The sequence below is a fragment of the Bacillus infantis genome (assembly GCF_020171945.1).
Taxonomy (GTDB): Bacteria; Bacillota; Bacilli; order Bacillales; family Cytobacillaceae; genus Bacillus_AB; species Bacillus_AB infantis_A.
Genome location: NZ_JAIVAP010000017.1, coordinates 1 through 57,671 on the forward strand (window position 1 = coordinate 1; position 57,671 = coordinate 57,671).

42 protein-coding genes and 2 pseudogenes (1 of these 44 running past the window's edge) are annotated in these 57,671 nt (G+C 40.6%); 4 read left to right on the forward strand and 40 right to left on the reverse strand.

All coding sequences use genetic code 11. The annotated features are described in order from the left end of the window. Positions 1–265: 265 nt before the first annotated feature. The gene (locus LCM00_RS18935; RefSeq protein WP_224905012.1) at positions 266–1,078 is read left to right on the forward strand and encodes a hypothetical protein; all 813 of its coding nucleotides are present in this window, start codon (positions 266–268) and stop codon (positions 1,076–1,078) included. A 370-nt stretch (positions 1,079–1,448) separates the two neighbouring features. On the opposite strand, the gene LCM00_RS18940 is transcribed toward LCM00_RS18935, so the two are convergent. From LCM00_RS18940 to LCM00_RS19080, 29 genes and pseudogenes are all read right to left on the reverse strand, one after another. Beyond that, positions 1,449–2,681 (reverse strand): multidrug effflux MFS transporter, encoded by a 1,233-nt coding sequence (locus LCM00_RS18940; RefSeq protein WP_224905125.1) that lies wholly within the window; start codon positions 2,679–2,681, stop codon positions 1,449–1,451. A 222-nt stretch (positions 2,682–2,903) separates the two neighbouring features. Next, entirely contained in the window at positions 2,904–3,737 is an 834-nt protein-coding gene (locus LCM00_RS18945; protein WP_224905014.1) for an NERD domain-containing protein, read from the reverse strand. A gap of 350 nt (positions 3,738–4,087) precedes the next feature. Beyond that, positions 4,088–5,083 carry a YifB family Mg chelatase-like AAA ATPase gene (locus tag LCM00_RS18950; RefSeq protein WP_318247630.1) on the reverse strand — a complete coding sequence of 332 codons (996 nt, stop codon included), beginning with the start codon at positions 5,081–5,083 and terminating at the stop codon, positions 4,088–4,090. Between the two features lie 85 nt (positions 5,084–5,168). Then, positions 5,169–5,936, reverse strand: a complete 768-nt coding sequence (gene istB / locus LCM00_RS18955; RefSeq protein ID WP_224905016.1) for an IS21-like element helper ATPase IstB — start codon at positions 5,934–5,936, stop codon at positions 5,169–5,171. Beyond that, a pseudogene (gene istA / locus LCM00_RS18960) lies at positions 5,936–7,489 on the reverse strand (IS21 family transposase). The gene istB and the pseudogene istA overlap by 1 nt, the downstream one beginning before the upstream one ends. Positions 7,490–7,674: 185 nt before the next feature. Further along, positions 7,675–8,799 carry a transposase gene (locus LCM00_RS24775; RefSeq protein WP_224905127.1) on the reverse strand — a complete coding sequence of 375 codons (1,125 nt, stop codon included), beginning with the start codon at positions 8,797–8,799 and terminating at the stop codon, positions 7,675–7,677. Continuing rightward, complete coding sequence (locus LCM00_RS18970; protein ID WP_318247631.1) at positions 8,765–9,235, reverse strand: transposase family protein; 471 nt, start codon at positions 9,233–9,235, stop codon at positions 8,765–8,767. Before LCM00_RS18970 ends, LCM00_RS24775 begins: the two co-directional genes overlap by 35 nt. Before the next feature lie 90 nt (positions 9,236–9,325). Continuing rightward, positions 9,326–9,823: a magnesium chelatase domain-containing protein gene (locus LCM00_RS18975; protein WP_224905018.1), complete on the reverse strand. Its 498-nt coding sequence runs from the start codon at positions 9,821–9,823 to the stop codon at positions 9,326–9,328. Then, on the reverse strand, positions 9,793–10,380 hold the full coding sequence (locus tag LCM00_RS18980) for a transposase (protein WP_224905020.1): 588 nt from the start codon (positions 10,378–10,380) through the stop codon (positions 9,793–9,795). Before LCM00_RS18980 ends, LCM00_RS18975 begins: the two co-directional genes overlap by 31 nt. A 574-nt stretch (positions 10,381–10,954) precedes the next feature. After that, positions 10,955–11,941: a UDP-glucose 4-epimerase GalE gene (gene galE / locus LCM00_RS18985; RefSeq protein WP_224905022.1), complete on the reverse strand. Its 987-nt coding sequence runs from the start codon at positions 11,939–11,941 to the stop codon at positions 10,955–10,957. A gap of 40 nt (positions 11,942–11,981) precedes the next feature. Further along, complete coding sequence (rfbB, locus tag LCM00_RS18990) at positions 11,982–13,001, reverse strand: dTDP-glucose 4,6-dehydratase (protein WP_224905024.1); 1,020 nt, start codon at positions 12,999–13,001, stop codon at positions 11,982–11,984. Beyond that, positions 13,002–13,856 (reverse strand): dTDP-4-dehydrorhamnose reductase, encoded by an 855-nt coding sequence (gene rfbD, locus LCM00_RS18995; RefSeq protein WP_224905026.1) that lies wholly within the window; start codon positions 13,854–13,856, stop codon positions 13,002–13,004. It abuts the gene before it with no gap. Next, the gene (gene rfbC / locus LCM00_RS19000) at positions 13,853–14,422 is read right to left on the reverse strand and encodes a dTDP-4-dehydrorhamnose 3,5-epimerase (protein WP_224905028.1); all 570 of its coding nucleotides are present in this window, start codon (positions 14,420–14,422) and stop codon (positions 13,853–13,855) included. Before rfbC ends, rfbD begins: the two co-directional genes overlap by 4 nt. Positions 14,423–14,437: 15 nt before the next feature. After that, the gene (gene rfbA / locus LCM00_RS19005) at positions 14,438–15,316 is read right to left on the reverse strand and encodes a glucose-1-phosphate thymidylyltransferase RfbA (protein WP_224905030.1); all 879 of its coding nucleotides are present in this window, start codon (positions 15,314–15,316) and stop codon (positions 14,438–14,440) included. Positions 15,317–15,387: 71 nt separating this feature from the next. Continuing rightward, positions 15,388–16,575, reverse strand: a complete 1,188-nt coding sequence (locus tag LCM00_RS19010) for an O-antigen ligase family protein (protein WP_224905032.1) — start codon at positions 16,573–16,575, stop codon at positions 15,388–15,390. Between the two features lie 12 nt (positions 16,576–16,587). Next, positions 16,588–18,114 (reverse strand): lipopolysaccharide biosynthesis protein, encoded by a 1,527-nt coding sequence (locus LCM00_RS19015; RefSeq protein WP_224905034.1) that lies wholly within the window; start codon positions 18,112–18,114, stop codon positions 16,588–16,590. Positions 18,115–18,150: 36 nt separating this feature from the next. Then, positions 18,151–19,137, reverse strand: a complete 987-nt coding sequence (locus tag LCM00_RS19020) for a glycosyltransferase family 2 protein (protein WP_224905036.1) — start codon at positions 19,135–19,137, stop codon at positions 18,151–18,153. A 102-nt stretch (positions 19,138–19,239) separates the two neighbouring features. After that, entirely contained in the window at positions 19,240–20,103 is an 864-nt protein-coding gene (locus LCM00_RS19025; protein ID WP_224905038.1) for a glycosyltransferase family 2 protein, read from the reverse strand. Between the two features lie 43 nt (positions 20,104–20,146). Beyond that, positions 20,147–21,271 (reverse strand): glycosyltransferase, encoded by a 1,125-nt coding sequence (locus LCM00_RS19030; protein ID WP_224905040.1) that lies wholly within the window; start codon positions 21,269–21,271, stop codon positions 20,147–20,149. Positions 21,272–21,390: 119 nt separating this feature from the next. After that, the gene (locus LCM00_RS19035; protein ID WP_224905042.1) at positions 21,391–22,746 is read right to left on the reverse strand and encodes a nucleotide sugar dehydrogenase; all 1,356 of its coding nucleotides are present in this window, start codon (positions 22,744–22,746) and stop codon (positions 21,391–21,393) included. An 89-nt stretch (positions 22,747–22,835) separates the two neighbouring features. After that, positions 22,836–23,987 (reverse strand): glycosyltransferase family 4 protein, encoded by a 1,152-nt coding sequence (locus LCM00_RS19040; protein ID WP_224905045.1) that lies wholly within the window; start codon positions 23,985–23,987, stop codon positions 22,836–22,838. Positions 23,988–24,012: 25 nt separating this feature from the next. Further along, positions 24,013–24,765 (reverse strand): sugar transferase, encoded by a 753-nt coding sequence (locus tag LCM00_RS19045; RefSeq protein WP_224905047.1) that lies wholly within the window; start codon positions 24,763–24,765, stop codon positions 24,013–24,015. 2 nt (positions 24,766–24,767) lie between these two features. Beyond that, positions 24,768–26,015: a DegT/DnrJ/EryC1/StrS family aminotransferase gene (locus tag LCM00_RS19050; RefSeq protein ID WP_224905048.1), complete on the reverse strand. Its 1,248-nt coding sequence runs from the start codon at positions 26,013–26,015 to the stop codon at positions 24,768–24,770. Between the two features lie 473 nt (positions 26,016–26,488). Further along, on the reverse strand, positions 26,489–26,764 hold the full coding sequence (locus LCM00_RS19055) for a type II secretion system protein (RefSeq protein WP_224905050.1): 276 nt from the start codon (positions 26,762–26,764) through the stop codon (positions 26,489–26,491). 189 nt (positions 26,765–26,953) lie between these two features. Next, complete coding sequence (galU, locus tag LCM00_RS19060; protein ID WP_224905052.1) at positions 26,954–27,847, reverse strand: UTP--glucose-1-phosphate uridylyltransferase GalU; 894 nt, start codon at positions 27,845–27,847, stop codon at positions 26,954–26,956. 11 nt (positions 27,848–27,858) lie between these two features. After that, positions 27,859–29,679, reverse strand: a complete 1,821-nt coding sequence (locus LCM00_RS19065; RefSeq protein WP_224905054.1) for a polysaccharide biosynthesis protein — start codon at positions 29,677–29,679, stop codon at positions 27,859–27,861. A 279-nt stretch (positions 29,680–29,958) separates the two neighbouring features. After that, on the reverse strand, positions 29,959–30,726 hold the full coding sequence (locus LCM00_RS19070; RefSeq protein ID WP_224905056.1) for a tyrosine-protein phosphatase: 768 nt from the start codon (positions 30,724–30,726) through the stop codon (positions 29,959–29,961). A gap of 96 nt (positions 30,727–30,822) precedes the next feature. Next, on the reverse strand, positions 30,823–31,527 hold the full coding sequence (locus tag LCM00_RS19075) for a CpsD/CapB family tyrosine-protein kinase (RefSeq protein ID WP_224905058.1): 705 nt from the start codon (positions 31,525–31,527) through the stop codon (positions 30,823–30,825). Then, complete coding sequence (locus LCM00_RS19080; protein ID WP_224905060.1) at positions 31,517–32,257, reverse strand: YveK family protein; 741 nt, start codon at positions 32,255–32,257, stop codon at positions 31,517–31,519. Before LCM00_RS19080 ends, LCM00_RS19075 begins: the two co-directional genes overlap by 11 nt. 208 nt (positions 32,258–32,465) lie before the next feature. Between LCM00_RS19080 and LCM00_RS19085 the strand changes: the two genes are divergently transcribed. After that, complete coding sequence (locus LCM00_RS19085) at positions 32,466–33,251, forward strand: SGNH/GDSL hydrolase family protein (RefSeq protein WP_224905062.1); 786 nt, start codon at positions 32,466–32,468, stop codon at positions 33,249–33,251. A 37-nt stretch (positions 33,252–33,288) separates the two neighbouring features. Here LCM00_RS19085 and LCM00_RS19090 read toward each other — a convergent pair whose 3' ends face one another. The 3 genes from LCM00_RS19090 to LCM00_RS19100 all read right to left on the reverse strand — a co-directional run bounded on the left by LCM00_RS19090 (position 33,289) and on the right by LCM00_RS19100 (position 40,973). Further along, a complete protein-coding gene (locus LCM00_RS19090; RefSeq protein WP_224905064.1) occupies positions 33,289–37,221 on the reverse strand; it encodes an S-layer homology domain-containing protein in 3,933 nt (1,310 codons plus the stop codon). Between the two features lie 156 nt (positions 37,222–37,377). Next, positions 37,378–37,941, reverse strand: a complete 564-nt coding sequence (locus LCM00_RS19095) for a hypothetical protein (protein ID WP_224905066.1) — start codon at positions 37,939–37,941, stop codon at positions 37,378–37,380. 395 nt (positions 37,942–38,336) lie between these two features. Continuing rightward, complete coding sequence (locus LCM00_RS19100; RefSeq protein ID WP_224905069.1) at positions 38,337–40,973, reverse strand: S-layer homology domain-containing protein; 2,637 nt, start codon at positions 40,971–40,973, stop codon at positions 38,337–38,339. 515 nt (positions 40,974–41,488) lie between these two features. Between LCM00_RS19100 and LCM00_RS19105 the strand changes: the two genes are divergently transcribed. After that, positions 41,489–42,505: a C40 family peptidase gene (locus LCM00_RS19105; RefSeq protein WP_224905071.1), complete on the forward strand. Its 1,017-nt coding sequence runs from the start codon at positions 41,489–41,491 to the stop codon at positions 42,503–42,505. Positions 42,506–42,547: 42 nt separating this feature from the next. On the opposite strand, the gene LCM00_RS19110 is transcribed toward LCM00_RS19105, so the two are convergent. The 3 genes from LCM00_RS19110 to LCM00_RS19120 form a co-directional block, all read right to left on the reverse strand. After that, positions 42,548–44,209 carry a S8 family peptidase gene (locus LCM00_RS19110; RefSeq protein WP_224905073.1) on the reverse strand — a complete coding sequence of 554 codons (1,662 nt, stop codon included), beginning with the start codon at positions 44,207–44,209 and terminating at the stop codon, positions 42,548–42,550. Between the two features lie 161 nt (positions 44,210–44,370). After that, entirely contained in the window at positions 44,371–45,768 is a 1,398-nt protein-coding gene (locus LCM00_RS19115; RefSeq protein ID WP_224905075.1) for an N-acetylmuramoyl-L-alanine amidase, read from the reverse strand. An 813-nt stretch (positions 45,769–46,581) separates the two neighbouring features. Beyond that, positions 46,582–49,989 (reverse strand): S8 family serine peptidase, encoded by a 3,408-nt coding sequence (locus LCM00_RS19120; protein WP_224905078.1) that lies wholly within the window; start codon positions 49,987–49,989, stop codon positions 46,582–46,584. Between the two features lie 234 nt (positions 49,990–50,223). On the opposite strand from LCM00_RS19120, the gene LCM00_RS19125 reads away from it, so the two are divergent. Then, the gene (locus LCM00_RS19125; protein ID WP_224905080.1) at positions 50,224–51,264 is read left to right on the forward strand and encodes an LCP family protein; all 1,041 of its coding nucleotides are present in this window, start codon (positions 50,224–50,226) and stop codon (positions 51,262–51,264) included. A gap of 168 nt (positions 51,265–51,432) precedes the next feature. Here LCM00_RS19125 and csaB read toward each other — a convergent pair whose 3' ends face one another. The 5 genes and pseudogenes from csaB to LCM00_RS19150 all read right to left on the reverse strand — a co-directional run. Next, complete coding sequence (gene csaB / locus LCM00_RS19130) at positions 51,433–52,506, reverse strand: polysaccharide pyruvyl transferase CsaB (protein ID WP_224905082.1); 1,074 nt, start codon at positions 52,504–52,506, stop codon at positions 51,433–51,435. Then, positions 52,503–54,377 carry a DUF5693 family protein gene (locus LCM00_RS19135; RefSeq protein WP_318247632.1) on the reverse strand — a complete coding sequence of 625 codons (1,875 nt, stop codon included), beginning with the start codon at positions 54,375–54,377 and terminating at the stop codon, positions 52,503–52,505. Before LCM00_RS19135 ends, csaB begins: the two co-directional genes overlap by 4 nt. A 69-nt stretch (positions 54,378–54,446) precedes the next feature. Beyond that, positions 54,447–55,997: pseudogene (locus LCM00_RS19140) on the reverse strand (putative polysaccharide biosynthesis protein); the annotation flags it as partial. A gap of 1 nt (position 55,998) precedes the next feature. Next, positions 55,999–56,730, reverse strand: a complete 732-nt coding sequence (locus LCM00_RS19145; RefSeq protein ID WP_224905084.1) for a WecB/TagA/CpsF family glycosyltransferase — start codon at positions 56,728–56,730, stop codon at positions 55,999–56,001. 122 nt (positions 56,731–56,852) lie between these two features. Beyond that, on the reverse strand, positions 56,853–57,671 hold the final stretch of the coding sequence (locus tag LCM00_RS19150) for an S-layer homology domain-containing protein (RefSeq protein ID WP_224905087.1). 1,098 nt of this gene lie beyond the right edge of the window; the window shows 819 of its 1,917 coding nt (coding positions 1,099–1,917); its start codon lies beyond the right edge, outside the window — the gene reads right to left on this strand; it ends in the stop codon at positions 56,853–56,855.

Sequence of the window (57,671 nt, forward strand, 5' to 3'; positions counted from 1 at the left end):
GAAGCTTTAAGCGTTTTCGAGCCAAAATCTTATTAACTCATAAGTATAAAAAGTTGGGTGTGCATATTGGATAAGGGTGAAGCCCTTTGGACCTCACCCCAACATTTGACGTAGAACCTTTAAAATATATATGGATAAGCCGATAATATATCGAAAAGATACTTACTTAGTTGCCTATATAGGTAGGTATTTTTTGAAAAAAATAGCTTATTATATAGTTTATTTAGGAAACTTTAAAGAAATATATTAAGGAGTGTAAAGTAAGATGGGGGCTATTGACAGATTATTAAGAAAACCCATGATTCAAAAAGCGTTTTGCGTTTTATATAAAAACAATTATAAAAAAAGTATTGTAGATAAGTTTTTAATTAAAGCAGAGGGAGAATGTTGGATTGAGGGCACAAGGAATTTTTCTATTAATATTTCAACCCATGCATTTGAGCGTTGGAATGAGAGGGTAGGTCCCATTTATACTAATTTCGAGGAATTAGAATATATAATAAAAACTTTATTTAATCTACCTCTTAGAATAACGTGGCTATCTCCATCTCTTGGAGCTATTGATTCAGATATATTATTTATATATGAGATAATAGATGAACAAGTGATTATCAAGACATTTTATGGTAGAAAATCCTTGCAACCAGCTCTTAATCACTTCAAAGATCTAAGGAGATATAACTACTCCGAAGATACGGTGAACTTATCACATACACAAGATTTATTAAAAACTCAACAACCTCCACTTATTCCATTTGAGATTGTTTTATTCAGTGGTAGAACTCAGAGTTATTACATTGAGAAGTATTCGTTGGAGGGAGAAAAATCTTCTATCTATTTAAAAACAATAATAAATAAAAAAATTGTAGAAGTTATTGAGATTGATTTGTCCAAACCTCAGCAACCAATATTTAACAGAAGCGTTTTATATATTCTTCATAAATTAGGACATAATAAATTCGTGTTAGATCATCTTCTTTTTCATAAACCAGAAGCAGTTCATGAATCTTTTGAAAAATTCGAGTTAAGAAAAAGAAATTACTTAGAAACACAATTAGTTTCAATTGTCACCAAATAGTTGACCTGGTCGCTCATTTAAAAGCTGACTTCCCTCTTGTAATTTCGAGCACATCTATTTGAGAAGATGTTACTCACCATTCACAAAGATGTTACCAGCCTTGTATGTCACTCATTCAAAAAGGGAGCGGCTCATGGCACCGTATACTAACCGGTATGATAAGAATAAAAAGCGTTGCGAGACTGTTAAAGTAAGTAATTCTGCAGGATAATTTGCTATTGATAAATTTAATGGTACAGCCTCGTCATACTCCTATAAATAAACAAAGTGTAAATGCTCATACTATATAAAGCATTTTTATGCCCTATAGAAAAACACCTTCCCCCTCGATCCGTTACCGAGCAGAAAGGTGTTTTTTTAATTTTATATATTACAAACTGTTATGAACAGAAGCACCTGATTCTTTCTGACGCAAAGACCCTTTCCTCACCAACAAGAAGTAAGACAAAAAAGCCAACAAGCTCGCTGCCAAAATAATAATCCCCATTGGAAGAGCAGAATACTCACCCGCTACTCCAACAAGTGGAGCTGTTAAGGAGCCAAGCAGGAACGGCAGCACCCCTAATAAAGCAGATGCACTTCCGGCCACATGCCCTTTCGTTTCCATCGCCAGGGAAAATGATGCTGTTCCGATAATACTGATGGACATGACTAAAAAGAAAATAGGAAGCGCAACTAATAGAAGCGGTGCCTTTAGTAAAAGGGCTGTCAGCAAAAGAATAGCAGCTGTATTGGAAAGCCCTAATCCAATTTTCAAGAATGTTTTTTCCGGTATATAATCTGCTAATCGGCCAACCAGTTGAGTCCCTATGATTAAGCCGACTCCATTTACGCCAAATAAGAAGCTGAATACTTGAGGGGAAACTCCATAAATGTTTTGGTAGACAAAAGAAATACCTGACACATAAGCAAAGATTCCGGCTGTGATAAATCCTTGAGTAAAGGCATATCCCGCAAATTCACGGTCCTTTAATAACATTCCAAAATTCTTAATGACCTGCTTGAAGTTTCCCGCCACCCGTTTTTCAGTTGGCAGCGTTTCTTCAAGTTTCAAGGTAACAATGAATGTAAAAATCATGCCTATACCAGCCAGGACAATAAAAACTCCTTTCCAGCTCGTAAACGTCAGAATTGCACCGCCTATAATTGGCGCAATAATGGGACCAAGATTTCCAACCAACATTAAAGAAGCAAAAAACTTCGTTAGTTCTCGCCCGCTAAACAAATCCCGAACAACGGCTCTTGAGATAACCAATCCCCCTGCAGCTGCAAAGCCTTGAATAAAACGGGAAACGATCAATGTATAAATATTGGGTGCGATAGCACAAGTGACAGAGGATAAAAAATACAAAGTAAGGAAGATGAGCAATGGTTTACGGCGGCCATGCACATCACTCATAGGTCCTATAACTAATTGACCTAATCCGAGCCCTAATAAACAAGTGGTCAAACTGATTTGGACCAGCGAAGCATTCGTATGAAAATCATTAACTATAGTAGGAAATGAAGGCAAATACGTGTCAATCGTAAATGGTCCTAAAATGGCAAGTGACCCCAACAGAAAAGCTAGCTGTACTCTTTTTTTCTTTGATAAGTTCAATATTCTATCGCCTTTCTAATGAAGTAGATTAATTGTTTGATTATACCTTTGTCATTGTATAACTTTATGCAGGGTTTTTCACTTAATATGCAATGTTATAATTTTACTTTTTTGGTGAACCTTTTTTATTTACTGGGCTCTCTTGGAGTGGCAAATAGAGAGCTAAGGGGATAGGTACCCTGGCTCATTTTAGACTGAGCCAAGATCCCTGTCCCTGTCTCTCTTTCATGAAACTTTCTTTGTATATCTACATGTCGGAAAGTTGCTACACCCGTAAAAGGTCCCGTACTTCCCTCTCTTAAAAGATAATCTGTTACCACATTTAGGGCATGCATTTTGACTTACTACTTTTTCCTTGTGTACTTTTTCTTTCCGGTTACTTTTTATATCTGCTACATGTTTTTTCTTGATCCTTCTCTTCTTGTTCTTATCTGAAATGATTAAATCATCAAGTGCACGATTGATCTGCTTTAAATCTGAATCATTAATCCTTTGAACGTTATACTCCCTGATCACTTTTGTTAATTGCGGAATTTGGATAACCCTTGCTGATTTAAAATTATCATTAAACTTTAAAGTAGAGTTTTGAGAAAAAGCAATAATAGAGCAGAAGGATTCTAATTCTTCTTTGCCTATGTAACTTTTTAAAGCTTTTATATGACCATAATTTTGCCAAATTGGATTGAATAATTTTTCTTTTCGTTTGTAGATCGTCTGCGTCCAATATCTCTGATTCTCTTGTCCAAATATCCACCCTTGATAATGTTTCGTTTCAATTACAAATATCCCATAAGGTGATGTAACTATATGATCGACTTGTGCCGTGCCACCTTCCCCATTTGGTACATAAAGATCATGGTATATATTATAATACGTGCCAAGTTTACTTAATGCTTTATTCACATACCACTCACCTACGGCACCTTTCATAACTGGATACCGCAGTTTTAACATAATAATTCCAGCTAAAAGTAAGAAACCAAATACAGCAGGGGCAAAGAAAAATAGTATAGGCAATAGAACGATGATTGCGAGTATGATAACCAGCTCTTTTTTCATGCTAAACATTTCTCCTAATTTAAAATATTCACTTCATAATTTTACCATTAAATTTTGTGGATTTTTTACTTAAGTAATGAATCCTGTAGAAAAGTTTTTAAAAAAAGAGCCCCTTCCATCAAGGAAGTGAGCATTAGGAACTTAAACGAATGTTTGGCAATTGCACTATTAATCAAACGTTTGATTATTTGCTCGTTTATTCAAAGCGGAACAGTGATGCAAAGTTCAGTTCTGCCTGCCACTCAAAATGAAAAGGCTCCTTGAAACCTGCTGTAAAACAAAAAAGTGACAGGCACCTTGATCCCCACTCCTTATTAGTACCCGTCTCTGCTTTTTATACAGTATCCAAATCACCCTTTAATCATCAAAGAACCATCCCGCTTCCTCCTAACCTCCGGAGAACAGTTCAGCTCAATAGCCTCCCAGATGCTCTGGTCTGATATATCCTTGTTCCCCTGCAAATCCGATACTGTTCGGGCCAAACGGATGATTTTAATATGAGTTCGGTTGCTCCAGCTTTTCTTGATGCTAATCTGCTGCAGGTTTCTTTGCTGCTCAGGTGTTAAGGGGCTGCTATTTAACAATTCGGCATAAGATACTTTGCCGTTTCCTGTTTCCTTTCCATACCGCTCATATTGCCTGCTTCTCGCCTCTTCCACTCTGCTTCTTATCATAGAGGAAGAATCTGGGTTTCCTTCAGAAATGGATCTCAAACGGACCGGGTGCAAGGATAGATTGATATCAAAGCGATCGCGCAGGGGGCCGGAAAGCTTATTTTGATAGGCTGTTATTTGTTTGGGGGTGCAGGTGCAATAACGGGAGCTGGAATTGGCATATCCGCATGGGCAGGGATTCATGGCGCCGATCAGGATAAAAGAAGCCGGATATGTGACGGAGGCGTGGGTTCTGCTTATGCTGACCCTGCCGCTTTCCAATGGCTGCCGCATCATATCGAGGGTTTTCCTCGTGAATTCGGCCATTTCGTCAAGAAACAGCACACCGCGATGAGCAAGCGAAACCTCTCCGGGCCTGGGATATTTACCTACTCCGATGATGGACACGGAAGAAGCTGAATGGTGAGGGTGGCGAAAAGGAGGGACTTCTGCCTGATTCCATGAGCTGCCGCTTAATTGATATAAGCTGATCATTTCAAGCTGTGCTTCTTTTGAAAGAGGGGGCATGATGGAGGGGAAAGTTTCTGCCAATAGGCTTTTCCCGCAGCCTGGTGGGCCTGTCATAAATAAATGATGCTCCCCCGCCGCAGCTACTTCCAGCGCATATTTCGCAAAGGAATGCCCTGCAATTTTATTAAAATCGTTATATATGACCGGGCTCTCCTTTTTCATCACTTCCGGAAGCAGCTGTATCAGCTCTTGTCCGTTGAGGTGCTTGATCTGTAACCGTCAAGTAGTTTTGAACAGTTTCTGCTCATTAAGTTTGAACACTTTTTGCTTCAAAAATTGTTCTCCGATTTTTAATTCGATAACTTTCTCCGTTTAAATGAATTACTTCAACTCTATGAAGCAACCGGTCTAATATGGCTGTTGTTATTCCTTTGTCTCCCATCAACTCTCCCCATTGTTCAGGTCCTTTGTTTGATGTAAGAATGATTGAACTTCGTTCATACAAGTCGTTGATAAGATGAAAGAATAGATTAGCTTCCCGTTGATCCATAGCCATATACATTAAGTCATCTACAATGATAAGATCTGCTTCTTTTATAGCTTTAAGTTGAAGCTGGGATTTACGGAGATAATCCTGGGTCTTAAGGATATTTATTAGTTCTCCCATTGTGTAAAAGGATACTTTATATCCGTTTTGAATGGCTTCCAGTCCTAGGCCAATCGCAATATGGGTTTTTCCCACACCAGGCGGCCCCAAAAGAATCATATTGTATTGCTGTTCAAGCCACGTCAGTTCTTTTAGTTGCTCTAATTGACGGGTGCTGAGAGATTGCTGTTCGGAAATCTTAAACTCATCAAGTGTTTTATAATATGGAAACTTAGCCTTTTTCAGTCTCTTTTCCCTGTTCTTCTCCTCGCGGCGCTTTAGTTCAAAGGATAGTGTTTCCTCTAAAAATTCCAGATAAGTCCACGAGTGCTTTTCTGCATTTCGAAGCAATATGGGCAATTCATTTGCTGTTTCCGCCATCCGAAGATGGCGGAAGTATTCTTGAAGCTGCTGTACCGATCGTGTCATTATTTAGGTCCTCCCATAATCTCTACATACGTTGCCAGTTCCCTTGTTTGTGCAGTGGCTTTTATTGCGGTGGTGTTCTTCTTCATTTCCTTGAATGTAGGGGGAGGAAAGGATTCGTTTTCTGTCAATCGGTGAAGGTGCTGAGCGACATCACGAAGATCATTCGCACTCCAAAGATGTTTTTTAACGCATTGGATAAGGGCGTCATCAATGACATGCCGATACTGGTTAATCGTATGTTGAATGATTTGGAGATGGTCCCTCATGTACCTTGGATATCGGTAACCAACCTCTTGGATGAATTGTTTTGCTTGATTAGGATTTGATAATTGACGTATAACAGTTTCTTTATAAGCTTCAATTCCTTTGGAACGATCTCTTCCGTGGTTCCGGTTTTTAATCAATTCTCCTTTTCCCAGGCATAATCGATGACGGGCAAGGATGTCTCCTTGCGGAGTGGCCGTAATGATCAACTCATTTTCTTTTACTTCAATATAAACGGTATTGTCACCCTTTGGCCGGTAGGTTCCGAGCGGCAGGGAATATCGGTTTGACTTGTATTTAATGACATTGTCCTTATGGACAGTCCTTGTTATACTGTTATTTAGATTGCTCTCAATAGAGAGCAGGGATGAGACTGGTCTTAAGTGTTACTTTTCCAGGGCGTGCACTTCAGCCGGTCTCTTTTTTGTTGTGTTATGTACGTTTTGGTTGCCTGTTCTTTCAAGCCAGGCAAGGCACTTTTCATTCCAGCTCTCCAGGTTGAAGAAGGTTCGGCTTTTGGCAAAGTTCCCTTTGATGAACTTGACCACATTTTCTATCTTTCCTTTGCTTTGAGGATCTGCTTTCCTGCATAGATAAATTCTGAAATCACGTTCCTGCTTATACGCTTGAAAGTCTCCTGTAAGAATGAGATCTCCGGCATTTTCATTTACTGTAATCAAGTGGTCTTGGTCGTAAACCATTTCTTCCGGCATTCCTCCAAAGTACTGAAAAGCACTTTCATGACAACGGATAGTATCTCTTGTGGTAAACGGTCTGTCTTGCCACTCCACATATTTGTATCTGGAATGCGATAGAACAAATGATATAAAGTATAGTTTCACTTCTTTATTATCCGTATTTTTAACTTTCATTTCTCCCCAGTCTACCTGTGCCTGCAAACCCATAGGAAGTTCTTCTATTGCTTCATGATCACGTGTGCGAATTACTTTTGGGATATGGTAAGTATCTCTCAAGTCACTTACATAACTTCTTAGGGTGCTGCTTCCAATTGTGATGGATGGGTTCTTTTCCTTCAGCCAGTCTTCAATTTGAGCTGAGGAAAGATCGGGATGTTCTTTTAGCCACGTAAGGATGAGATCCCGATAGGGATCCAACTTCTTGCTTCTTGTCTTAAGTGTAGAAACCCAATCTGTTGCTTCATCGAATGACATCTCCAAGTATTTATAGACGGTGTTCCTTGATATTCCTAATTTCTTAGAAATAGCTGCGACTTTAAAGCCTCTTCCTCTTAGTTGATTTACTTTGATATACAAAACTAGTTTTTCCACCTTTCGATTCCTCCAGCTAGCACGATGTTTAAAAATATCATCATAGCCTAACTGAGGTGATTATGGGTGAAAAAGTGTTCATTTTTATCGAGCAAAAACTGTTCACTTTAGGGTTCTTACGAACAAGTGGTGAAAGTTGAGTTCTATTCCTCACACACTTTATGGGAATTTTATTAAAATAACATTTAAAGTCGATATGTCATCCTCTTTTTCAATATGAGAATGCTCGCTCGTCCGTACATCATTCTCTTGATGAATTTCAACCGGTTGACCTGTCCTTCGAGTAAACCATTACTAAACTGGAGTAAAAAGGAATTCTTGATAGCCTCAAGATCAGATCTTAACCGTAAGGCATATGAATGGAAAGGTTTTTTTCGGCCTTCAAGCTGGCCATTAAGCCACAATAGAAATAAGGGATAGTCCCTTTTTTCGATGGCAAGGCGGCAGCATTCTATGGAATCATGAAGTTCCTCTAAGAAAGGAAAGAGTGCAATACATGCCTGATATCTTTCAAATTCTATCGGATTCAGTCTTTTTTCACCCATCCAAAGGTATTTAACTAACGTCTTGCGTGCTAGCCGGTACTCTTTCGAATATTCGCCTGTTGCCTTCAGTTCTTTTCTTAGCTGCTCCACTGCCATTCGAATCGAGGAATACGTACCTTTATAACCGAGGGAAACTATAAATTCGAAAAGCCCTTTTACTGTAGTCCCACCCCTTACCCTTTCTTCTATGATCTCTGCAAACTGCTCAAGCTGGCCTTTTCTTTTCCCCCTTTTTGTTTCTGGTGGTTCCTGCGTTTCCAGGTATTTGTGGATGGTTCTCCTATCAAGCGAGTATTGCCGGGAAAGCTGGGAAATGTTCTTACCGGATTGACGGGCAGCCTGTACTTCTTTAATGAGTTCCCATTTCTGTTGTTTCCTTCCTTCCATTCTTTCTTCTTGTTTGGTCATGGGAATGGAGGGGTTATGAGACTCGCGCTTCCAGACAATCTGAGAGGGGATCTTTGACAATAAGTGATTGTCGAGATGCTTATATAGATTCTGGACATAGTGAAAACGGTCATAGACCTGGCGTATGGAAGGATCGGCTTCCCTGATGGCCCGCCTGAAAGCCTGATAGCCATCCCGGCTCACCACCTGGACATGCGGATGCCTTTGAAGCCAGCCTGTCAGAGTTTCCTGCAGGCGATCCGGAAGGATGTCGAGCGCCGTGTTGGTTTCCAGGTCACAAATAAGTGTCCCGTAGGTATGTCCTTTCAATAATGCAAAATCATCAATGCCAACGAAAGGGTGACACCTCCTGTGAATCGGGAGTGTGGCGGATGAGGTTCAGCAGGGTATCATGGCTCACTGGCAGGTGAAGGTGCTTCGTTAGCTTTTCAGCATTGAGGCAGCTGGTGGAAAACGCTAATTTTCGAAGTAACTCCTCGGCACGGAGTGTCCTTCTTTTCTTGGGCAGGATCCAATCATATCTTTCCGTAAACACTTCCGTGTTACAGGACGGAGAATCACAAAACCATTTCCGGGCCAGAAGTAGTAGTTCGACTTGTTTATTGTTCATCGGCAAATCCTGGATAGCCCTTGAATAACGACTGTGCCTTCTGGTTGTGACAGTTTGGCAGGCAGGGCACATGGAGGAATGAGTGGAGGGCTCAACGACAAGCGTGATCTTTTCTTCAGAGGCTTCAACAGAATGTACAGTCAATAAAGGGTCTGGGAGTGGAAAAGGAATGGAAGGTCCCATGGTTTGTCTCCTTTTTCATTTCCCTATACCCACATATTTTCTTTTGGAACCGCTCACCAAAAATCCGTAAGAACCACTTTAGTCTAGCAGTTACATGATCACATCTTCCAGGGAAGTTACATAGATGATTTCCATTTCACGAAACTCCAACTGCGGCAGTTTTTCATCATAGGGCATATAAAGCTTTTTAATTCCGAGTTTTTTGGCAGACAGTACACCTGGAAGCATCCCTTCCACCGGCTGCACTCTGCCATCCAGGGAAAGTGCCCCGATAAAGGCGGTGCTGTCGGGGATATGTACATCCAGTCCTTTTAGACTGATCAATGTACTAACCGCCATCGCCAGATCAAACATTGGACCATTTTTCTTTTGTTCAGCCGGCGAGAGATGAATGACAATCTTTTGACCGGACAGGGAATAGCCTAAAGCGTGCAAGGCGGCTGCCACCCGCTCCTTCGATTCTTTGACCGAGGCATCCGGCAGGCCTGCAATAATAATAGAATCTGTTCCGAGTGACGCCCTTACTTCCACCTGCACAATATAGCCTTCCATTCCTTTTAATCCAATACTGGCCGACCTGGCATACAAAGCAGTCCCTCCTCGATCTCTTCATTTTTTTCAACAAACTTGCGATATTCATCTTCAGCTGGTTCACGGAAATAGGATAGTGTTCTATTGTGGGCAATATGAGGATTATTCTGTGTGAGGTCAATATAAGAAGGATAGCTGCTCCACGGACAGTCATACAGATCACTGACCATTCTGGCTTCCAGGGGATTGCGGTGGATGTAGCGGCTTGCTTCTAAAAAGTACGCATCTGTTTCAATCAGCTTGGCACCATAACGCCCCTGAAATACATGCCCGTCTGTTTTCAACCGCTGATTCAGATAAATAGCATAGCGTGGATGTAGTTCTTTCATAATATGCTGGATATGATGCTGTGAGGTTTCAAGCTGGAGATGAAGGTGGTTGGTCATGAGGCAATAAGAATGAAGAATAAAGGGCATCATACTGCGGACATCTTCCAATATCGTAAGGTACATCTTAAAATCCATATATTCCAGGAATATCGCCGCCCGCCGATTCCCCCTGGCAACAATATGATACAGAGCACCTGGATACCAAACCCGATGCTGTCTGGGCATCAAATCCCTCCCTCGATAAAACATATGTTCCACAAGTAATTTTAAGTCATCCCTCCCTCTCGTCAATTAATATCTCTAAATTCAGAATATAGCCTGCATCCTTACCATCCTAAACTATTAAAGTTGCCAAGGTCTATTGCAGGATGAACCGCCTCAACGCAACTTGGCTCTTTTACACTTCCTAAATGCATACATCTACACATTTTTTTAATCTGAAATTCTATAACTCTATATCAAACACACTTCCCAACTCCAGTAAATCCCTTGGCAAACCAATACACATGCTTCTTCAATATCAGTTCCTTATCAAATCTCTTACACTTTAGTGCTTCACTGAATGTGGGGTCAGGCCCCCGATTTTCACAGCATTACTACAATGAATAATACTGCAGCGCATTCTGCTATTGGTAAATGTAAAGCAAATCCCGGCCATCCCTTGACTAACACTCTTTAAAAACCTGACAGACCTAGTCAGCCCTCACCATTAACTTTATTTTAATAATTACATCAACCCAACCCTCTGTGAAACACATTTGTGAAACAAGAAAATGCGGGGAGTGACAGCACCCTAAACTTAGGACGAATAACCATTGGGATTATTCCGATGCCAGTTCCATGCATCAGTAATTATTTTCTCTAGTGTATCAAACTGTGGTTTCCAACCTAAAATGCTTTTTGCTTTCTCCGAAGAAGCAATTAAGACTGCTGGATCCCCAACCCTTCTTTTTTTTACCTCGGATGGAATTGGATGTTCTGTTACCTTTCTTGCTACATCAATCACCTGTTTAACTGAATAGCCGTTTCCATTACCAAGATTAAAAATTTCACTTGGGCTATCTTTTCTTAAATATTCTAATGCTAAATAATGTGCTGAGGCTAAATCCATTACATGAATATAGTCCCTTACACATGTCCCATCTTCTGTAGGATAATCATCACCGAACATGTAAATTTTTTTCCTTTGACCAAGTGGCACTTGTAAAATCAAAGGGATTAGATGGGTTTCCGGATCATGTTCTTCCCCAATATTACCACTTTCATGAGCTCCAGCAGCATTAAAATATCTTAATGAGACGTATTTAATTCCATAGCCTTGATCAAACCACTTCATCATTTTTTCTATAGCTAATTTTGTTTCGCCATATGTGTTCGTTGGATTATTTTCATCTTTTTCAAGAATGGGAATATTCTTTGGTTCTCCATAAGTAGCTGCTGTTGAAGAAAATACAATTTTATTTACATTGTTTTCTTTCATTACATCCAATAAACACATCATGCCATATACATTATTATGGTAGTATTCAAATGGCTTTTCCATACTTTCACCTACTAAGGAGTTAGCAGCAAAGTGAATCACCGATTCAATATTATGTGATTTAAAAACATTATCTAAAGCCTTTTTGTTTCTAAGATCAATTTGATAGAATTGTTCTATATAAACTGATTGTTTATGACCGCTCTGTAAGTTGTCGACCACAACCACATCTTCATTCTGATCTATGAAGTATCTTACTGTATGAGAACCAATATAGCCAGCCCCACCAGTGATTAAGATAGTCACTATGTTAACCTCCTTTCGTTAGAATTTTAATCAGAAAATGTTAGAGAGTGTATTGTTTCACAAAATAGTTCTGGTATTCCCCACTAATAATTTTCTCCCACCACTCTTTATTATCAAGATACCAGTGAATTGTTTGGGAAATTCCTGTCTCAAATGTGTAACTAGGCTTCCAACCTAGATTTTCAAGTTTAGTAGGATCTATTGCATAACGTTTATCATGACCTAGACGATCTTTAACAAATTCAATTAAATCTTCTGATTTACCTAAAGTTTTTATTATCATTTTAACTACTTCTAGGTTGGTTCGTTCATTATGGCCACCTACGTTATAAACCTCACCATTAACCCCTTCATGTAGTACTAAATCAATGGCCGCACAGTGATCAATTACGTGTAACCAATCACGAATGTTTTTCCCATCACCATAAACCGGAACCTTTTGATCGTTTAAGACACGCGAAATGGTTAATGGAATTAATTTTTCTGGAAAGTGATATGGACCATAATTATTAGAGCAACGAGTGATGTTTACAGGTAATCCATACGTTTCATGATAAGATCTAACTAATAAATCAGATGACGCCTTGCTTGCACTATAAGGGCTATTGGGTTGTAATGATGTCTCTTCTGTGAAGAATGTAGTTGGATCAAAATCTAGATCACCATATACTTCATCTGTTGAAACATGAACAAACTTAGTAACATCAATGGCTCTTGATGCATCTAATAATATTTGTGTGCCGACTACATTCGTTTGCACAAACACCCCAGGATTTGTAATGGAACGGTCAACATGGCTTTCTGCAGCAAAATGAGCAACGTAGTCAAATTTTTCTTTTTCAAAAAGTTCCATTATTTTTTCACGGTCAGCTATATCCACTTTAACAAAGTGATAATTGTCTTTTGTTTCAATATGTTTGTGCTTTGTTAAATCTCCAGCATAGGTTAATAAATCTAAATTACAAATGTCATATTGAGGATACTTGTCCACCATATATTGAACAAAGTTACCGCCAATAAACCCGGCACCACCTGTAACAAGAACTTTTTTTCGTACCACTTATTCCACCTCTTGTGCTAATTCATTTAAATAATGTTTTAAAGCATCCTGCCATTTTGGTAATGGTTCAAATCCATTGTCAATTAGCTTTTGCTTTGACATACGTGAGTTTTTAGGTCTAACAGCACGTGTTGGATATTCTTCTGTTGAAATTGAGTTTACTATAATATCTTTGTTTTCTTGCTGAAAGATTTCAGAGGCAAACTCGGCCCATGTACAAAAGCCCTCGTTGGATGCATGATAGATACCGTACTTCTCCGTTTGAATCATATCAATTAATAAACGTGCTAAATCAAATGTATATGTCGGTGAACCATATTGATCTCCGACAACACTTAATTCTTGACGATTTTCTGATAATCGAAGCATGGTACTTATAAAATTATGTCCATTGATTCCGAATACCCATGAAATACGAATGATAAAATAATCTTCAATTAAATCTCTGACAATCTTTTCTCCCTCATATTTCGTTAAGCCATAATAGCCTATTGGATCAGGTTTATCAACTTCCATAAAGGGTTCGTCACCTTTCCCATCAAAAACATAATCACTACTGATATACATAAACTTTGCATTTACTTTCTTAGCTGCTGTAGTAATATATTTCGTACCTAATACATTTACATTCCAGCAGGTATCTTTATCATCTTCTGCTTTATCAACTGCTGTATATGCAGCACAATGGATGATTACATCTGGATTTGTTCTTTGTATATATTGATAAACTTCTGATTCATTAGTAATGTCAACATCTTCTCTACCAATCCCCGTCATACTTATTCCACGCTTTATACCTTCACGTACAACATCATAACCAAGTTGACCAGTGTAACCAGTTACTAAAACCTTCATAATACACCACTGCCATAATTAAAATTATTTTTAGCATATTTTAATAGAGGGGCTTTTTGATCTTTTTCTGAAAGAATAGGAGTTATGTCAATTGGCCACTCAATACCAATTTCAGGATCATTCCAAATAATACCGCGATCATTTTCTGGTGAGTAAAGCTCATCTACCTTATACTGTACCTCAACATTATCTGTTAAAGTTATAAAAGCATGTGCGAAGCCTTTTGGAACTAATAATTGTTTTTTGTTTTCATCTGATAATTCAATTCCAAACCATTTACTGAAAGAAGGGCTATTTTTTCTGATATCAACAGCTACATCAAAAATAGCCCCCTTTGTGCAACGTATTAACTTTGTCTGTGCTTTAGGATTTAGTTGATAATGCAATCCTCTTAATGTACCTTTAGCAGCAGAAAAAGAATGGTTATCTTGAACAAAATTTAAATCTAATCCAATTTCCAAAAACTTTGCTTTATTATAAGTTTCCATAAACCAACCTCTATAATCACCGAAAACAGTTGGTTCAATGACTTTTACGCCTTCCAAATCAGTTTTAATAACCTTCATAATTTCCCCCTACCGTTAATACTTTATTTCTCCGTTTGCAACTTTCAATAAATATTGACCATATAATGTTTTAGAAAATAATTTGCCCGACTTTAATAACTGTTCTTTATCAATCCATCCATTAATATAAGCTATTTCTTCAGGAGCAGCAATTTTAATTCCTTGATGTTCTTCTACAGTCTTCACAAAATTAGTAGCTGAAACTAAACTTTGATGAGTACCAGTATCCAACCATGTATAACCACGACCTAATAGTTCAACTTCAAGTTCTCCGGTATTTAAATAGGCTTCATTTACTGATGTAATTTCTAATTCACCACGTTCAGAAGGTTTAACTTCTTTTGCAATCTCCACAACACGATTATCATAAAAATAAAGGCCAGTTATTGCATAATTAGATTTTGGCACTTTAGGTTTTTCTTCTACACTAATTACTTTACCTTCAACATCAAATTCTACAACTCCAAAGCGTTCTGGATCTTGAACGTGATAGCCAAACACAGTTGCTCCAGAATTTTTATTTGCAGCGCGTTGAAGGATTTTCCTTATGCCGCTTCCATAGTAAATATTATCTCCTAATATCATGGCAACAGAATCTTCTCCAATAAATTCTTCTCCGATTAAAAAAGCTTGAGCTAAGCCATCTGGGTTTGGCTGAATTTCATATTGAAGATTTATTCCAAATTGAGAACCATCTCCAAGTAGCGACTCAAAACGCGGCGTATCTTCTGGGGTAGAAATAATTAAAATTTCACGTATACCTGCAAGCATTAAAGTAGATAGCGGGTAATAAATCATTGGCTTATCATATATTGGTAATAATTGTTTGCTTGTTACCATTGTTAACGGATATAATCTAGTACCACTACCACCGGCTAGTATTATTCCTTTCATATAGCACCTCCAAAAATAACAAAAATCAAGTTTTTAGCAATTATTGACTCTGTACTAAAGCAAATTTATATTTATTTCCCACTCACAGTTCTATAAATAGATTGTTCTATTAATAGATTAATTGTACTGGCGAAAGTAAGAATAACAAAAAATTCCGGATAAAAATTCAAATCTGTAATTGCCATTATTAAAAAAGAGAATATTGCGCAAGAAATTACCACCGTAATTTTACTATTTTTAAATTTAGATATTTTATGAGTAATAATAAATAATAAGACTAGAAATACAACTAAACCAACAAATCCTGCTTTAAGTATAATTTCTAAAATCTCATTATGTGAATGAAGTCTATATCCTGTTATCTCATAGATTATAGGGATTCTTCTCACACCATAACCAAATAATAATGTTTTCCAATTTCCCAAACTATCTTGAATTGCTTTGAATGCGACATCCCATATTAATGTTCGTCCATGAAATGTTAGGTCTTTGTGTAATATATCAACAATAAAAAAAGAGAATATTTCCTGTGCACGCTTAATAACAATTAAGTAATATATGACTAACCAACTAAGTATTAATTGTTTGATACCAATTACCTTATACATATTTCTAAGGTAAAGAAAAAATAAAGATATCCCTAAAATTATTAATCCTCCTAATCCAGTAGCAGACCAAGAGTAAATTATTGTAAATACACCAATATAAATGAAAGTAGTATAGAGTATGGATTTCTTCTTTGTCATTACCAAATATAAAATGCCAACTACTATAAATAATAATATTGTCTTAGATACCGAATTATCTGCCTCAAGAAAATATACCGGTATTCCTCTGTTATTTAAAAGTAAACCGTTAGGGCTAATGATACGTGTAATTATATGAATCAATACTTGTGGTGCTAAAATCCAGAATATTGTTTTCAAAATAAAAATAGCTTTATTATGGACAATGGAAATATACACCATCATACATAATGCAATCAGATGTAGTGTACTTACTACAAAATATGAATATAAAGAATGATTTACAATTGATGATAAAAAATATATTAGTTGAAATAAAATTAGAATACTCATAAAGCCACTTTTTTTTGAATAAAAAATGTAGATAAAAAAAATCAAAAACATCGAAGCTAGTGACCAAAAATAATAAATACTATTAATTATTGGAATAGCTCCAAAAAAAGCAGGTTCAAAAAATGGAATCATGAGAAATACTATCAAACCGTTACTAATATTCAAACGATTGTATTTCATGACCTTCCTCCGTTATTGACGTATATTTTTAAATAAAGCCATAAGTCTTTTTATGAAATGTTGAAACTGTTCACTCACTTTCCAATAGTATATAGTTAAGATTGTTGTAGAAAATAAAGTAACTGTTGTAGTTTGAATAGCAAACTCAACCCATAAATTCACATTATTAATTTGAAGGTAATTATTTATAACTAGTCTATTTAATAATGACAAAATAATAATAATAAATACATTAATTATTAATTCAAACCATTGTACATTTTTAGAATAAAAAACCTCTTTATATATTAACTTATAATTCATTGGTATACCTACAATGAATCTTGAAATAATTATTGCAATTAACGCACCCGTTATACCATAAATAGGAACCAGTGCAAAAGTTAAAATTATATTTAATATAGCCTGAAATGCAGTAAAATTTCTACTCTGTTTATACAAGCCTTTTGCATTTCGAGCTATATAGAGAACCTGAATAAATATGTTGGCAAACATTATTATTCCAAGCATAAATACATCTATGGAATCTAGTAAATACTCTTTACCAATCCATAACTCTACAAAATGGTTTATCGTTGTAATAAAAACAATTGTTATCAAAGTAGAGCTAAACATAATTGCAGTCAGTATTTCCCTAAATAAATTATATACTGATTTATCGTCATTAGATATTTTTAATCCTATAGTTGCTGTAGCACCCTCAATTATTTTTTGCATAAATTGTACTACCTGTGTCAGTATCTTGTTATACGCACTGAAAATCAGAACATTAGTTAATGAGCTTGAGATGGATAATATGATACCTGTAGAACTTCCCATTGCCATCCCTGATATATTGTGAACCAATAGATCCTTCGACATTTGATTGGGGGTTTTATTTGGTTTTTCATTACTCTTTAGTGTTTCTCCATATAATGATTTCACAACGACATTAAAGGAAAAGCTTGAAAGTAATGTAACAATTATACTTACTGTTAATAAAAGGTAAATCGATATATCGAAATAAGTTAATAACATTATTTCTATAATAAAGACTAATGCTATTCTTACTCCCTCAATTAATTCCACTTTATACTTTTGCTCTTTTAATATGATAAGTTGCTTAGGTACTAAAATTAAAAAATACGGAAGAACAAATTTTATACTCAAAAGCAAAAATATTATTACCATATTTAGGTACCCAAGACTTTTATCATTTATTATAAGTGGATAAAATAACGAAATGAAAAAAGCTACAATTAGCATCTTGAAGACTACACTCTTCATACTTAATTTAAACCCTGTATATAATGATGAAACTTCTGATAAATCCCCTCTAGCCATAGGTTTATAAAAAGCATAAAGGTAAGCTGCAGCTAAACCACTTTCAATTAATGAAAGATAAGATAGAGTTTGTGAAGCAGTCTGTATTAAACCATTTATTTCATTTCCATAAACCTTTATAAATAAACTAAACTGTATTATTCCAAGAATAAAGTTAATAATCATGCTTATTGCAGAAACAAATGAGTTAACTGCTACTAATTTTGTTCTATTCAATCCAATAACCTCTTTACCAATCGTATAAGAATTATATTAAGAACGGATCTTTTCAAATTTATATTTCAATTTATTAATAAATATTATTGAGATATTTAGTAATTTAAACTTATATAAAAAAAATTTTATGAGAACTTTAATTGTGGTCAAATTTCTTAATGATTCTAAATATTCATCAGTTGCATCTAAACCTAATTCTATCTTAAAGTCTGCAATTCTTTTTTTATAATATGCCTTAATTTCTTTATTGCTATCAATAATATCTTTATTCTTATTATATAGTAGCTCAAAAGCTTTTAAACCCTTTTCAGGATTATTTGAAATACTATCCTTTTGTACAAAAGAGTCCACAAGAACTTTATCCTGATATAGAACCTTATATTTCTTTGAAACTCTAACCATAAACTCCCAATCTTGTAATCTGGGCATCTCTTCATCAAATAGATTATTTTTAATGCATTCTTTTTTGCAAAGTACACATACAGTCCCTGCCATGTTTTCTTTTAAGAACTGTAATGAAACATCCTGTGAACTATCTAATATTCTCTTTGGGTATTTTTCCTTATCTTTTCCATTGATGTCGTATCGATTCATAGCACAATATACAAGGTCGGCATTATTCTCTTTTAAGTAATTAATTTGCTCCATTAACTTATTTTCAAACCATATATCATCACTATCTTGAAAAGCTATATAGTGTCCTTGGGACAAATGAACACCTTTATTACGAGATGCACAAGCACCGATATTTGTCTCATTTTTAAAATACTTGACTCTTTCATCTGATATATCCTTAACAATTTCTTCAGTTCTATCTGTAGATGAATCATCTACTATAATTAATTCCAAATCAGTATAAGTTTGACTTAACACACTCATGACTGCATCATATATGGTATTTTCCCTATTATATGTTGGCAATATTACACTAATCATTAAGTATTCCCCTACCTCAACCCCTAAATTTTCTATCGTGTATTTAGGGTAACAGTTTTGTTTATTACTAACATTAATTTCATTCATTAAATTAAACAACTATGATGCAACACTTAGAACCGTTTGCTTATGATAATTTGAGCAAATAACTAAATCTATTTATAATACAAGTAAAATCGGAGCTTTATATTAGAGCTGAAAGCGGAGTTTCAACAACATAAATAAGGACTTAACTTTGTGTTTACTTAAAAATTTCCGTCTATTTAGTTCACTTTTAGTTATTTCTCTTATTGAAACATCCTCCAAGTGTAGCACATGTAAACTCGGCTCATATTTAATACCATAATTCATTTTGGTGGCATATTCATATAATATATCCTCTTCCGCAAACATAAAAGTTATTGGTAAAAATGAAAAATCCTCTTTAGCAATATAGTTTCGAGTATATATAATTATTGCACCATGAGGAACAATCTTACTTTGTGTTAATTTCCAAGTAGAATCATGATTCTCCATTAAATTTCGTCTATTCTCTAGATAAGAAACTAATCTTTGATTAAGAAAAGGTATTCTAAGTAACATAATCATTAGTAAATTGTATATCAAGTTTATAGTTATACTCTTTGTATCTAAAGCATTTTTTCTCATTGGGTTTTGATGAAATCCCTGGAAATTTAGTACATCTGGTGCAATTATATGTGTATCGTTACTACTATCTATTATTCCTTTTAATGTTTTAATAAACTCATCTTGTTCAATAATTACATCATTATTCATAACAGCAATTACATCCGCATGAAGTTGTTCCTTAGCAAAACGATAACCAATATTATTACCTCTAGCAAAACCTTCATTACTTGTGTTTCTAATTACATAAATATCTTTTTTATTCGAGTAAATTTTTTCTAGTTGATCACCAGTATTGTTGGGTGAAGCATTATCTACAATAACAATGCTGATTTTCTGCTCTTTTTTTATTTTAAGAATGCTTTCAACACACTTTTCTGTCATCTCTAAAGCCTGATAATGTAAGATTGAAAAAACAATATTCATTAACATCCTCCTGCTATACATAAATTTTACATTTCAGCAGCTTTTAAGCTTTAATTTTCTCAAAAACTTTTTGAAATTGGCTTATCCAGGAATAGTGTTCCTCTGCAAATACCCTCATTTTTTGAGAAATATTTTCTTCTTTTATGCCTTCATAAAAATTAACAACCTCTTTAAAGTCGATAATATCCAGACTTGTTTCAAATCTTTTGACATAAGGATAAGTATCATCGAACGCAGGTTCTCTCCATCCATTAATAAAGGGTATTCCTTTTGCAAAATATTCTTTAGTTTTTAAGCAAGACCCAGTAGTTTCATTTTTACGATAGCTAAATGCTCCTAACCCTAAGTCGCTAATATCATAAACTTTATCTAAATCTTCACCATATAACTTCCCATAAAATGTTACTTTATCTTCCAAACCATACTTTTTAATAAGTCTTTTGGTTTCATCTAAATATTCACCAACTAAATTTAATGTGATATTCCAATCTCCACCATTTTTATAATATTCATGCAGTCCTTTGATAGCCTTATCGTAACTATGAAACCTAGTTTCATTTGCAACACTTATAATTCTAATTGATTTTTGTTTAAATTCTTTCTTGTTCTGAATGGATATTTTATTTAGGTCAATAGCATTATCAATATTTACTGTTTTAACGCCCCAAATATTATCGGTATCACATATACCAGCAACTAAATCTATATAGTTTTTAACGTATGGAGTATAAATACTATCTAATATTAGTATAGGGTTGAGACTAAACTTACCTGTCTTGTAGGGATAGGCATGAGCTTCAACAATCGTTGCTAATCCTTTTGATTTTAAAGCTTTTAATAAACGTAAATATGAATGGTCAAAAAAATGAAATCTTAAATACCCATAATTAAATTGAATATGTGTTTCCTTTATAAATTCTGTTACAATATCTAAAAGGCTCCATCTTCTTAAATAGCGGTTTAAACGACTACTTTTTGTAGGGTATTTTTTTTTCTTTATGATACTTCCGTTAATATCAAAAATCCCCACACCATCTTGTAAATATCCAGAATAATATACCTCATACCCCATCTCTTTAAATGCGTTTATTTGGGTCATAACTTTTTTTGTGATTCCAATAGTCTGATCATAAACTCTTATGTTAGAGTAAAAAAATATTTTCTCCATTATTAGTTACCTCCAATAAGGTGGGGGAATTTTTATTTTGTGACGTTATGAGAATAAGCTTTTTCATCCTCAAAAAAATAAACAGGGAAGAGAATATATCTCCCCCCAATCATTTTTAATTAGTTTCCTACAGGAAGTTTTAAATTATAATTTTTATTAACACTTCCAATTTTAAACACTTTTTCACTTTTAATCTCTCTAAAAGCATCTCGAGTATCAACAATTATCTGAGAATATTTTTCAATTTCTTTATAATCAAAAGCTGTATGATTGGTTAATAATAATATACAGTCATAATCATTTAACATCTCATAATCTAGTAATTTAGAATGGACAATCGATTCATTTTTATCAATAAAACTTATAGCATGTGGATCGTGGAAATCAACCTCTGCACCACTATTTTTTAACAGTTCATATATTTCTAAACTCGGGGACTCTCTTAAATCATCAATATCAGGTTTATATGCCATACCTAAAATTAATACTTTTGATCCTCTTATTGGCTTGCTTACATTGTTTAATGCTTCCCCAACTTTCCCTAATACATAACTAGGCATTGTTTTATTTACTTCTTGTGCTAATTCAATAAACCTACTATAAAAATTTGCCTCTTTTGCTTTCCAAGATAAATACATTGGATCAAGCGGTATACAATGTCCACCAATCCCAGGTCCTGGAGTAAATTTCATATATCCAAATGGTTTAGTATTTGCAGCCTCTATGGTTTCCCAAATATCAATCCCTAACTTGTCACATAACATCGCCATCTCGTTAATAAAAGCAATATTTATACTTCTAAATGTATTTTCTAATAACTTGCTCATCTCAGCAACCTTTGGCGAAGACACAGGTACAATCTTATCTATTATACTTGTATATAGTATTACTCCTAATTCTGTACACTCATTTGTCGTCCCGCCTAATACCTTAGGAGTATTTTTAGTATTAAATTTTTTATTGCCTGGATCTACACGCTCAGGTGAGAAACATAAGAAATAATCTTCCCCAACCTTATACCCTTCTATTTGTAATTCTTTTTCTATTAAGTCTTCTGTAGTTCCTGGATATGTTGTACTTTCTAGTGTGATTAAAATGCCAGAACTCATGTAAGACTTAATTGTACTTACAGCAGAAATTACATATGACATATCAGGATCTTGTGATTTCGTTAACGGCGTAGGTACACAGATACTGACAGTGTCAAGTTTAGAAATCAAAGAAAAATCAGTAGTTGGAATAAAGTTTTTGCTCTCAACAACAGTTTTTAATTCTTCGTTAGGAACATCAATAATATAAGACTCTCCATTTAGTAAATCTTGTACCTTCTTTTCATTCACATCAAAGCCATAAACAGTGTACCCTGCTTTAGCAAATTCAAGAGCTAATGGTAAGCCAACATATCCAAGCCCTATTACTCCAACAATAGCAGTTTTTTCTTCTATTTTGTTTATTAAATGATTGTAATTATTCATTCTATACACACCCTTAACATTTAATTGTTTATTTTCAAATAAGGTAATAAGTTATTATTAAACATAAAATATGGGAATAACTTTTGTATTTAACCATTAGTTTTATATAATTTTTGCATTTCTTTCAGAACATTTTTAAGAGAAAATTGCTTTATATATTCCAAGTTTTTGCTACCAAACTTTACACGTAATTCTTCAGAAGAATACAATTCCTCGATCGCTGCGCAAAAACTATCTAAATCATCCATCTTTATTACATTACCATTGACATTATTAGAAACTAAATCACTATTACCTCTACATTCTGTTACAACTAACGGTAAACCTGTCGCCATTGCTTCCATAACATTTACCGGTAGTCCTTCTTGCCTTGAAGAAGAAAGCGCAATATCGGACATCAGCATTAGTTTTGATATATCTTTTCGATAACCCAGAAATTCAACATTTTGTTTAATGCCCAGACTATCAACTTGTTTTTTATATCTATTTAGCATTTCACCATCACCGGCTAGTAATAACTTTATATTAGGTATTTTATTTTTTAATACACCTACCACATTTATGAGTAAATCTTGGTGTTTTCTAAAACTTAATTCACCAGCATAAATCAAAATAAAATCATTTTCTTTATAGCCGTATTCATACCTTAGTTGTTTCTTAGCATCAAAAGTTTGTGGAGTAAATTTTTCTAAATCAATACCTACTCCATTTATTAATTCAATTCTCTTTGCTTTAAAATTCTTTTTAATTGCTGTATCATAATCTTCCTTATTTATAGTAATAAGTAAATCTGTGTATTTTGAGAGCCATCGTTCGACCGGAAAGTATAGTAACCAATTCTTCAAAGGAGCACCTTTGAAAAAGTGAAACCCATGAGCAGTATAGTGTACTGTAATATTGTGTAACTTTCCAACTACTCTCCCCATCACTCCTCCAACAGGTTCGTGACATTGAATAATGTCATATTTTCCAGATTCGACAAGCTTTTTTAGTTTAAAATAGCTAACGAAATTATTGATTCTTAAAGGAGAACGCGAAAAAGGCATCTCATGAACTTTAAGATTAAATCGTTGTTGTAATTCTTCTAAATAAAAACCTGTTTTGGAACAAGCACATTCTACTATACATCCCTCATCGTGTAATTTTTCTATATGAGGTATAAGAAAATTAAAAATCATAGAATCTGTTGTACAAACTATTAAAACTTTTTTGTTTGATATTGAACTATCAAAATCATTCATATAATTCTCCTATTATAATTATTAATCATTTATGAATTTTAGTTTCATTTACATTATTATTTAACATTTTTCTATCTACAACTTTTTCTCTTTTGAATAATATAACAAATACAGTCTTTATCATTAACTGTATATCATTAAAAAAGCTGAATTCCTTTATACTTAACAGGTTGTATCCCATTTTCTTAGGTAAAACAACTTTTATATATGTTTCATCAACATCCTTTGTATTAGCTATAAGCTGCTCTTCGTCTTTAAAGTTAATACTAGCAGTAGATGTCACTCCTGCAGGTAAAAGTAAAGTGGCCATCATCTCGTTGCTGTACATCTCAACATATTTAACTACTTCCGGTCTTGTACCAACAAAACTCATATCTCCTGAGATAATATTGAGAAGTTGTGGAATCTCATCTAGCCTTAATCTCCTTAAAAATCTACCGACTTTAGTTACTCTGTTATCATTTTTAGTTGTTACTTGTGAACCAATCTTATCTGCATTATTAATCATGGTACGGAATTTGTATATTTTAAACTTTTTTCCATACTTAGTAACTCTAGTTTGTCTAAACATAATAGGCCCTGGTGAATCTATTTTTATTGCAATACTTATAATAATAAAAACCGGAGAGAGAATTATTAAAGTCAAAATAGCAACTACTAAATCAAATAGACGTTTAGACACTAAAGCAAATCTCTTATTATATAAAATTTCATAATAATACTTCACTTTATCATTTTTCATTTCTTTTGGTAGCTCTTCCCATCTTTTTAAAATCACCTTTAATATTCCACCTCCTTAGTTTTTTTATCAAGAACATCATGTAATATCTTCTTTAAGCTCTCACATATATATTCGACATCTCTATTGCTTAATAAGGTATGAAGAGGAAGAGTTATTTCATTTTTATAAACATTATAAGCATTTGGATAGTTCTTAATATCGAATCCAAGATTTTTATAAGCTGAAAACATCGGTAATGGTTTATAATGAACGTTTGATGAAATGCTCTTCTCCGCTAATTTAAAGATTATTTCATTCCTTACTTTTTCATCAATACCTGGGATTCTTATTAAATAAAGGTGACCTGATGAAGTAAACTCTTCACCGTAATGTTGAAGACTCTGGATACCTAGCGGTAACAGTTCTGTATCATACATCTTAATAATCTCTCTACGCCTTTCTAGCAATCCTTCATATCTGTCTAATTGTATTAAACCAATACTTGCCATAATATCAGTCATATTACATTTATAGGCAGGATAAACAATATCATATTCCCATGCACCATTTTGGCTTTTGGTAAGTGCATCCTTGGATTGCCCATGAAGACTATAGAGCATGAACTGCTTATAAAGCCACACATCATCTAAACCACAATCATTTCGCCAAACAACAGCTCCACCTTCAGCCGTTGTAAAATTCTTAACAGCATGGAAAGAAAAACAAGTAAAATCCGCCACTTGCCCACTTTTAATACCTTGTCTCTCTGCTCCAAAAGAATGAGCAGCATCCGCCATAACAATTATTCTATTAAATAAGCTCTGTAGTTCATTCTTCGGATCAAATAGTTCTTTCTTTCTTTCTATTATTTCAAAGATGGTATCGTAGTCGCACATTTTTCCCGCTATATCAACCGGAATTATGGCTTTAGTTTTATCAGTTATTGCATCTGATAATTTAGAATAATCCATTTCAAAAGAATCTAAAGCTGTATCAACCAAAACTATTTTTGCCCCAACATGCTCTATAACTGAGGCTGATGCAGTATATGTGTATGCTGAAGTAATAACTTCATCGCCTGGCCCAACACCTAAAATTCGAAGAGTAAGTTCCATAGCTGCTGTTGCTGAATTCAAGCAAACAGCTTTGTTTGTGCCAACGTATTTAGCAATTCTTTTTTCTAATTCTTTAGTTCTTGGGCCAGTAGTGATCCAGCCAGACTTAAGTGTTTTTATTACTTCATCTATTTCCACATCTGTTATATCAGGTGGTGAAAAAGGTATATTTCGTACTTCAGTATCAATCATTTTAATTTCCCCACTTTACAAAAGTTTTGTTTTATAACATAAGATTTTTTAGTAGATAAGGACTTACCTGGACTCTTCAAATCTATTATTCCAACCAACTACTAATCCACTAAAATTGTTATCTATATCCGATAGCCACCTCGTCATATCTATTCAATCTACCAAGTAAATACTAAATAGATATTCACTTCATAACCTCTTAAAACCGAGTTTCTTCCTATTATATATGGCCATTCAATCGATCTATATTTCTCACTAAAAACGCCTCCAACCCTTATCCCGCAAGGTTTCTAGCGTTCAATCTAAGTACGATAGTCACCTCCCCACTACCATTTAATCTGGTTGAGTCTTATTACAACACTGCTTAACATCCACTCCCCACCTAAAAAGAATCCTACAAAAACGGAACTCTATCTCCATCTTCTTTACCATCATCCTCTTCGCTCACATGCACACTATACTCAACATGCCCATCAACAGGACAAACCACCAAACCTGAAAACATATGAATCAAATCGACTCTCCGAATGATCAACCTCATTTAATACCAACTCTCGACTATAATCTTTATCCAACTGCCTACGATTAGCCACACATACCTCTTCCTCCATATTCTCAACTAAGCCAAAAATGGAAATAACAGCAATTGAACCCAGAATCCCAATTATTACAATAACGGCCAACAACTCAACTAACGTTAACCCACGTTTGTCCAATACATAAGAAAATATTTTCTTTATATAGTTCATCATAATCTCCTCCAACATTATAAAAATGTTTAGCCAGACTAAGATGCCAAAAATATCAACAAGTTGTTAGAAGAACAACTCTAGTAATCCTATCCTCCTCACAAAAAACCAACAAGGCCGCCCCAAAAAGACAACCTCTCCAAAATTATTTAATCTTATAAACTAGAAAAAGAAGAGAAGGGGCCCCAACTAAACCCCAACCCTCCCCCTCTCAATAACACTCTTAAGGTACTCATACACATTCTGCTTCAAATCCCCATGCATCAAAGCAAACTCCACAGTCGCCCTCACAAACCCAAACTTATCACCAACATCATGCCGCTCACCCTTAAACTCACACCCAACAACCATCTGCTGCTCATTCAGCCTCTTAATCGCATCAGTCAGCTGGATCTCTCCCCCAGCTCCCGAAGGGAGGTTCTCTAGTACTTCAAAAATCTCCGGCCTCAAAATATACCGTCCCATAATCGCATAATTAGAAGGCGCCTCTTCCCTCTTCGGCTTCTCAACCAGATCATCGATTCCGAAAACCCCTAGCTCCATCTCCCCACGACCAATTGAAATAACACCATACTTCGATACATCTTCCTCCGCCACAGGCTGAACCCCAATAACCGAAGAATTATATCTCTCATACACATCAATCAGCTGCTTAAGCGCAGGCTTCTCTGGAGAATAAACAATATCATCTCCAAGCAATACCGCAAACGGCTCATCTCCAATAAAACGGTTTGCACATCCGATGGCATGTCCCAACCCAAGCGGTTCTTTTTGACGGATATAATGGATATTCGCCAGCTTTGATATTTCTTGTATCTCTTCCAGCAGTTCAAACTTCTCTTTTTTCACAAGAGTTTCTTCAAGCTCGTATGATTTATCAAAATGATCCTCAATCGCTCTTTTTCCGCGGCCGGTTACAATGATAATGTCCTCAATGCCAGATGCGACTGCTTCTTCAATGATATACTGTATCGTCGGCTTATCCACAATCGGCAGCATCTCCTTCGGCATCGCCTTAGTCGCCGGCAAAAACCTCGTCCCAAGCCCCGCCGCAGGAATAATCGCCTTCCGCACTTTCTTCATTCTTAAGCCTCCTATTTCGCTAAAGATAAAATCTTATTCTCTCTCCTATTAGCCACATTAATCACAAACTCACTAATCTCCTGTACCGTCATTGTCTCAAATCTATCAATCAAATAATGCACTTCATGCTCCTGCTCGAGCACAGCTTTCCCAATATGTATTTTCGGAAATACTGCTTTTGTGTGCACTTCTTTTTCATTAAGTAGCTCTTCGAACATCTTCTCCCCAGGACGGATTCCTGAGAAGTTTATACCGATTTCTTCTATTGTATAGCCCGACAGTTGGATGAGGTTTTTCGCCAGGTCGACGATCTTGACTGGCTCTCCCATATCGAGGACGAAGATTTCTCCGCCGCGTGCCAGGGCACCTGCCTGCATGACCAGTCTGGATGCTTCCGGGATCGTCATGAAATAGCGGGTCATATCCGGGTGGGTAACAGTGACCGGGCCGCCTGCCTGGATCTGCTTTTTAAATAGTGGAATTACACTGCCGCGGCTGCCCAGGACATTGCCAAAGCGGACGGCGACGAATTTCGTTTCGCTCTGCTCGTCCAGCGCCTGGATGACCATTTCGGCAATTCGTTTGGTAGAGCCCATTACATTGGTTGGGTTGACCGCCTTATCGGAGGATACAAGCACAAATGTGCCGACCTCAAATGTATCAGCAGCCTCGGCCACATTCTTCGTGCCGATGACATTGTTTTTCACAGCTTCCTTCGGATTGTATTCCATGAGCGGCACATGCTTATGGGCTGCTGCATGGTAGACCACATCCGGCTGATGCTCCTGCATCACTTCAAAGATCCTTGCCCGGTCCTGGATATCAGCAATAACCGGCCGGATTTCCAAATTCTCGATTTTGAGATTACGGAGTTCCATGTCGATGAGGTAGATGCTATTCTCCCCATGGCCGACGAGAACAATTTTCTGTGGATTAAATTTAATCACCTGGCGGCAGATCTCAGAGCCGATGCTCCCGCCTGCCCCAGTCACCATAATCGTTTTGCCTGTCAGCTTTTGCGAAATGCTTTCTGTATCAAGCTGAACAGGCTCCCTGCCGAGAAGATCCTCAACCTGGACATCTCGGAACTGGTTGACTGAAACATTGCCGAGCATAACATCCTCGATCAGCGGCATAATGACCGTTTTTGCGTCTGTTCCTGCACACTGTTCGAATATTTTCTTCATTTCTTCCTTACTCATGGAAGGAATAGCTATGATGATTTTATCTATCTGTAGAGTTTCGACTGTCTTACTGATGCGTTTAGAGCCGCCGACTACGGGAAGCCCGTGTATTTGCAGCCGGTTTTTCTTCGGGTCATCATCGATAAAAGCAACCGGCTTGATTCCAGCGTCTGTATTTTTCAGCAGCTGGCGGGCAAGCATAGTCCCTGCTGCTCCTGCGCCAATGATCAATGCCCTGGACTGTTCGACCTGAGGCTTGATATACCGGTCGCGGTAGACGCGCCATGCGAAGCGCGAGCCCCCTATAAGGAGGACGTGGAGCATCCAAGCGAGCATAAGGGCCCGGAAGTAGATGTCCTGAATGACAAGCTGCTGGACAACGGCTGTCATCATGATGGAAAGACTGACCGCCTTTACAATGCTGACAAGCTCTCCTACGCTCGCATATTCCCAGGCCTTGTTATAGAGCCTGTAGATGCTGGCGAAGATATGATGGCTCAGAAGCAAAGTTAAAGACGTCAGCATCAATGTTTCATACTTGAATACCTGCAAAGTGGGATGGAGAGTGATATAACTGATATAAATGGCGGACAGAACAATAAGGGAATCTAACGCTACGAGAAACGTTAAGCGTTTTTGATAGGACATCTCAATCCTCCTAATTCTTTAATATGGTAAAGTGCTGATACGAAAATAAATATCTAATGAAAAGACACGACTGTTCATGTACTTCCATTAGATATTTATATATGTAAACGGGCATCCAACCCACCCTCACACCATTCTATTGACGACAAGCGTCTAAGGAAAGAGGCCTCAATAGCCTCTTTCCCACAGAATAGCCGAGTGCCCCCTTGGATAACGGCGAGGAGACATTACCGTGTTCTATATGAAATACCATAATGATATATATTTAGAACGACAAAATTAAAAAATCCCCAAAAACTTCTTTTTCTTGACCGGTTCCGGAATTTCCCGATAGACATTGCTGCCCTCAGCGAGCAGTTCTGCATTTTCGGTAAAGAGATAGACCATGTCAATACCATACTTCTTTTCTATCTGGTCGTAGGCTTCGAGCATCTTAAATGATCTATTTGCAATATTATGGGCGTCTGATGAAACAAAATGGGTCAGATTGGCGTCTATTAATTGTAAGGAAAAGTTTTTAATATTTTTTCCGAAATAACCAGCTACACTCGATGCGGTGACTTGGGTCAGTGCGCCCTTTTTGACCAGCTGGTAAAGCAGGTCAGGACGTTCCATGATCTCCTGGTTTCTTTCCGGGTGGACGATGACTGGGGTCATGCCTTTAACCTGGATGTCGTAAAGCAGCTTGTCTGTATACCTCGGCACATGATTGGATGGAAGTTCAACGAACAGGTATTTACCTGTATTATTTAGCGTAAGAATCTCATTTTTGTCGATATCTTCAAGGATTTCTCCATAAATACGGGTTTCCTGCCCTGGCAGGATTGTCAGGTCAATCTGAGCAGTACGAAGAGCAACATTCAATTCATCTGTTTTTCTCTGAATCTCTTCTTTCGTATTGTCAAATTTACCATTTTTATGATGGGGAGTTGCAATGATTGAACGGATTCCTTCTTTTACTGCAGCTTCTGCCATAGAGAGACTGTCTTCCATCGTCTTTGCTCCATCATCAATGCCGGGCAAGATATGACAGTGAATATCAATCAAAGAACTCCACCTCCTAGTAATTGTAAGATTTGTAAATCCTTTTTAATAATACTATAGTACTATTTTATCGTAAATAGCTAAATATGTCTTTTTTTGTCATTTGTGGCTGTAATAATAGTAATAGTGCGCATTTTCCACTTTTTTGTTGTTTAGCACGGCTCCGAGTAGTTTTGATTTAGCATTCTGCAGCAGTTCCTTCGCCTTCACTGCCTGTTCAACTTCCGTGGTCCCGCTGGAAACTACAAGAATGGTGCCATCAACCTTATTGGCCAGTATCTGCGGATCGGCTACAGCCAACATAGGTGGTGCATCAAAAAGAACAAAATCGTAGTTCTCTGCGGCTATTGAGAGAAGCTCCTCCATTGCCTTTGAACCAAGCACCTCTGCAGGGTTCGGCGGAATTGGCCCGCTTGGAAGTATGAATAGATTCTCTTCGTTCGTTGCCGTTGCCGCTTCAGCTAAATCCATTTGTTTTGTCAGCACGCTTGTCAGTCCAAAAGTATTTGTCAGGTTAAATGTGTAATGAGCCGTTGGCTTCCTTAAATCAGCATCTATCAGCAAAACCCTTTTCCCCTGCTGGGCAAAAACTACCGCCAGATTGGAAGCTGTAGTTGACTTTCCTTCGCCAGGACCTGATGAAGTGATCAAAATGGTCTTCAATTCTCCATCTACTGAGGAGAATTCAATATTTGTCCGAATCGTGCGGTACTGCTCGGCAATCGGCGATTTGGAATTATTAATCGTGACCAGCTTTCTTTTATGATCAGAAGTTTTCGCTTTTTTATTTCTCTTAAGAGCCAATTGATTCACCTCTACCTCTGGATGTACGATCCACGCGCGAAGCCTGCACATCCTCATCTCCTATTTTTGTAATAACCCCTAGTACCGGAAGATCCAGCAGTTTCTCGATATCCTGTTCTGTTTTTACTGTGTTATCAAGGTACTCAAGAAGGAAGGCAAGGCCTATACCCGCCATCAGCCCGACAACTAATGCTATTGCTATGTTCAGGAGAGGCTGCGGTTTAATTGGCGATTGGTTCTCTGCCACTGTTGCTTTAGCCAGTACACTTACATTGTCGACATTCATGATATCTTCAATTTTCGCATTAAAAACCTCAGCGATTTTGTTGGCAATATCAGCTGCTGTCTGTGGATTCTTATCCTCCACACTTAGTGTCACGACCTGTGAATTACTTTCACTTTGCACGGCAATCTTGTCATTTAACGCAGCAGTATCCATGTCTAAATCCAATTCTTGAACAACCTGATCTAAAACTGCCGGGCTCTTCATAATGACATTATACGTATTGATCAGTTGTAAATTCGTCTGAACCTCACTTTGCGTATACATCGATTGTTCGTTCTTCGACTGATTCACCAAAATCTGAGTAGATGCTTCATATATGGGTGTAATAAAGAAGTAACTGATAACCCCGCTTACTATGACTGCTATCAAAGCAATCACTATTATTAAATTCAGTCTTTTTCGGAGCGTTTGAAACAGCTCTTTTAAACTAATTGTCTCTTCCATCTTATCCTCCCTGGATTTTTTGAAAACCATGGTGATTATATCATATACTCTTGTGTTTTATTACATTTCTTGTCATAATTTTAATAATAACAGCTAATTTTGTTACATAAACTCTATTAAACCTTATTTTTACTTAAAGTGGAAGACTTTTTGATAAATTGGGCAAAAATGGATGTTTAATTTGAAATAACTATCTTTGGAGGTATTCATGAAGGCCCTATTTACTGCCTTAATGGCACTGGCGTGTGCGGCTGTTCTAGTGATGGGAAATTTGCATTGGAACGAAAAGACGACCATCGCCGGAGACAGCCAGCTGGAAAAGAAAATACCGCTTCAGCAAGAAGCGCACGATTCAACTGAAGCAGACAAACTATTAAGTCTCGCCGAAAACTGGCCGGAGGAAAGCCAGGCCGCTTTAAAGAAAGCATTGCAAGAGGACCGTCCTTTCAACATCGCCATTGCCGGTTCAGAAATCCTATCATCTGGCGAAAATTCCTGGTCCACCATCCTTACTAAGAAACTTAAGCAAGGATACGGTGACGCTGTCAATATAGCTGTCAAAACATATGACCTCGACTCCCTTTCTTTTCAGTCGCAGGGAAAAATAGAGGACATCACGAGAGAAAAGCCAGACTTAGTATTATTGGAACCCTTTACATTGAATGACAACGGCGTGGTCACGATTGAAGACTCACTTGCTGCGGTGACTAATATTATAGTAGAAACCCGGAAAACAAGTCCGGAAGCCGCCTTCATTCTCCAGCCACCTTATCCTTTATATAACGCGACTTACTATCCGATCCAGGTGGACGAGCTTAAGAAATACGCAGGCTCCAAAGGACTGACTTATATCGATCACTGGTCAGTATGGCCTGATGGTTCTTCTGAGGAAATTAAGGACTATCTGAGTGAGGATTTGAGTGTGCCTAATGAAAAGGGCATTCAGTTGTGGGCGGATTATGTTGGTGACTTCTTAGTTAAGGACGCAAGCTGAAAAAAGCGAATCTGTCGCGGACAGATTCGCTTTTTTATTAGTTTCCTATTTTGACTCTAATTGATTTATTTGGAATGATAAAAGGTGTATCTTCAAGCGAGAAGGTTACTTCGACTTCTCCTGTAGCTCCAGGGAAGATCTCTTCGATGGAGACATCAGCAAATCTCCAAAGATTTTCTATCTTTTTCGACTTTTGCTGGCCGCCGCTTTTCACCGTAATTTCACCGCCATATTGACGGAAGGCTCCTTCATAGTTGAAGTAGAGATCTTCCAGCCGCTGGCCGAGATCGTTCTGAACCGATACATCCAGGTAATTCCACAATTTGTCCTCACTGCTTTGGACTGTAATTGGTCCTTCAATGTTTGGTTTAAACGCAAAATGCGGAGAGGTGACAATTGTCTGATCCCCGGCAGAACGCGGGACATTCACACGGTAGCGCCATTGCTCATTGTCTCTTTCCGAATGATTGGCATAGTATTCAATATACATGTTGCCGAACGTTTTAGATATTTTTAAAGCAGAGTGAAGCTCTCTATCTTCCTCATATATTCCCCGGCTGTAACGAAGGTTTGACCCTTCCCCAGTGTAGGCACTAGGTTTAATATCCCAGCCAGTGAAATTCTCAAAAGTAAGGGAAACTGTATCCACGGAGCTTTCCAGATATACTATCTGGTTGCTGCCGGCAGCAATGTTTACGTCCTTTTTCTCCAAGATATATTCATGCTGATTATCGTAACCGTATACTTCCACCTTGTAAGAGCCAAGCGGAATGGCTGTTGTTTCAGCTATGTTCATAGATCCGTACCATTTTTCTTCCTCAAATCCCTTCCCATCTGAAATGACAATGTTTGAGGTAATGAAGCTGCTGCCTGCAAATGGTATTTGTATTTCCAATGCCCCTGTTACTTCTTGCTTAGCCACAAGTGTTTTTGATGATCCAGACTTAAAATCGGCAACCGAGAATGAACCTGTATAGATATGCTTATCAGTTGGTACTGTATAATATACCACTGCTGCTGAATTGAGGTCCATGCGGGATGAATTTAAGGCAGTGACCTCCATCGTTGACCAGCCTTCATTGGTGTCGCCCGTTCTGATTGCCCAGCCAGTATGCTCATAATAACCTGTTTCTTTATTTTCTATTTTAAAGATAGGAAAGTCGGTGAACACTTCTCCTGCTGGAGGAACAAAATTCACAGAGCCTTCTATTGTAGAAGAATCTTCATCAAAGAAAGGAAGTTCCAAATACGCTTCTCTGAAGGCATTCTCAGCCTCTTCCAGCTTGCGCTTCTCGGCTGCACTGCTCTCTGTCGTAAGTCCGATCTTGAGTGCAGTCTTTGCATCAGTTACTGCTTGTTCAAAAGTACGATACGCTCCTTCAGGTACATGTCCTAGTGTATCCCCAATAGATGACCTTGCCAAAAGCTGTTCCATCGCACGAAGATAAGAACGGAAGTCGGAAGTATCAACGAAGATTCGCTTGGAGCCAAAGGTTTCCAGTTCACTCTTAAGCGCACCGGAAATCATGTCAATCTTTTGCTGTTCAGCATTCTTATCTGTTGCTTCTTTATCAATGTTATTTTTCGCTTGCTCTGCTGTACTAATAGCAGCATCTAGATCATCTACTGCTGATTGTGGAAATTGGTTATCCTGATTTCCGATATCTGCTCCATTCTTTAAGATTGTCGCAACTTGAATGTACCGGTCTAAGTCAATGAAATCCAAATCCTCAGCAAATACCAGTGTGGATGCAGTTCTAAATTGAGCAGCAGAAACCTGATTATTTTCTGTGACTACAACACCCGGCCGTTTAATCGGGTTCTGGATACTGCCTTCAGCATCAACTTGTACTGCTGCGTTGTACCTAACTGCCATATTCACTATTGCCGCTTTAACTACTACAATCGCACCGGCCGTATCAACGGTGACTGTTTCTGCAGGAGTTGAAATAGTAACTTGTTCTGTTGTGTTTATATTGATTGTTCCTGATACCTTCGCTGTACCCTCTGCTTCGATTACAGTACTCGTGGAGGTTTCAATTCTCAGTAATCCTGATATATCAGTTGAGCCCTTAAGGCTGATGGTGCTTACTTTGCCTTCAATCTTATGCACGCTATAGCTTTCATCCCTTATATTCTCAAGGGTTATACTTTCAATGTCGTTTCCATAGACAATTTCTTCTATAGTACCATTTTTAAGGGTCATGTTTTTTCCATTCACAGTTACCTTAGAAAGTGTTAAACCATTTAAGTCTATGACACGATTTTCTGTACCTGCTGGAATTTTAATATCTTTTTGGAACCCTTCAGGCAGCTGGAGGCTGGCTTTTACTTCTACCTCATCAACGGTAATAACAGACTGTGCCTGCTTCAGAGCAGCAGCATTTTCAACATATGCCACTGTACCGTCTTCATTTTCACTATAGCCTGTTAGTGTGACATTAAGGGTCAGCTTGACAGCAGTTCTGTATCCTTCTACCGCTCCATTATATTGGTACGTCCCTACATCTTCAGTATAAGCCGTTCCATCCCAAATGATGTCTACCTGCTTTTTCTTCCCATCTGACATGACAGCTTCCACCTTGGAAGGAAGGGTGTAGCTCTCGCCGATATTAACGGTTTTTTGAATATCAGCAATTGATGAGATAACAATTTCACCGCTATTCCCCCCGCCAGGTGATGGTGAAGGAGCTGGCTGTACAACAGTCCCGCCCGGACTGGTCCCCGTGTTTGTACCTGGGCTGCCCGGCTTCGTCACTCCATTTTCAACCACTTCGGCCGGCTGCTTTTCAAACACAGTACCCTTGCTATTCAGGAATGCTTTTTCAATGGTTCCCTCACCTGTAAAGCTGGAGGCAGCATTAACTGACAGGTTCTTAACCTTCGATCCAGCTGGAACATTGATCACTGCGTCCTTTGAATTGACGGTTACCTGATCAAACTCCCCTGTAAGATTAATTGCAATATGAGCCGGTGCATCAATTACAATGGATTTTACTGACACATTTTTCTGATTAGCGGCGTCCAGCTTAACAGCTGATCTAATCAGCACTTCATTGATGCTTGTTGTCCCCTCGGCAGCAACACGTACAGGACTGCCAGCCTTGCTGATTATAACCTTGTTCAATTGGGAGTCAATCACATGAATGCTATTTTCTCCTCCGCCATTAATGAAGGTCTTACCTTTAACAGTTACATTTTGAAGAGTGGCGTCGCCTTCACCAACCATTTTGCTAATGGTCAGATTCCCTTCAACCACCAGGTTTTGAAGCTTCACATCTTTACTATCAATTATGATATGTCCCTTGAGCGTTTGGGTGCCTTTATCCGGCCCAAAGGTTCCAGCTGTCCCATATGTATGAATGGAAGCTTGGCTTCTGTCCAAAGTTACAACAGCCTCAGCCCTTGTAATCGGTTTCGCCGACTGAAAGTATCCATCTGGATAGCCTGTCATATAGCCTAAAGCTGACACCGCGCCGATATGATTTTGGCTCCATGCCGCAAAGCGATCTTTATAGCGGGATGCTTCCTTGCTGTTTGGTTCAAGCTCATAAATTCTTGATAGCACTGCAGCCACTTCCTGGCGGCTGATGGATTGATTCGGCCTGAATGAGCCATCTTCATATCCTGTCATATAGCCTGCTGCATCTGCTTTTTGAACTTCTGTCTTATACCAGGCACTGTTTTTAATATCAGAGTATGTACGTGCAGATTTTTCCTTAAAATCAAAAGTCCGGTTAACTAGTGCAGCAAATTCTGCACGGGTAATGCCCTTATTCGGCTTAAAGCTGCCGTCTTCATAACCCTTCATTAACCCTTTTTGAACCCATAATGTAATTTCTTTACTGGCCCAATGTCCCTTAATATCGGAAGCTGCATTTGCGCTTGATAATCCGATAGAAGAGAACAGCATCGTAAGTATTAATAGGACGCTGGCCAGCTTTTTTCTAAAGCCTGTCTTCTTGTTCAATTCTTCATCTCCTTTAATTGTGGTTAATTTTACCTATAGTATACTACTATAATATCATGCTTAATTGTGTCGAACTTTGTAGAAAACCAAACTTTTTGCCCTATTTTGGCAAAAAAATAAGCCTTTACTAATAAGTAATGGCTCTCATGCTGCTATTTATTTCACTAAAACAATCTTTATATTATTATGCTGCCAATCGTTCAGCTCCAACCTATTGTAAGGAGCTTTATCTTTTATCCTATTAAACTCGTCAATAATCTCACCCTTAAATTGATTAAAGGATTCCTCTGTATGTATTTTATTACCTCTCTTTTTAAAATAGATTGTGCCTTCCGCAAACAGGCCATCCTGATCCTCATAATCAGCAACAAAAATCCGGCTGTCAAAACCGAGCACATATGTATCATTCTTCATCCCCATCGCAAAAGCCTTATCCATAAAAGCTTCCACAAATAAGTCACGTACCTCATATTTCTTTTCTTTTATGGTTTGTTGATATTGCTCTTGTTCGTAGTTTTCCATAATACCTCTTAAACCAATAAAACCGAGTACCAGCACTACTAAGACGGCCGGTAGATAGAAGATCACCTTATTGCCCCTTGTGATGCCACGTTTTTTATCACGGATGATTTGGATGATATAGCCGAGGATGGTGAAAACCAGGACTGATGGTGGTATTAATAGGATTAAGTAAAGGCCACTGGTGCCTTCTTCATTCATGGACACTATAAACAAAAAGATTATGGGTACTATTATTCCTAAGAGGAAAGCTGTTAGGATGTAGAATTTGCGGTAGAAGATTAGGATTCCTAAGAGTAGTAGGATGGTGATTGGGTTGATTAGTATGGTTGTTAGTGATGGGAGTAGGGTCATGGTGTTTTGTTCCTTTCTAAATATGTCTTTCGCGGTTCTACGTTCACAAACACTGACAGCAAAGCCGCACAAGAATAAAAGACTGGATGATTACGTGCATTTACTATGTATAAAAGTTGTGTAGGAACCCAACATTTAGTATAAAACCAGTAACTTTCTCTTTCTCTTTCTCTTTCTCTTTCTCTATCCAAAGAGAAACCCTGTTGAGAGCTTTCTCAACAGGGTAGTCTTTTTAGTGAAAATTATTTTTTAGTGACAGTAGTCTTTGCTACTGATGTAGCTGATGTTTCGCTTCCACGCTTATAAACGTTGAATTGAACTTTATCACCTGCATCTACAGCAGCAGAGTTAACTGTAACTGTGCTAGCAGCACCTACTGGAGTAGCAACTTCACCAACAGTGAATGCTACATCCCCTGAATCTCCAACAGTAGTAGCTACTACTGTACCTAGGTAGATGTCAGTGCCTAAGTCAAAGCCGTCTGGTGTAGTTGCTTTGTCAAAGTAAACGACTAGCTCGTTTCCGTTTACTGGCTCATAGCGTACTACTCCGTCAAATGCAGACGCGCTAGTTCCTAAATTAGTTAAGAATTGAGGGAGTTTCAATGAAGCTTCGTTTGCCTCGTTGAACTCAATACCTGATTGGAACGTAGCAGTTGAAATTGTAGGAGCTGAATCTACAATGTCAAATTGCTTTGTAGCAACTAATGTTGTGCCATCATAAACTTTGACTAACCCTTTACCAGTCTCAAAGTTCTCATTGCTGAAACCATCTTCTACAACTAGATCTTCACGAGAAACGATAACAGTTTTACCATCAGTTTCTACTGTTGCATCAGCTGTAAGTTGCTTTCCATCTGCATCGAAAACTTGAACAGTGCGATCACCGAATTCTTCGTTACCAGCAAAGTATCCATTTAGAGTTTTCTCTAATTTGAATGAAATACTGTCTGCAGATGATGTAGGATTCAAGTCAATAGAAGAGGCAGAAGCTACTAGAGTTCTTGTAGCTGTTCCTGTTACAGCTGCAACATTTACAGTTACTTTCCCAAGCAACTTACCTTCTTTAGATTTGATTGAGATAGAGCCCGTACCTACATTAGTATCGTCAGCTGTAACTTCTAGAGCCACACTTCCGTTCTTTGCACTATCTACTGAAAGTTCACCAGTTGCAATTACCTTACCGTTTGCAGTTGCGTTTTCAACGATTAAATCAGCAACAGCATCGCTATCGGCATATAGAGTATCGCCAAGCTGGTCTTTTATTGTTACATAAGTAGTCTTAGATTGTTCATTAACAACCTTAACTGATGAAGCATCGAAAGTAGCAGCTGTTGCTGTACGAACAGTTGAAGATGGCAATACTGTCAATGTAACATCTTTAGTAGCTGTACCAGACTTAACTGTAATTTTAACTGTACCAGCTTTTTTCGCAGTGATCACACCAGTGTCACTAACAGTTGCGATAGTTACATCGTCAGAAGAGTAAGTAACATCACCAGCAAGTGTAACTAGGTTGATAGAAGTACGACCATCTTGTAAAGTTGCCTTTACAGACTCAACAGTTGCAGTTTCACCAACAATTAATTTGTTGCTAGTTAGAGTATTAATTACTTCAGTAGCACCATCAACTACATTCAAAGATACAGAATCAATTGAAGAGAACGCTGTTTTAGATTTATCATAAACTGTTACATCAGCCCATCCAGATACAAGTACATCATTTCCTTTAGAAACGGATACTTTGTAGCTGAAGTCGTCATCTTCATCAATTGAAGAAGTTAACTCGCCAGTGATGCTAGTAGTAGAAGTACCATTACCATCTTTGAATACTGCTTCATCAGCCTGGAATACTACTGAATAACCCTGTGCTACCAACTCAGCAGCTGTCATATCTTTTCCATCTACGTTAATTCCGAGGAATTGACCAGCATATCCTCCGAAAACAGCTGTTTCAACTGCTTTAACTTCTTTAATTGCAAGTGGCGAATAAGTATAAGTCGCAGAACCCGCTAGGTCAGAAAGACCAGTTACAACCACTTTGTCACCAGTGCTTAATGGAGAAGTTAGGTTTAATTTATATTGAGTGTCACTTACTTTTTCTAAAGTAAAGTTAGCTTTTGCATCGTTAATTTTCAGCTCGAAGTCTTCAGCTGTAACAGTTGCTCCGTCTTTCACTTTACCTTTTAAAGTTACGTTTAAAGTTGTAAGGTCAGACGCACTTACACCAGTAACAGAAGCTTTACCAAGAGTAAAACCAAACTTGAGATCAGCATCTACAAGCAATTTAGCAAAGTCTGCACGATCGATTGTTGAGTTAGGTTCGAAAGTAGTCGCTGTCTTACCGTTGATTAGGCCGTTTGCATAAAGAGTTTTAACATAATCAGTGTACCAAACTCCTTCTTTAACATCTGTAAATGGAGTTTTAGCAGTTGGTTGAAGATCTAAATCGTATGCCTCAACTACTAGCTTTGCAAATTGAGCACGAGTCAGAGTTCCGTTTGGAGCAAACTCTTTTTCGTTAATACCATCAATTAGTTTTGCAGCATAAAGGGCATTAATGTAACCAGAATACCATGCACCTTGCTTTACATCTTCAAAAGAAGCTGGAGCAGCGCTAGTGTCTAGACCGCGAATGATTGAAACCATTTTCGCAGCTTCTGCACGAGTTACTTTAGCACGAAGACCAAAAGTGCCGTTTGGCATACCTTCGATGATACCTGCATCAGCAAGTTGGTTTACGTAAGGAGCGTAGAAGTTGTCGTCCTTTACGTCTGGAAAGCTAGCAGCGCTAACTGCTGGAGCTACAGCAGAAGCTACCATAGCAGCTGTTAAAGATGTTGCTAAAAACTTACGGTGGTTCTTGGATTGGTAAGCCATAAGTGAAATATCCTCCCTTAAATATGTTGCTTAATTTTCTGCAGGTTATGGCGATTCATTAGATTACTAGACTGCTTGTTGCATTCGCCAGCTGATCCAGTTATGTATAGCCCTCTAACAAACTGCTTTTACCCCGCAAAAAAAGAGTTAAAGTAAATTAAAGTAAAACAATACAAGACATAGTATAAGTGACAAATTATGGTGAGTCAACTTTTTTCTATTTTGGTAACTGTCTTGCAGTTCTCAGTTAATTTACCTGTTAATCTAATATTAACCATTTTTTCATTTATTTCAACAGGAAACTATTTCTAAATCGTTATTTTCTTACAAAAAAAGTCAAATGTCCCGCCTTTCGGTCCATGTTTTTGGGGTAATTTAGCTGTTATATTACAAAATCTGCAGTTTTTGCGGAAAAATACCGTCGCCTTTGTTACATAAATGTAAAATAACAAAAATATATTACATGGTAAAATATATTCAAAATATTATAAGTTTATGGGTATCGGGGGCTAGTTATGTTTAAGAAAATCATTTTTTGTCTGGGAGTTTTGCTTTTTAGTAGTTCTATAGGAGCTGCGGTTGGACAGGCTTCCGGAAAAACAACCGGCGAACAGGCTGTTTTTCTCGCCAAGGAGCATTTAGGTGTCCCTTATAAGATGGGTGGAAATACACTTGATGGCTTTGATTGCTCCGGACTTATCCTTTATGTCTATAACCAGCTGGACATCAAGCTGCCGCGCATATCAGCCGATCAGGCGAAGGCGGGCACAGAGGTTTCCAAAGAGGATCTCCAGGCGGGCGACCTCGTATTCTTTAAAGATACATATAAATCCGGAATTTCCCATGCAGGCATCTATATCGGGGAGAACCTGTTCATCTCCGCTACTACTTCTAAGGGAGTCCGGATTGATTCAATCAATGATCCATATTATTGGCAAAGCCGCTACGCAGGTGCAAGAAGGGTGATTACCGAGACGGCATCTGTCGCTCCATCTGCAGCTGCGGCCGGCTCATTTACAGATGTCCCTTCTTCCTATTGGGCATACGAAGCCATTACAGATCTTAAGAAAAGAGGCATCATCAGCGGAGGAAATTCAGGTGAATTCCTGCCAGACTCCATCCTGAAGCGCTCTGAAGCGGCAAAGATGCTGACAGAAGCGTTCAAGCTGACCGGCAAGGCTGCTGGGGATTATCAGGATGTACCAAAATCACACTGGGCATATTCCTACATCTCAGCTGCTACGGCAAGCAATTATTTCACTGGCTATGCCGGCAATCAGTTCAAGCCTGATGCGCCAATCACGCGAGCAGAGATCTCCTCCCTGCTTTCACGGGTATTCAATCTCAAGCCTGCTGGACAGGCAGTCAGCTTCTCCGATGTGCCGGTAACACACTGGGCCTATCAGGATATCCAGAAGCTGGCGTCCAATAAAATTACAGGCGGCTACTCGGATGGAACTTTCCAGACTAACAGGGTCACAACCCGCGCTGAATTTGCTTCCTTCCTTTACAGAGCATTGGAAATCAACTAAAGAAAAGGCCGGTCACTTTGGGTGATCGGCCTTTTCTATTTATTACTGTCTTATAAATGAGGCGTCCAGGGCACGTGCCAGGAATACGGCAAATTCACCGCGCGTTACACTGGCAAGAGGCTTGAAGCTGCCATCCGGAAAGCCGGTGGCAATGCCTGCTGCTGTCAGGGCATTGATCGGCTCTTCGTAATATTTGCCTGCCTTTACATCTGTGAAGATATTTCTTCCTGTCACGGAATACGAGAATGCCCGCTGCAGCATCACCGCTACATCTCCGCGGATGATCTGCCCGTCAGGACGGAAAGAGCCATCCGGAAAACCTTTTACGATTGACTGTGCCGCTGCCTCCCGGATATAGCCGGAAGCGAATGAGGCAAGAGATACATCATAAAAGCCTGAATCTGCTTTTTCCCCCGGCAGGCTGAGTGCCTTGCCGATCATGGTGACCGCTTCTGCCCTTGATACCGGCTGGCCTGGCTCGAAATTGCCGTTTGTATAGCCTGTGATGATTTCCTTCTTATATAGATAATCAATTTCCTTTGCATACCAGTCTGCATTGCTGATATCAGGGAAAACATTGGCAGCGGGAAGCTCTTCTTTAGCATCTGGCGCCTGTACAAGGCCGTAGCCGTACTCCACGTCTTTTCCCTTCATACCAAGGTCAATGGCTGATGCCTGCATAAGGCTGCGGATTTGTTTATTCGTCATATTCGGATTAGCCTGCTTATATAGAGCTGCTATACCGGCTGCGTATGGGGAAGCCATTGAAGTTCCCGTCAGGTAAGCATAATCCTTCGTCGCAATGTAGGAACTCCAAACCCTTTCCCCAGGAGCCGTTAGCTCAAGCGAGCTTCCATAATAAGAGAAAGCCGATCTTTCATCATTGCGGTTGATAGAGCCCACTGCAATGACGGATGGGTAGCGTGCAGGATACAGGACGTCTGCGTTGGCAGGCGCTGTTGTGACCGCATTCCCGGAAGCTGCAAAGATCAGCATACCGCTGTCGTACGCCTTTGCCAAGGTCTCTTTGAGGAGATACGAACCCTCCGGAGCAGTTACGCTCATATTGATGATATCAAGCTTCTGCTCGATGGCCCAGTTAATCCCGGCCACGATATCGGATAAATTGCCGTCACCGCTTTTGGCAATTACCTTTATTGCATAAAGCTCTGCATCAGGAGCCACGCCGACTGAGCCGAAATCATTGTCGAGCGCTGCTGCTATGCCGGCCACATGCGTGCCATGGCCCTGGTCATCGTTATAGGAAGAGGCATCTTCTACGAAGTTTACCCCGCCTGCTATCCTTAGATCCGGATGATCCTTGCGGATGCCGGAATCAATGATGCCGATCTTTACGCCCTTGCCTGTCCATCCGTTTGACTTGGAAGCATCTGCATTGACTCTTGTATAGCCCCAGTCGGTGATCTGGGCGTTCGTTCTGACCACTTCGTCTTCTTCAAGCTTGAGGACTGATGACTCTCCCGCCAGTTTTTCATAATCCGATTTATTGATTGTGATAGACACAGCTGACAGCTCTGTGAAACTATGGTGAATTTCCCTGGCATATTCTTGTACCAGCTGCGGATCTATACTTTCTTTAAAGTTCACGATTACCCGCTCTGTCTGCTCCTCCCCCTGGGCAGGGTGGGGAAGAATTAGGAATAATAGAACCATAGACAGTATCGGAAGTAATTTTTTGAACATTTCATCCTCTCCTAACATAAAAGGAACATTCTTCTCTATTAAATACAAAAAGGGGACTGCCCTGCGGTCTATTCACCATAAACCTTGAAGAAGCAGTCCCCGTTCTTTCTTTTTATGGCCTTATTTTAAAAAGAAACGGACAAAGTGTCCGTTTCTCGTTTCTATTCTTTCCAGTTATAATAATCGACGATCCCAAGGGCGATCGCTTCTGCCATTTTATTTCTGTATGCATCAGACGAAAGCTTTGCTGCATCGCTCTTATTGGAGAGGAAGCCCAGTTCAACTAAAACCGATGGAAGCGGGTTATAGCGGATTACCTGGAAGTTCGCCGTTTTGACACCGCGGTTCTGCGTGTCAATTGCTTTGTAAAGGCGGTTCTGAATAAAGGTGGCAAGCTGTCTGCTGCTTTCGGCACGGTCGCTTAATGCAGCGGTGCTGTAATAGGTTTCTGTCCCGCTTGGAGAACTGCTGCCATTTGTATTGCCATGGATGCTGACAAAGCTGTCTGCCTTCGCGTTCACTGCAATGTCGACACGCTGTCCAAGTGTCGGATACGTATCCCCTGTCCTTGTCATGACGACCTGGATTCCTTTTTGCTGCAGGATATTCCTGACCTTCAGGCTGACGGACAGATTCAGTTCCTTTTCGTAAATCCCATTGGAGATTGCACCAGGATCTTTGCCGCCATGCCCTGGGTCAATAGCGATGATCCGCTTGCCGCTCGGCTTAACGACTGGTTCAAGTGAATCTGCCAGGTATCCTGAATGGACAAACCCTTTCAGGCTTCCTGAAGAGGCATAAACCCAATCACCTTGAGAATAGTAGATTGTTACTTCCGCATCCTGAGGCAGGCTGCCGACTACGTTATAGCCAGTGCCTGGACCTGTACGGACATTCAGGTCTGTTGCTGTTACGTATTTGACGCCTGATGGCTTAAGATCAGCCTCTGAAACTCTGAAAGACTGGTCAAGGCCTCTTGCTGTGAACAATGAAAACTCCACACGGGTGATGGCATTGCCCGGTTTGAAGCTGCCATCCGGATAGCCGTTTGAAAGGCCGGCCGTCACGATGTTGTTGATGGCTGTATATTGTGCGCCGCTCGCTGCGACGTCTGAAAAGAAAACATTGCTTGTCTCAGATAGCTCGAAGGCTCTTTTCAGAAGATACGCCATTTCGCCTCTTGTCATTTTATCCTTCGGACGGAAGGTTCCTTCCGCGTCCCCGGTGATGATGCCTTTATCTGCTGCTGACTGTATGTAGCCTGATGCATAGGAATCTTTGCTGACATCCGAAAAACCTGTCTGCCGTTTGTCGCCGTTCAACCCTAAGGCACGTCCAATCATAGTTGCTGCTTCTTCTCTTGTTACATCCAAATTCGGACGGAACGTCGAATCAGGATAGCCAGTGACTACGCTGCGCTGCATTAGATAATTTACTTCCGATGAATACTTGGCCGGAATATCACTTAGCGAAGCTGCCATCCCTTTGCCGCCCATCGAAATAACCAAAATACAAACTGCGACAAGAATCGATAACCCGTAAGTAATTTTTTTAAACATTGCTGCTCAGATTCCCCCTGCAATTCTAGATTCTGTCATATTGTAACACATTTCCCAGTCTAGTTTGTCGGTTTTTTGAAATTCATTCTTTTGACTTAGGAATCTATTTGTGGTAAATACCATTCGGAAACCATTGCTGTTGCAGGGTTTTGTTGGGTTTTTAAGCAAAGGCTTGGAATTGTTAATGGATATATTTACTAGTTTAGAATTGTGTTAGGGTAGAAATTCACCTTTGACCAATCCCATTATCGATAAAGAAAATTAAGCATCTTCACCTAGACTGCCATCAAAGTTTGAGTACCCTGTTGGTTGGAGCGGAAGGCACGCAGACTCCTGCGGGAGATAGCGGCAATGCTGAGACCCCACAGGAGCTTGCTCCGAGGAGGCTCAGCGTCGCCCCGCGGAAAGCGAAGTGCCTGGAGCGCAAACCAACAGCACCGTCTAGAAGCAAAACAAGACTGCAACTTGTCTGCAGCTTGGGAGCTTGGACTCCCTCCTCTATTAATATTCAATCTAAGGAATATAGTGATTCAAATTATTCTACTTTTAGAACTGCATACCATAGATTGAGCTTAGTTATACTGCTATCAAAATTTTAAAAACCCTGTTGGTTGGAGTGGAAGGCACGTAGACTCCTGCGGGATTGCAGCGGCAATGCTGAGTCCCCGCAGGAGCTTGCTCCGAGGAGGCTCAGCGTCGCCCCGCGGAAAGCGAAGTGCCTGGAACGCAAACCAACAGCCCCATCTAGAAGCAAAAAAAGACTGCAGACAAACTCAATTTCTGAATTTGTCTACAGCCTTAATTTTGTTTTATTTATTGAATCTTCAACTCATAAGGCTCTGCTGATGCCTGGTTCAATGCTTCTTTTACTTTAACCCAGTATTCGCCTTTCGCCAGGGTGATCCGCAGTGTTTCTGCATCTCCAGCCTGGTAGAGGTCGGAAGCAGCAATTTTTTTGCCATTTTGGTAGAGCTCGATGACGCCGTCAATTTCCTGGGAAGCGGTCAGTGAGATGCTGACTGTGTGTTTGCTGCCGACGCTGAATGAGTACCAGTCTTCGTCCCCGTAGCCAATCCCCGGATTGAACCAGCCTTTTTTGCTGTAGGCTCCTGAGGCATTTTTCACGATTTTCACCGGTTTGACTTTACTGATGTCCTTATTGCTATTATGGGCATCTTCATCTTTTGCAACAGCCGGCTTTACATTCAGCTTGTAAGGCATCAGGGTAAAGGTGCCGCTGCCTTCCATATATGAAGACACAGCAATAAAATAATTGATGCCTTTATGCGCCTTGAATGAGCCGTAAGTGCTGCCTGTTTCCAGTCCTCTTTCTATATAAACGGCTTTGTTCAGCTCTTCTTCATCTGCTTTATGGTTCTTGTTAGCATCAGGAATGACCGCTATATAGCTGTAGAAAGGCTGGAGCACTTCCTGCGGGTAGGCTTTCTTCAGCTCGTCTGTCAGTTTGGTGCGGCTGACGCCGATACTGTAGAGCTCCGTTTTGTCTGCTTCCATATAATAAATGTCTGTGTCATACGATTTTGAGAAGGTGGAGGTGAGGGTTCCGCCCTTGATTGTCTTGGCATCCTCGAATTTATCATTCGGCTCAGAAGCGTCCTGGCTGAAGTCCTTCACCTTCTGGATCTTGAATTCATATGGATCAAAGCTGATTTTATCAAAGTTCATGAAGTCATTCTGCACCTGGAAGTAATAGGTTTTTCCTTTTTCCAGCGAGAGATAGACTTTATCCTTAAGGATTGGGGCAGCCCAGCCGTAATCGAAGTTGCTTCCGATCGGCATAAGGTACTCCATTTTTTCACCTTCTGGATCTGCTTCGAGTTCCTCGATCTGATAGCCTTCAAATGACGGCACAAATCTGCTTCTGCTGAAATCTGCTGCATAAAGCCCGGAGCTTTCGGCAGTGAACTGATACCAGTCCTGATCCTCCATCTGCTGCAGATAGCCTGATGTATAGCCGGCTGTGCTGACAGGAAGGGCAATCTCCTTGATCATGGCAGCCATATTCTGTTCTTCTTCCATCCCCGTTTCTTTAGTGTTCTGCTCCTCTTCTATCGGCTCCTGGCCTCCCATCATGAACTGGTCCTCATCTTCAGGGAAGACCTTTCCTTCTATCTTAAGTTCATAAGCATCCAAGGAGGATTTCGGGACGGCATTTGTTTCCATTTCTCCTTCGTAGAAGAAATAGTCATACGGCCCGTAGCCCGGTTCTGGCTGATTTGTCACTTTTATAAGATAGTCTGCGTCCTTCTCAGCCTGGAAGACGAGCTCCTCTCCCTGGCCGATTCCCTTGCTGTTGCTGTATGCTACCTGTTCAAGAGGGATTTCTTCCCCTTCCGGAAGGGTGGTCCCCGGCTCCATTTCTGCTTTCCGGTAAACGCCTATCCCTGTATTCACGCCCGGAAGTCCTTTGAGCTGGACCCGGACAGCCTGGGACTCGGCACTCTTGAAGGAATAGACGTCTTCATCCTTTTCTTCGCCTTCAGAGAACAGTGTCTCTTCCTTGCCGTTCCAAGGAAGACTATTCACGGTGATCGGATTTTCCGCTGATGATTTGTCTTCAGGTGCCTCTTCTTTGATCTCTATTTTCAGCTCATAGCGTGATTGCTTTTCTTTGCTGTCATCATACTGCCCATTGGCATCGCTCACACCGACCGCCAGCTGGCCATCCTTCAGGATCGTCAGCAGATGGCCTTCTGTTCCGCCTGCCTTTGCTTCATTGATTTCGAACTTTCCGAAGCCGCCTTTCAGCCACTGGCCATTCAGCTTATAGTCGAACTGGCTGCTGCCCTTGAGCGTCAGCTGGACTTTCTGCCCTTCTTTCACGCCGAGCTTGATCCAGTCCTCCTGCTGCGGCGTGGTGACAGCGCCCTGGATCACCTTTTCAGTTCCGGCTGCCACGACTGCTGCTTTTTCAATGCTCTTCTGCCTTTGGGCAGCAGGGCTCTTGACCGCTTCCGGAATCTTCTTCATGTCGAAGCTGAGCGCCTTTACAGGATTGACAAGGCCGTAGCCGTATTCAGCATCAAATCCAGCTCTGCCCAGATCATCCGCAGAATGCTTTAGTATATATTCCACCTCCCTGTTTGATAGGGAAGGGTACTTGGACAATAACAGGGCCGCTGTGCCTGACACGACCGGTGCAGCCATGGATGTACCGCTCAACGGGCCGAAGGTGGATTTCTTTTCCAGGTCATAATAGGTGCTGTAGATGTTTTCGCCCGGTGCGACGATGTCCATCGACGGACCGTAGGTGGAAGAGACGGCCTTCTGCTTCTTCTCATCTACATTCCCAACAGATATGACGCCTTCAAAGGCGGCAGGATAGTTGACGCTCTCATCACCGGTATTGCCGGCAGCTGCTATGACGGTGATCCCCTCTGATACGGCTTTGGCCACAGCATCCTTCAGTACCTGTGAAGGATACATTCCCCCGAAGCTCATATTGATGACCTTGGCTTTTTTCTCAATGGCATACAGGATGCCCTGTGCGGCTGCATAATCTGTTGCGCCCCAGCCTCTGTCAAACACATCAATCGGGAGGATTTCTGCCTGCGGACTGATGCCGTAGCCTCCCATGCTATTATCCTTGATGCCGGCAATGATCCCGGCAACATGGGTTCCGTGGAAGCCGGCCTTCGCGGCGCTCATCGGGTTGGCGGCATTATAGCTTGGCAGCAGATTCTTTTTCAGCTCAGGATGGTTCATGTCCACCCCTTCATCAATGACAGCCACTCTTACCTTTTTGCTGCCGGCAAGATTCTGGGCCTTGGCGATGCTGAGCATGTCCAGATAATACTGCTTTGAAGCCTTCGGATCGCTGCTTCCCAGGGATTTATAGGTAATGCTAGGCTGGATGCTTTTTACGTGTTTCAGGGAGCTGAGGCCTTTAAGGGCCTTCTCCATATTATTTTTATTTTTCACTTTAATGACAGCTGTATTAAGGGCAGGCATCTGCCTGAGGAGGACGGCTCCGCTTTTCTGGAGCTCTGACTGGCTGAGGGGCTTGGAGTATTTGACAACGAGTGTATCGCTGCTGACCGGCTGTTCACTCCCCTTTTCCTTCAGGGCGGCCGGGTGGAAGAACTGGGCTGAATCGTTGACAGAAGCGATCTTCAGCCCATCGGCGTGGACAGGAAGATTCATGCCTAGCATGGCAGAGACAAATAGACCGGAAACTATTTTACGTGTGGTTTTTTTCATAAAATACCTCAACTTCCATATTATTCTATTACTTTAATATTACATTAACAGCTTATCCCCCTCCTAGGCAAACGGTTTCGAAGAACAATTTTTCTCAGGATCTGACAAAATTTAAAGAGTTCTTGTGTAAAATGGATTTTACGGCTGAATGAAAAAATAGTAGAATAAAGGAGTTAATCTTCTTCAAATTGTGTCGAAAATAACCTTATCAACTAAAAGAGGAGTATACATGAAATGACCAATAATAGACGGGGGCTTTCCCTTGAGAGAAAGAAGAAGCGGAAAAGGCGGATCCTTGTGTTCATCTTCCTTCCATTGCTTCTTCTCGGAGCTGCTACTGCCGCTTTCGGCACCCATATCTACGGCCAGTTCAAGAATTCCATGGCCAAGTCATATGAAGAAATAGAAGGCCGGGAGAAGTCGCCGGTCAGGGCACAGGAAGTGACCATAGATAAAGATAATATCTCGATGCTGATCATCGGCGTCGATGACAGCGAAAAGCGCGGCTTTGGCGAAACTTCCCGCTCTGATGCCCTGATGCTTTTGACCATCAACCAAAAAGACAAAACAGCTAAGCTTCTGAGCATACCGCGTGATTCTTATGTGTATATCCCGGAGGTCGGGTATGAAACAAGAATCAACCACGCCCACGCCTACGGCGGTCCAAAGGCGACAATCGAGACAGTGGAAAACCTGTTTGATATTCCGGTGGATTATTATGCCCGCGTCAACTTCCAGGCCTTTATGGAGGTCATTGACGCTCTTGACGGCATTGAAGTGGATGTGCCGTTCGAAATCACTGAACAGGATTCAGAGGATAATGCCGGCGCCATTACGCTTGAGCCCGGTGTTCAGATGCTTGACGGCGAAGAAGCTCTTGCTTTTGCAAGGACACGCCATGTCGATAATGACATCGAGCGCGGAAAACGCCAGCAGGAAGTCATTAAGGCAGTCATAAAGAGAGCGACTTCCGTATCATCTCTGACGAAATATGACGATGTGTTTGATGCCGTCGGGTCGAATATGAAAACGAATCTGACCTTTGGCGAAATGAAATATCTGGCGCAATTTGCCGTTAAAAATCGCCTTTCCATCGAATCACTTACACTGGCTGGTGAGGATTCTACCATGAATGGTGCTTATTATTACCAGCTTGACCAGGCAGCATTGGAAGAGCTTAAGACTGAATTGCAGACTCACCTTCAGCTCAACGGCGCTTCAGCTGATACAGAGGCTGATGCAGGGATGGAAGAGGAAGCAGGAACAGAAGAATAAACTAATAGATACGAGAAGTTCGGGATGCTTGCATTCCGGGCTTCTTTTTTTTGGATTGCAGGGCGGCTTGTGTTTTGGTTTGAGATTATGGTATCAATTTTGCCAAAATAAAAAACTGCAGACAAGCCCGATTCTTCATAGGGTCTGACTGCAGTTTTTTATATCATTCTAGCGTTCAAATAGCTGGATGGCCTGCCTGGCCGTTTCCATCGCTTCCTTTTGAAGCGGTTCGATCCGTTTTTTGAGTCTGCTTACTTCTTCTGCTTCATTGATCAGTACATGCTGGATGGACTGGTATAATGATTCAGCGGTCCAATTATCCTCATTAACATGGCCGGCAACCTGCTGGCAGCTGATCTCAGCAAAAGCATCGATCTTTGGATCATATGACAATGCCACGAACGGAGTTGATGTAATCGCCGAGAAGATGAGTGCATGCAGCCTCATACCGACAAGCAGATTGGATTTCCCGATAACAGCAATCTTTTCTTCGATCGAGTCATTGTATGGGGAAATATAAGCTTTCGCTGTCATCATCCCGGCCGTTTCAGCTGATGCTTTATGATCATGCTCCCCGTGCATCGGCAGGAACACGATATTCACACCCTCTTTAGCTAGCAGATCAAGTGCACCGGCAATCTTCTTCTTGAAGTCTGCCGATGACGGCCAGTCCCTGACAGAGACGGCTGCCACCGGCCCTTCAAAGCTTTGCTCATCAAACCAGCTGTTTTTCAGCCCGTCCATTTGCAGGCCGATGACAGGGTCGGGTACAAGCCCGATAATGTTCTTGAGGCCGATGTCCTGGAGAAGCTGCCTTGATGCTTCATCCCTGACCGTGATTTCTGTCTTTTTCAGGATCATCTTGACGATCTTCTTGTTCAGACCTTTATGGATCGGCCCCATTCCCTGCGCATAGATGAAGACAGGCTTGCGCAGGAGCTGGGCGATTTTCATGATGCCTGTGTAATAAGGAATCGACTTGCCGCCCGTTTCATCCTGAAGCAGGCTCCCTCCGCCGGAAATCAGTCCGTCTGATTCCTTCAGTGCGGCGCGGACCTCAGGAAGCTTCCAGCGGTTCACAGCATCCACCCCGTACGTTTCCTTCGTATAATCGGGATTATTGGATAAAACGGTTATCTGGATATCAGGCTTGTGTGTCCTTAATGCCTGTATGATTGAAAACAGGATCGCTTCATCACCGACATTATCAAAGCCATAGTATCCGGAAAGAACTACTTTCATGCGAACCACCTCGGCTTTATTTTCTCATTGAACAGGGCCAAGGCCTTTTTGAAGATAAAGATCAGAACAAGCCCGATGATCAATCCAAGTGCCAGGCTGTAGAACGTCCGCAAAATGGAGACGTACAGCGGGATATGCAAATGGGTGAAGGTATTCATGATCGACAGGAACCCGATGACACCCGGAATCAGCAGATAGGTGCCTGCCCTCTTATAGAGCGGCAGAACATAAAGTGCCAGGACATAGAGCGGGAATCCGATCAGGAATTCCTTTGTCCTCGGCCTTACATACATCGCTTCCTCCAGCCATTGCCTGACAGTCAGCTCAAGTGATGATACTGAGCCGGCATTGCCTGTGCGGCTGATGTAATACAATCCGACAATCCCGATGATGCCGATGACGGCCAGATGCCAGTATTCCACCCTTGTCCGCAGAAGACCCTTGATCTGGGTCCAGATTGCATAAGCAAACATGAAGAAGATCGGCACAACATAAATCAGCTTCACGCCTCTGAAGGCTTCGACCTTGACGAGATACGAATTGCCGTTCAGGAGCGCCACCATGATCAGGATGCCGATCGCACTTACCACAATGGCCCGCAGATAGGTGATCAGGATGTTTTTCAGGCCCTTTGTATCCCTGATTGGCAGGATTGCATAGATCGGGGTGATGACTGCCACAAGCAGTGCAAGCCCCTGGACAAGCAGTGTTTTACCGAGGACTGCATAGCCAAGGCTGATAACAGCCCCTCCGATAAGCGCCAGGTAAAAGAGAGACTTCCTCTTAAAGATATCCAATGCTGCGAGCGCAATGAAAGAGATCGCTGCCAGGAAAGCAAAAAGAGTGCTCCACACAGGAACGTCTATTTTTTGGAAAGGCTCTGCCTTGCCTGCATGGAAAAGGCCAGGCATGGTGCTTTCGACTTTTTCGATAAGTTGAGCCGTGTTTTTCAGTGACTCTTCTCCTGTATCCGCTGATTCCATCCTCAGGAAGATAGAGCGGATATTTCTTTCTTTCACAGCCCTTACCGCTCTGTCGATTCCCTCTTCAGGACTTGAAACTCTGTTCAGGTCAAGACTGTGAAGGCGGATGACATTCATATCAATTGTATTTGAAAGTGTGAAGAATCCCTTTTGATCCGCAAATTCGATTGCATAGGCTGACATGCCGTTTTCATTCATTTGACCGGCAAAGTTTTTGATCGGCCCGGGATCAGGGAAGCCTGCCGCCTCATCTCCCAGGAATAGGATGCGGTCTGAACTCTTGTCTGCCAGATCGAACAGCTGTCCGTACAGATAGCCGCTGTCTTCCTCAGGCAGATTCGGCACTCTCCATACAAGCGTCAGCCCGGATTGCTTGATTTCTTCAATGGTGCTGTTCAGATAGCCAAGATAGGCAGATTCAATCTTACTGGTGCTGCCAGGGATGAATAGAAGCTCCCTGCCCTGGAAAGTGACCTGCTCAGGTTCAGCTTCTGCAAATTGCTCCTGCAGCCTGTCCGTCAGCTCATTGCTTTCTTCAATGGCTACAAACAGCCCATCTTTATCTGTATCAATTCTGTCTGCTTCTTCATCAAAAACAGACAGCTCTTTCATCCGTTCTGCTGAAAGTGTTGTCACATACCCTTTTTTCTCAAGCGAGTCGAGTGTTTCCGGTTCAATGCTGACAGCTTTCAGCCCGGAATCCTTCAGCTCTCTTATTACGTCCCCTTCAGACAGGCCGGAGCCGGTCATGGACGTCTGCTCAATATCGCTGTAAGGAATGACAGTCTCATATGCTGTATTATTCCATTCCGCCTGAAAACGCTGATATACTCCCGGGATTGCCAGGATCAGCGAAACAACCAGGAGGCCAAGCATTGCTTTTTTCATTGTCTTCGCACCCTTTCCAAGGTCCTTGCTCCGGGCTTTTCCCCCTTGAGCGGGAGCAGCCGGAGTTCTGTTAAACAGCTTTGATATGATAGGGAGCCTTGAAAGGTCGTCCCTGTCCATCCCTTTTGTCGCCAAAAGCAGGATGAAGTAGATAAGCCCGCCGGCGCCTATTGCCAGCAGCGAATAGATCAGGGCTGTTGTCCTGCTCCATTCTCCTATATTCAGGTATAAGGTCGGAATTCCGATGACAGCTCCCATGATAAGCGAAGACAGCACCATTGACGTGTTCTTCCAGCTCCAGACAGGGAACGGGACCGCACGCCAGATAAAGTAGGTGTTCACCGCAAAGATGACGATATAGACGAGGAGCGTCGAATATCCGGCCCCAATGAGTCCGAACATATTGACGAATAAGATATTCGTCGCGAGCTTAAGGGCAACACCGCCCAGGATGATATAAGCCGCCAGCTTGGCCAGATTCATGCCCTGCAGAACGCCCGTCCCCAGGATGGAGAGAGATGTAAAGACAGCACTTAAGCCAATGATGCTCAATACCCCGCTTCCCTCCAGGTCTGTGAAGAGAGCCAGGTTAAGAGGAAGCGTCAGGGCGAACAGCCCAAGCGCAGCCGGCCAGGACACCAAATGGGTCAGGAAATGGGTGCGGGCAACAATGCCTGATGCCTCATCGTTCCGGTTCTCTGCCATCGTTTTGGTGATCAGCGGAATGAGCGGCAGTACGATTGAGGATGAGAAAACGGTCGCGATTTGGACGAGCGACATCCCCCTGCCATAGATTCCGTATAAATAGTTGATATTCTCATCATTACCCTCGATACGCGCAAGGCTGAAGGGAATGGTGACTGAATCGACAAAATTCAATAATGCCATCGTGATGGCGCCGATGCAGATCGGGATGGAAATATAGAGAATTTCTTTACCGATCTTTTTAAACACAGAAAAGCTGAAGGCAGCTTTTCCCTTTGGCTTAAGCGGAGACCTGGCAAAAAGGATGCGCAGATAGACCGCTGAAGCAGCTGCCCCCAGGATCGAGCCTATCATGATGCCGCCTGCGACCGTTTCATCTGTACGGTTCTGCTGGACGAGAACATATGCTGCGGCAAGGATGATCCCTACCCTGATCAGCTGTTCCAGCACCTGTGAAATGGCGGTCGGCTTCATATCCTGATAGCCTTGGAAGTATCCGCGGTAGACTGCCATATAGGGGGCTACCAGCAGGGTAGCCGAAACCACGATCAGTGCGAGCCTTGTGCTCTGCCCGCCCAATACAGCAGCAATTTGTGAAGAAAAGCCGAAGATGAGCAGGAAGCTTGTGATCCCGAACATCAGGGCAAGGATGACCGCTGTTTTATAAATATGGCTGATACGGTCTTCGTCCTGATGGACATTCGCTTCCGAAATCAGCTTTGAAATGGCGATCGGGATGCCTGCCACAGACAGGATCAGGGCGACCATATAGACTGGATACACAAGGCTGAATATACCGAGCACTTCATCCCCGGCAATATTCTGCAGGGGTATCCTGAATATACTTCCCAATATTTTCGATAATAGCGTTGCAGCAGAGAGTATCAAGGTACTTTTGACAAAATTATTGTTCATGTCACTTCTTTGCTTTCTGGCTCATGATTTTCAGAGCGAATCGCGGCAGGGCCAGCATCCTCTTCCAGCGGCTCGGCTGCTTGATCAGCCTGTAAAACCACTCAAGATTGGCCTTCTGCCAGATTTCCGGAGCCCTTTCAACGGTGCCTGCGATGACGTCAAAGCTGCCGCCTACACCAATGAAGACACCTTTTTGGAAACGGTCAATGTTTTCGGCGATCCACTTTTCCTGCCTTGGCACACCAAGGGCCACAAACACAAGATCAGGCTCTGTACGGGCGATTTCGTCCTGGATCTCTGATGAAGACCAATCGAAAAAGCCATTATGTGAGCCGGCAATCTCTATCCCGGGATAGTCCCGGCGGATATTGGCAGCGGCTTTATCCAATGTTTCCTGCTGTGCCCCAAGCAGATAGATCCGGAATTTCTTTTCATTTCCGTGCTCCAGGAGGCTGACCATCGTATCATAGCCTGTCACCCGCTCCGGGAGCGGCCTGCCCAGCATACCGGCCGCTTTCACGACGCCGATGCCGTCGGCTGTCACATAGGTGGCTTTGTCGATCAGCGTTTTGTATTCGGGCTCCTCCACCGCCTTCATGACGATTTCGGGATTGGCTGTGACGACAAAAGCCTTTTCATTTTTCTCTATATCCTGAACCAGTTTTTGCACAAAACCGGCCTGTGTTGCATTTATAAAAGAGACACCTAAAATGTCCACTCGTTCAAAGCTCATCGTTATACTCCTTGTCCGCAAAATATTCTTTACTAATATAACATAAAAGAGAAGTAACACATAGATGCTACTTCTCCTTCAATGCTATTCAGGCAGGCTGTGAGCCCTTATAGGTTTTGCGGCTATTCGGCCAGCTGGACTTCCCTTACGTATTGTCCGAGAGAACCGCTGCCATATACATGGCCAAGTCTGTTTGTGCTGTCATCGGAGACGAGCTGATACCACATGGCTCCGTCCTTCTGCGCCTTCTGCGAATAGATGAACGGCATGCCGACAAGCTTCATTTCGTAGATTTCTGGATTCTCTGTCCCATAGCCGGAACGAACCTTCAAGGAAGGTACCGTATTAACTGCAAGCTTATGGGCGTTCAGATCCCTTTTGCCGAGGAAGCTGTCTGCGCGGTACATGTGGCCGGCAATCCGCTCTCCCCAATATGGGTCTGACGCATACTTTACATTCATTCCGATGCTCTTGTTCCCAAGAACGGCACCATTATAATAGGAGCCTTTTGGTGACTGATAAGATGCTGCAACATACTTAGCAGCCGCTTCGATTGAAGCCTTGAACGAAGGATAAGTGGTCGCGCTGTTATAGGCATCTCCATCATATGCTTTCATTCCATATAAGTTCTTCTTGTCTGTGGCGATCGCACTTGTGCCCCATGCACTCTCATGGATGGCATGTGCCATCAGGTACAGTGCATTGACTTGATATTTCGCTTCCATTTCCTTGAAGTCCTTGCCTGTTCCCGCCAGCGGGCTGACAGGGAACTTCGCTTTATAGGAAGCCGGGAACATCTCGGTCAGGTAACGGTCGATTTCTTCGGCCGTGTAGCTTGTTTCAGAGTGAAGCGGCAGATAATTGAAATACGTATAAGCTTCTCCTGCTTTTGTTCCGCTTGCTGTCGTATAGTTTATGCCATCCCAGCTGTAATACTTCTG

What these genes read in the sequence shown, in the direction of transcription:
- LCM00_RS18935 (WP_224905012.1), top strand. Translation starts at nt 266, where the DNA reads ATGGGGGCTATTGACAGATTATTAAGAAAACCCATGATTCAAAAAGCG.
- LCM00_RS18945 (WP_224905014.1), bottom strand. Translation starts at nt 3,737, where the DNA reads ATGAAAAAAGAGCTGGTTATCATACTCGCAATCATCGTTCTATTGCCT.
- LCM00_RS18950 (WP_318247630.1), bottom strand. Translation starts at nt 5,083, where the DNA reads ATGAAAAAGGAGAGCCCGGTCATATATAACGATTTTAATAAAATTGCA.
- istB (WP_224905016.1), bottom strand. Translation starts at nt 5,936, where the DNA reads ATGACACGATCGGTACAGCAGCTTCAAGAATACTTCCGCCATCTTCGG.
- LCM00_RS18970 (WP_318247631.1), bottom strand. Translation starts at nt 9,235, where the DNA reads ATGGGACCTTCCATTCCTTTTCCACTCCCAGACCCTTTATTGACTGTA.
- LCM00_RS18980 (WP_224905020.1), bottom strand. Translation starts at nt 10,380, where the DNA reads ATGCCCAGACAGCATCGGGTTTGGTATCCAGGTGCTCTGTATCATATT.
- rfbD (WP_224905026.1), bottom strand. Translation starts at nt 13,856, where the DNA reads ATGAAGGTTTTAGTAACTGGTTACACTGGTCAACTTGGTTATGATGTT.
- rfbC (WP_224905028.1), bottom strand. Translation starts at nt 14,422, where the DNA reads ATGAAGGTTATTAAAACTGATTTGGAAGGCGTAAAAGTCATTGAACCA.
- rfbA (WP_224905030.1), bottom strand. Translation starts at nt 15,316, where the DNA reads ATGAAAGGAATAATACTAGCCGGTGGTAGTGGTACTAGATTATATCCG.
- LCM00_RS19010 (WP_224905032.1), bottom strand. Translation starts at nt 16,575, where the DNA reads ATGAAATACAATCGTTTGAATATTAGTAACGGTTTGATAGTATTTCTC.
- LCM00_RS19020 (WP_224905036.1), bottom strand. Translation starts at nt 19,137, where the DNA reads ATGAATGAAATTAATGTTAGTAATAAACAAAACTGTTACCCTAAATAC.
- LCM00_RS19025 (WP_224905038.1), bottom strand. Translation starts at nt 20,103, where the DNA reads ATGAATATTGTTTTTTCAATCTTACATTATCAGGCTTTAGAGATGACA.
- LCM00_RS19030 (WP_224905040.1), bottom strand. Translation starts at nt 21,271, where the DNA reads ATGGAGAAAATATTTTTTTACTCTAACATAAGAGTTTATGATCAGACT.
- LCM00_RS19035 (WP_224905042.1), bottom strand. Translation starts at nt 22,746, where the DNA reads ATGAATAATTACAATCATTTAATAAACAAAATAGAAGAAAAAACTGCT.
- LCM00_RS19040 (WP_224905045.1), bottom strand. Translation starts at nt 23,987, where the DNA reads ATGAATGATTTTGATAGTTCAATATCAAACAAAAAAGTTTTAATAGTT.
- LCM00_RS19050 (WP_224905048.1), bottom strand. Translation starts at nt 26,015, where the DNA reads ATGATTGATACTGAAGTACGAAATATACCTTTTTCACCACCTGATATA.
- LCM00_RS19055 (WP_224905050.1), bottom strand. Translation starts at nt 26,764, where the DNA reads ATGAACTATATAAAGAAAATATTTTCTTATGTATTGGACAAACGTGGG.
- galU (WP_224905052.1), bottom strand. Translation starts at nt 27,847, where the DNA reads ATGAAGAAAGTGCGGAAGGCGATTATTCCTGCGGCGGGGCTTGGGACG.
- LCM00_RS19065 (WP_224905054.1), bottom strand. Translation starts at nt 29,679, where the DNA reads ATGTCCTATCAAAAACGCTTAACGTTTCTCGTAGCGTTAGATTCCCTT.
- LCM00_RS19080 (WP_224905060.1), bottom strand. Translation starts at nt 32,257, where the DNA reads ATGGAAGAGACAATTAGTTTAAAAGAGCTGTTTCAAACGCTCCGAAAA.
- LCM00_RS19085 (WP_224905062.1), top strand. Translation starts at nt 32,466, where the DNA reads ATGAAGGCCCTATTTACTGCCTTAATGGCACTGGCGTGTGCGGCTGTT.
- LCM00_RS19095 (WP_224905066.1), bottom strand. Translation starts at nt 37,941, where the DNA reads ATGAATGAAGAAGGCACCAGTGGCCTTTACTTAATCCTATTAATACCA.
- LCM00_RS19100 (WP_224905069.1), bottom strand. Translation starts at nt 40,973, where the DNA reads ATGGCTTACCAATCCAAGAACCACCGTAAGTTTTTAGCAACATCTTTA.
- LCM00_RS19105 (WP_224905071.1), top strand. Translation starts at nt 41,489, where the DNA reads ATGTTTAAGAAAATCATTTTTTGTCTGGGAGTTTTGCTTTTTAGTAGT.
- LCM00_RS19110 (WP_224905073.1), bottom strand. Translation starts at nt 44,209, where the DNA reads ATGTTCAAAAAATTACTTCCGATACTGTCTATGGTTCTATTATTCCTA.
- LCM00_RS19115 (WP_224905075.1), bottom strand. Translation starts at nt 45,768, where the DNA reads ATGTTTAAAAAAATTACTTACGGGTTATCGATTCTTGTCGCAGTTTGT.
- LCM00_RS19120 (WP_224905078.1), bottom strand. Translation starts at nt 49,989, where the DNA reads ATGAAAAAAACCACACGTAAAATAGTTTCCGGTCTATTTGTCTCTGCC.
- LCM00_RS19125 (WP_224905080.1), top strand. Translation starts at nt 50,224, where the DNA reads ATGACCAATAATAGACGGGGGCTTTCCCTTGAGAGAAAGAAGAAGCGG.
- csaB (WP_224905082.1), bottom strand. Translation starts at nt 52,506, where the DNA reads ATGAAAGTAGTTCTTTCCGGATACTATGGCTTTGATAATGTCGGTGAT.
- LCM00_RS19135 (WP_318247632.1), bottom strand. Translation starts at nt 54,377, where the DNA reads ATGAAAAAAGCAATGCTTGGCCTCCTGGTTGTTTCGCTGATCCTGGCA.
- LCM00_RS19145 (WP_224905084.1), bottom strand. Translation starts at nt 56,730, where the DNA reads ATGAGCTTTGAACGAGTGGACATTTTAGGTGTCTCTTTTATAAATGCA.